The sequence below is a fragment of the Paenibacillus sp. J22R3 genome, from assembly GCF_056269305.1.
This window is the reverse complement of the sequence record NZ_JBWDNS010000001.1, coordinates 576,714-634,384: the sequence shown is the minus strand read 5'-3', so window position 1 is coordinate 634,384 and position 57,671 is coordinate 576,714. Positions and strand designations below refer to the sequence as shown.

Here is a 57,671-nt window from a genome sequence, read left to right as displayed (position 1 = left end):
TTGATGACCTCCCTGATAGTAGGTGAAATCATTAGCCACAACAGAACTGCCAGTATAGGGTTGATGTAGTCACATCGATCACCCGCTCTCATAGGAATGATTTTACAATAACACGATTTCCTGATTCTTCCAATAGTTGATGTCAGGTAATAAATGATTGTAGTCATTCTGTACTGACGCTACTCGTCTTGCCTGTTATAGACGCAATCCGCATGCGCCTAGTACGCTTTGATAGCTACGATAATCGAACCGATCATCACGACAATGCCGCCGACCTTGCTCGTGAAATAATAGAAGTCGCTCGGCTCGGGGTTCTCGTACATGAGCCGCTGCGGAGATAGACGGAACATTAAATCCTGGAAGGCTTGGTACCGGAAGCTGCACCAGCCAAAGATCAACAGGCCGAGGGCAAGAAACAGAAACCCTGGCATGCCTCGTTTGACATGGTAATCGGGGTAAGCCGCGCTTACGAGCGCCGACGGCGGAAAATCTTCTTCCCCTTCCTGCTTGATCCGCTCGCCGTTTGCGAACGCCTGTATAACCATGACGATATTGCCTTTGTCATCGTAGCTCAAGAGAAAGCCGTTATTATCCTCGACGCTCACCCGGTAGCTCCGGAGAACTGCTTCAGGCGATCCCGTACCCGGCTTTCCCCCATGACGTGCATCATGTCGTACAGATCCGGCGTCATCGTCCGGCCCGACAGGGCAACACGTACGACCATCGCGACGTCGCCGACATGTCCCGGATATGCCTCCGGATTTTTCTTATATGTCTTGGCATCCTTGGCGAAGCCAAGCTGCTCGCCGATCGCCTTCACTTTGCCGAACCAAGCATCCCGGTCGTCTCCCAGATCAAGCGATTGCTCGTATTCGCGAATGATCTGCTGCGCCAGCTCTAGCGATACATCCGCCGGCAGTGCCTCGAAGCCAGCTTCGACCGAACGGTTGTAGAACTCGTCGTAGAAGTAAGCGTACAGGTCGTTCACTTCGGACCACTTTGAAATGTCCTTGCGCGGCTTCTCCGCCACTCGTCCGATATTGAAGATAGCGAATGCATAGTCGCGATTGGCACTCAGTGTCGCAGCCAGCTCCTCATCGAACGAAGCAGCCCATTCCGATGCTTGCGCATAGACTTCGTCCGCGCTGTACCGTGAAATGACGTCCTTGCTTATATCGTTAAGCTTGTTCATATCGAACAGCGCACCACTGACGTTCATTTTGTTCACGTCGATCGCAAAATCCGTATACGGAGCTTCCGGATGGCTCATCCGCCACTCCTCGTAGTTCGAATTGATAAGCGTCATGAAATACTCGGCGATGGCTTTGCTCGGATACCCTTCCGTCTGGTAAAAGATCGCGGTCGCGTCCCGGTCCTTCCGCTTGCTGAACTTACGCTTCGAGGCGCCGTCCATTTTCATGATCGGAGCCAGATGGCCGTATTCCGGCCTGCGGAAGCCCAAAATCTCGAACAGCTGAATATGCACGGGTACGGAAGCCAGCCAATCGTCGCCACGAATGACGTGAGTCGTGCCCATCAGAGTATCGTCCACCGCATGCGCAAAATGATAAGTTGGTATGCCGTCTGATTTCATGATGACGATGTCCTGATCGTTTTCCGGCATTTCAATTTCACCTTTGATCAAGTCGTCATACTTGATTCTACTCCCCGGCAAACCGGGCGACTTCAACCGAATGACGAACGGCCTGCCCTTCTCGAGCTTCAACAGAGCTTGCTCAGGCGTCCAATTTCGGTGAACAGCCCATTCTCCGTAGTAGCCCGGAGTCAAATGAGCTGCTTGCTGCTTGTCACGAATCGCCTGAACTTCATCCGCATCGCAGAAGCAGGGGTAAGCAAGTCCTCTGCGAATCAAATCCTTGATAAAAACATGATAGAGGCTTACTCGCTCACTTTGCCTGTAAGGTCCGTAGATGCCGACTTCTTCACCGGAAACAGTCGGCCCTTCATCCGTGTAAATGCCGCAGTAGCCGAGAGACCGAATGATGTCTTCCATGCTGCCTTCGACTTCTCGCTTCTTGTCGGTATCTTCGATCCGCAAGTAGAAGACGCCGCCGCTTTGATGCGCCATCCGTTCGGAGATTTGCGTTGCGTAGAGTCCCCCGATCGTCATAAAGCCCGTCGGGCTAGGAGCGAACCGAGTCACTTGAGCGCCCTCCGGCAAATCTCTTTTGGGATAGCTGTCCAGAACTTCTTGGGGGAGCCGCGTCACTCCCGGAAACAAACGATCTGCCAACTCAGCTTGATTCATCGTAGATTCATTCCTTCCCTATGGGCTTGTAAGCAATCAAAAAAGCCTTCCGTCCTCGGTTAAAGGACGAAAGGCTCAGCTTCCGTGGTACCACCTTAATTGGGGCAATCGCCCCTCTCAACGAAACCGCGCTTTAGCGGCTTCTCTTCTGTAACGGGAAGACCCGCCGGACCTACTCCCTCTTTCGGCCCGATGCTCCAAGGCTTCTTTCGCCAAGTTCGAATGCCCGTTTCCACCGCTCCGGGCTCTCTGCGATTCGAGTGCTTGCCTACTCATCCTTTTCATCGCTCGTATGAATATCCAATAATTATCATTAACGGTATCACAAGGGATTATACAGCGTCAAGGGATTCCAGCGGATCGAAAAAGGGCGGATACTAAGCTGAACAGTATTGACAGGAAAAAACCGGAATGATAGTATTTTCTACTAATCATACCTATTTAATATGAATTAATTCACTAGGAGGTCTTTTCTCATGTCCATTCGAACTTCCGTACGCAACAGGGTTCTCCTAACAGCTGCTCTATCAGCCACTTTGCTGGCATACGCCCAGTCTCCCGCCTTCGCATCCCCTGTAGCGACTGTGAATTCCACTACAGCCATCACAATCGATTCGGTCTCGGCGAAAGAGATTTCTTCCGCGGAATACGCTGCATTCCTGAAGGACAAATTCAGTCTAACGCTCTCCGAGAACGTGAGTCGCGGCGAGTTCTTCGCCGATGTGGTCCGTTTGCTGCAGCTATCCCCTGCGGACAAGCCAGTGACCTTTAATGACTTGAACACATCGAGTCCTTACTACAATGCTGCCGCGGCGCTGTATCAGAACGGGCTGCTGTCGTCGGATATTACGAATGCATCTGCGCCACTTAAAGCCGTCAACGCCGTGCAGCTCGCGCTTCGCTTGGCCGGGTTTAAGGAACTAGCATACACGTATTCCGAAGCGAAAGCGGAGAAAGTGATTGCTAAGCTTCCGATCAAGTTGTCCTCACTCAACAAGCAAACGAAGCAGGAACTAGCCGCGGCAATCGATACGGGCCTGTTGCCTGCCTCCTATTTCAACCAGCTCGCTCCTAACGCACCTGTCACTTCGGACTTGGCGAACCTGCTGATTGGCAAGACGCTCGTCTTCAAGGGACAATATAAGCATTACCTTGGCTATGTAGGCGACGCTGACATCTATACCAAGCTTTCGGATGCGTATAATGGATCGGTCATCATTAAAGACGACCAGCTGCAGAAAATCGTCGATGTTGCGCTGGAGCAGGGATTGGTTACGGGCTACAACCTGAAAGACAGCCATTACGAGTCCAATTTCATCGAATCTTTGACGTTGATCTATGGCCACTCTGATCTCCAACACGCTCTCCAGTTGATCGGGTTGCTGCGAAGCGAGGGCATCGAAGCCAAGGTACAATTCGAACCGAAAACCTCAGCCTTCGTCTATCTGAAAGAATGGGGCGAGCCCGGCGTTTCTGACCAATACGAAGTTCGTAAAATTTCGAACGGCAATTACATCGAATACGCAAAGGAATACGATATCGCCTTTGAATTCGAGAATGCCGCCGACAAGAAGCGCTTTAACGCAATCATCAGCGCCTATGCTAAGAAAAACGAAGAAAATCAACTTGGACTTCTTGTAAGCTCATGGTGGCAGCCGCTGTACTACTCGCTGACGCCATTGGCCGACTATAAGGAAATCACGAATAATAAAATTCAGCTTGGCCGGTATTACGCGCAGTCCTTCTCACTGAAGGAGCAGTCCAAGGCCATCGTCGACGGATTCAAGCACGTAGATCCATCTGTCGACGTTCAAAGTTACAATTTCTGGACCGATATTCCGTTCTACAATTATTTGAATGGCGAACCACTCTAATAGTCCAGAATGTCGTCGAAATCGACAGGCCACCGATTAATCATCGGTGGCCTGTTCTTCGTTTATCGTCCAAACGCCCACGCCACCATCAATGGGAACTCTTCTCGCCACATCACATCGTCATGTGACGCGATCCGCTCTCTCATTTCCACGTCTGCACCGGCCACGCGCAGAGCAGCCGCCCACCTTGTCGCATTATTAAGGAAAAACTGCTCTAGCGTGCCGGCGACAAGGTACACACGAGGAATCGAACCCGGCATTACGTCAGGTGGTTGGTAACCCCCGCCCGGCGAGGCGCAGAATATCGCACCGAAAATCTCGGGATGCCGAAGACCGATGGCGAGCGATAGCTCACCGCCTGCAGATACACCGAACACCGCGGTGCTTTCGGTGGTTAGCGTGACTCCGAAACGTGACTTGACCCATCGGTAGACATCCTCGACGAAGAACTTCTCGTGAGCTGAGAATCGTTCCGGGCTAAAGCCCGGAGAATATTCATGGAGCCGCAGCGTCTCATCGGTCAGTCGGTGCACGCCGATAATCATCGTGGACGGAGCGACGGACTCCTCGAGAATTCCGCCCCACTGCGAGATCAACTGACCGTCACCGGCAAAAACGAATGCCTGAGGAGGGTCCGGAGGGACATACACCGTAACTTGCCGACCACCGTCGTACTCGAACGTCTCGGTGACGAATTTTCCTGCGATGAGTGACATTGCCGCTAGCCTCCTCTCATTGATATCTCTAACTATCAATTCGCGAAGTACTTGAACTATCCTGTCTGTTCAGCTTCCCATCTTGCGATTTCTTCACGGACTCGCGGCGCTACTTCAGTTCCAAGCAGTTCAATTGCCCGCATCACTTCATCGTGCGGCATCGTGCCTACAGGCATGTGCAGCATAAAACGCGAGAAGCCTAATTTCTTATGCATGTAGATGATTTTGTTGGCTACGGTTTCGGGATCGCCTACGTAGAGACCGCCTTCCAACGTTCGTTCAGCGTCGAATTGCGAGCGGGTGTAATCGCCCCAACGGCGCTCTTTGCCAAATAGATTGAACGATGCTTGAGTCGGCGGGAAATATCGGTCTACCGCGAGCTGTGTGTTCTCAGCTACGAAGCCGAGGGAATGTACCGCTACGGGAAGCTTGGATGCGTCATGTCCGGCTTGAGCTGCTGCCTTCTTATAGAGCTGCACAATCGGTGCGAATCGCAGTGGACTGCCGCCAATAATCGCAAGCACGAGCGGCAATCCTAGCGTACCCGCGCGTATGGCCGATTCCGGATTGCCCCCGCTGCCGATCCAGATGGGCAGTTGATCCTGTACAGGTCGTGGATAAATACCGAGATCTTTGAACGCTGGCCGATGCCCTCCTCTCCAAGTCACCTTCTCCGATTCTCTAATTTTCAATAAGAGCTCGAGCTTCTCTTCGAATAGGGTCTCATAATCGTTCAAATCAAAGCCGAATAAAGGAAAAGCATCGACCATGGACCCTCTTCCTACGATAATTTCCGCACGACCATTGGATATGCCGTCTATCGTAGCAAACTCCTGAAATACACGCACGGGATCAGCGGCGGAGAGCACCGTAACCGAACTGGTCAGGCGGATGTTCTCCGTCTTGGAAGCGCCTGCCGCCAGTATGATGGCGGAAGCCGAATCTCCGAATTCCTTTCGATGATGTTCGCCAACTCCGAATATGTCCAGCCCGACCTTATCGGCCAAGACGATTTCTTCCACGACCTCACGCAACCGTTCCGCGTGCGTTATAGTCTTCCCTGTACGAACATCCGGTGTTGTTTCTACAAACGTATCCATGCCGATTTCAATTTTCATTTATATTGCCTCCTATTACATCTATAGTACTCTAATTTTATTTATCCTATAAATAGATAATATAATTATATGATATAAACTGTCAACGATCATATCTTCCTTCGCATCCACATCGTTCCAGACGATCTGTTCAAAATTCCACACAATAAATGAGCTAACAAAAAAAGCCCACGTTTAACGTGGACTTCATTCGGACAATGTTCTTGTCTTCCGACAACTGCTCCAATAAAGTGATTACATCGGTTGAATGGGATTGCCCTTCAAGATGTCTTCCACTTCTTGGTAGCCATCAAGGTAGGCAAAGTTATATCGCGCTGGGAGTGCGAACACGTATTTGTCATTGCGAGTTAGTTCGCTTGGTCCCATAGGCGCTGCGCCGATGAACAATTTCTCCTGCTGAAGCTCGTTCCATTGATCGATCGTAAAGACATAAATAGGGATGTCCTGTCTAGGCTTGTCAGCTGTCCATTCAGGATGGCGGATGGCTATGGATGCGCCGCTTGCTACGACCTTACCGTCTGATGCATCATGACCTTTCCAATTGTCCGTTACGATCGTGTATCCTTTCCAACTGTCCGGCAGCGTGAAACGGAATCCGTATTGGGTATTCTCATAGACGGTTTGTTCAACTTGATTCGTTTGTGCAACGACAGGTTTTACCTGTGATACGACCGGTGCTGCCTGCTCTGCATGATTCGCTCTGTTTGCGGACACTATAGCCGGTACGGATACTGCGACAACAGCCACCAGCAGTGCTGCGGCTACCTTGTTTTTCTTTTTCATGTTCATTTCCTCCTCAAAATCTTTCGTTTATTGTGAACTAAATTCACTACCGTGAGCAGTATGTAAGACGAAAACGCTCACGACTTTGTAAATCTTATAAGGTCTCGGTGTCGTCATAGGTTTAAACATGGGTACGTAATAATATATTTTTTGGATACTTGTACTCAAAGTGTCATCGCCTACATCCGGTTTGCCCCATTTGTAACGAATCGCGGAGGTCGGCGTTTTGCCTGCGAAGAGCTTTGCGGCTAATTTATACGAGTGTTTCGATTTGATCAAGACATAGATTTTCACCTCTTATTTTATTGGAGATAAGCGACGGTTGGCTTACAACCTCATATTACCCAGATCAGCCTCGAAAGGAATGACAGAACGGTAACGAAACAGTTACAAGTAGGTAAAGAACGATTTTACCTGTAGGAATGACAAAAGATGATGGTTTGGAAGGTTTGTCCGTATGCGATAGACTGGTCGCGCACCACACACTAACTAAATACTAAGCAAGTGTTGTGCTATCCAACTTATTGTCCTTGCTCTTGCCAGCTGCACGCCCAAATTGCACATAATAAAGTGCAGCCATCACAACGATCAGAACTGCCAGTACCAAGAAAATATTGCTGTATACGAATGTTGCGCTATTTTGAGGTATCGGATTAAAGCGAACGGCTGATGTGCCGAAATCCAGCACCTTGGCGATTGTAGCCGTCGATGCAGCCAATGAAATAAAAGTGACCATATTGTACAATCCCAGTCCTATTCCCATATGCTCATTTGGTAATGTTCGTGAAATGGTGTTCGACATCGCAATTTGCATAAACGATTGACCCAGAACACTGAATACAAGAAAAATCGCAATAAAGACTGGGGACATGCCAACTATGGATGACAAACAGATAAAACCGATTGTAAGAAGTGACGCTGCTGTATACACAAGAAACGGATTTCCCTTCTCATCCGCTAATTTACCTCCTCCTCGACCCAAAATCGCGGCAACTAAAGCTGACGGTAACATAACCATTCCGATGAATAGCGGTGACAAGTGGTTTACGGAAGAAAGCAACTGAGGTGTAATGAATTGAATGGCAAAGTTAATCCCGAGCATGACGAACGTAATAATTAGACCGAAAGTAAACGGTTTGTTTCGGAATAAAGCCGGGTTTATAAATGGCGCAGAAGCATAGCGAATACGCATTATGAATAAAACGAGAAAAACAGTACCCGCCAAAGCAAACCATATATTTCCGCCGGTTAAAGCAAGTAACAAAAGAGCTACTGTGCCTGCTAAAAGTGATCCGCCAATAAAGTCCATTTTGCCGGCGACTCCCTTTTCATCATCTAAATACTTCCGATACAGCGGCAACGTAAAGAGAGATAAAAGTGAAATAATAAATAAAATTCGCCAGTTCCACGCACTGCTCACTACCCCCGCAATGATCGGACCGAGCGCCGAACCGAGTGCGAACCCGATTGCAACGGTACCCAGCGCACGCCCTCGCCTTTCCGGTGAAAAGTAACGAACCGGAATGATCATGGCAATCGCGGGAATGACCGATGCACCAGCTGCCTGTACAATGCGTCCCACAATGACCATCCAATATTCAATAGCCACTAAGCCTACAACAGATCCAATTGCAAATAAAAATAAGCCAAATGTTAATAAACTCTTCAAGCTGTAGCTTTGTGACAATTTCCCGTAAGTTACCGAGCCGATTGCATATACAATCATATAGCCTGTAATAACCCAGCTCACTTGGGATGGAGTAAGATGAAACTCATTGCCAATAGTTGGAAGCGCAACGTTAAACATGTTTGCACTCATTACTGAAATAATAAGCGTAAAGACCATAACACGAAGTAAGAATTCTCCGACATTCTTTTTCATTATCATTTCTGAACCGGCACTTTGGATAAATACGTCGCGGCTCCCTCAGCCTCTTTATAGGCTTTCTCCAATATTTCATCCCGATTTAAAACAGCTGTCCCTTGAGCCCTGATGATCTGATAATCTTCAACCCCGAGAAATTGGAACATGGATTTGAGATATTTATGAGAAAATTCAACTTCCGTATACCAGTCATTATTTGTATACACGGCCCCGCTTCCTTGGATTACCAGAAGGCTTCGACCGTCTTTCAGCAGCCCTACCGAACCATTCTCCGTATATTTGAACGTTTCGCGAGGAATCAGGATGTTATCCATATAATCTTTGAGTTTGGATGGAATATTGAAGTTATGCAGCGGCAATGCAATGACATACTTATTGGCGCTTTTAAATTGTTGCAGTACCTCAGACATGCGCGAAGTCGCTTTCTGTTCTTCGGCGGTGATCGGCTCACCTTTCGCCAACTTGTCCCATGCGCTCAGTACCGTTTGATCGACTGCGGGTACTTCTTCGCTATATAGATTAATTTGTTCAATGCTCTCAGTTGGATTCAATTCCTTATAAGTTTTCATAAAATGATGAAGAACATTTGAACTGAAAGAAGATGTGGATTCTACTTTCGGGTGGGCATTAATGATAAGCATTTTGTTCATGACGTATCTCCCCCTTATGTCGGTTTCTTTATTGGCGACAAATTTAATCGTCGATTTGTTTTGTCCATAATATATGCTTTTGATGCGGATCTGTCAATTCCAATATCATTGGTAATTGCGGTGGAGTAAGGCTATGCCGTAAATAGAAATCCGCTTGGTAGAGCGGATTTCTTGCGTTTGATTTATTTCGGAGGGTTATTTGTCTTGCTTAAATTCTTGTTTAGCAACTTCGAAAATTCACGTCCTTCAAACAAAGAAAGCTCATTCAATTTATGAATGAGCTTTTACGATTACTATAAGTTGTCAGGCGTTGCTTTCTTCCAAGGACTTCTCAAAACATGAAATCGATGGCTATTCCGATCACTTTGTTCAGATCAAGAGGTCGATGCAAAACCAAGCTCCCCCACAAGATGCAACCGATTGTCGTAATCGTGACGAATACTATCTTTTCTTTGCGGCCAATATTCTGAGCTTTCATTATGATAAAACCGGAGACTAGAAACGCAATGTACAATAGAATCAGCCAGGTCATATCGCCGCCTCCTTACTCGTACTTCTGTCGCGTTTGCGCACCCAACTGGCCACTAGGAACAATAAGGGAAAACCGAATCCGAACGGAACGTAGTAGATGAACAAATAATCCTGGACCCATTCCGCATTCTCCACGATATTAGAGAAAAACAAAGCATAGGCTGAGATAACCCATACGAGCGGGTAAGCGACGACAGCCCTGCTCTCGATTGCGAACAGCTGGCAAATCGCTGAAACGGCGAAATAGAAGAGAATGCTTAACTTCAGGAACACGAGCAGAAGAGCGTTTACGGATATGATCGCTTCGAGATGCTCGATGAAATTAGAAAATTGCATTTCGCGGAAGATGATATAAATGGGGTACGTCAAATGTGACCCCCGGTAAACGCCGAGTAAACCGATGGTAAAGAAAATCCCCAGTGCAAGCTGGAAGCCCATGAATGCGATACCTCCCAAAAAGGCGGTATTGAGCCTCCTGCGTACCAACGGGAATGCCATCATGAATACGACGGTCTCCATGAACGGAAAGCCGAGCGCGTACTTCGTCTCCGCAAGGGTTGGCAACCATTCAAAAGTACCCGGATAGTTGAAATTTCTCCAGTCCCACTCTCTCAGCATGACGGTAAATGGCGTCCAGTACGCGATCATCAGTATGGGGAGAATGACTACGCTCACCATAGAGATCGTGTCGATTCCTTTGATCACCGCGTAGGCACATACAAGCAGCGCCAAGATGTTGAACACGCTAATCGGGGTTCTTGGCATCAAGTTAATCTGCATGTAGTCGCTCATGTTTCGAGTCACCCAAGCCGCCATTTGAACGAAGAACACGACATAACAGAGGGACACGAAGCCTCCGACGTACTTACCCAGCGCCTGTTGGGCGATTTGGACAAGAGACAGACCGGGAAATCGGCTTGCTACGTACAGCCAGAACGCTCCGGCGACAACGCCAAACAGCGTGCTCCACAGTTGGACGAGCCACCCGAACTGCCGAGCTGCGGAGATAATGCCGACTGGCAGCAAGATGAACGACGTCCCTGCGACGAACGCAGCAGTCATTGCGAATAGTTGCCACCCACCTAGTTGTAGTGGTTTTTCCAATGCCATCTCTCTCCTTATTGATACGGCGTTCTCGTGTTTCCGAACAAAGCTGCTTTGGAGCTCACCTCGAACGATACGTCGAAATCTCTCCACTTTCCGCGCCCTTGTTTCGTATCTCCGATTCCAAGCAGATCCCAGTTGTTGTCTTTCGCAAACCGGACAAATTGGTCCGACTGCTCCTCTAGGGTCTTATTAAAAGCCTGTTCGATTTCGTGAGTATTCTGAAGCGTAAGGGGTCTCATTTGTTGATTGTACAGCACCCGAAGGTTGACGTGGATTGTGATATGGAGTCGTTTCGGACCCCATTTTCGTTTAACTTGGATATTTCTCGTCTCTAAATCGACTTTGGCGCCGTTTACTCTGATGTTCTCCAAGCACCTGCGGGCATCACCGTTCAACACGTAATACATCTTTTTGGTGTGTTGATCGATCTTTCCCACCATTTTCGCTCGAATGAATACTGCGCCTTCGGAGATTTCAAACCCCGGCTCTGTCGCGTTTATGTGCTCCATTCGATCCGTTCGGGAGGCTGCACTACTGCTATTGTAATGAAGGAGCGGAATGATCGTCGGCCGGCTCAAAGGAATCCCCTTCACGATATCTTCCAATTGAGTCAGTTTTCTGGTCATTCCGAATGTCTTTGCTTGCCAGTCCATCAACAACCGAAGATTACGCCCAGGTACCCGGTCCAGAGGCGTGAAGCTTTCCATGACGTTCTGAATTGGCGCATCCGTTACGACGGCATATACATTGGTTCGTCTTTCTGTATTAAGTTCCAAATAATTTACTAATTCAAGCAGCCCATCTCTCGCGAACCTTTCGGTGAACACATAACATTGTAAGTGGGCGGTGAACAGCATCCGAGACATAGTCGTGCCTGATTTTTCGGTTAACAGGCCGAGGTTTTGTTCCGAGACTACATAAGTATATACGGACGCTTTCGCAGGCCCGGATTGCCGGGATGAGGTGCCGGTCGGGTTGAGGACTTGATAGTAAGCAGTTATACGCTTGGTTTTAGGATCCATATCCGCTGCGGTCATTTCCACCAAAGCCAGATGATTGATCTCTCGCATATCCCAGCAACCCGTGCACAATAACAGCAGAGCGACAATCTGTAACCATTTCATGAGATCACCTTCTGGACTTTCCCTGTTGAAACATTTTCGGTCGGTTCTTCAGAAACGGCCTTGGAACCCGTATGAACGTATCCTTCCAATCGGGCAGGTACATGGGAGCGAATGGCGCGAAATACCGGACTCCGAACGAACGGAGTGAAGCAAGATGAATCAGCAGGAAGAATACGCCGCACATGAGCCCGAACAATCCCATCACACCGGCAAGAGCCATGAAAAAAAACTGAATGATCCGCTGGGTAATACCAAAGCTGTACATGGGGGATACGAAATTGGATATCGCGGTGATCGAGACGACGATGACCATGGCTGCGGAGACGATCCCTGCTTCTACTGCTGCCTGCCCAAGCACAAGCGCTCCGACGATGGAGATTGCCTGCCCGGCGATCCGTGGCATCCGAAGCCCCGCCTCCCGTAATACTTCGAACGTAACCATCATCATGATCGCTTCAATGAAAGCCGGAAAAGGCACCCCTTCCCGCTGAGCGGCCAAGTTGACCAAGAGCGGGTCCGGAAGCAATTCCTGATGATAGCTGACGACCGAAATATAAAGCGCGGGTACGAAGATGGCGAGAAAAAAGGCAGCCATCCGAAGCCAGCGCAGCAGCGTGGCAATATCGGCACGTTGATAATAGTCTTCCGGTGCGGAAAACAGCTGAAAGAACGTCAAGGGTCCTGCTAGGACGATCGGCGTACCGTCGGTCAAGACGGCAACTTGTCCCTCCAGCAATTTCGCGGAGATAGCGTCCGGCCTTTCCGTTGCAATTAATTGCGGGAAAGGTGTTAGTGCCTTGTCTTGAATCCATTCCTCGATATAGGCGCTCTCCAAAATACTATCGGTATGAATGGCTTGCAGCCGCTTGCGGAACTCATCCACTAATTTATCCGAGGCTATCCCTCGCATATAGGCTAGGCACACCATCGTCCTCGTTTCCGAGCCAATAACCATGGATTCGAATACGAGCTTATCGCTCTTCAATCTCTTGCGGATAAGGGACAGGTTTCGGATTAGATCCTCCACGAACCCTTCTCGCGGCCCACGGATCGTGGATTCCGTGCTCGGTTCCTCTACGCTGCGTTGTTCCCGCTTGCAAACATCCATTGCAAGCGCTTGATCCTTCCCTGGGAGAAGAATGAGGCAATGGCCGCCAAGAAGCGCTTCAATAGAATCTTCCAGTCCGTCCGTTTCCTTCATTTGACCATGGGAAATCCTCATCTTTAACCAGGACAAAGGTTCAATCTCATCGGCATGTTCGCTTTCCGGCTCTTGAATTGCATGAAGAATCGGACGGATAATCGCTTCGTCCACCTGATCTTGATCAGCTAGAGATGTGAGAAAAAGGCAGGATACCTCGAACCCTGCCTTTGTCTGAAGATGGCGGCGCACAACATCCGGGGAAGCTCCCAGCCGTTCTGTTATCCGATCCGCGAGATCCTGATTGTGCTCCGTCATGGAAACGTTCCCCTCCTGCAATTACTCCAGTCAGGTTGTCCAGAATGCTGGACATTCATTCCTTTTCCTTACCATTTCTTGAGAAGTGCCTTTGCTTGATCCATGGTTTGTTCAACAATTGCTGCCGCGGAGTGATTGTTGGCTAATCGAAGTCCTTGACCCGCCCAGAGTGACATATACTCGGGGTTATTTGCTCTAGCCGCTGCCTGCCGAATGTCTCGAGTCAATACGTTTTGGATGGGGAAGGCGGGGATTGTTCCCGGATACTGATGCATATCGTTCATTAATTTTGTCCGAATGCCTCTTGCCGGTTTGCCCGAGTAGGCACGAGTAATGGCAGTGGAATCCTCATTGGCTGTTAGAATTTTTTGTTTATATACCTCGTGGGCACCACTCTCGGGGCATGCCAGAAATGCGGTTCCCATCTGTACAGCAGCTGCCCCTAATACGAGGCTTGCTACGAGTCCCCGTCCATCCATAATGCCACCTGATGCGATGACCGGTATCGACACGTGATCTACTATCTGCGGAATAAGCGCCATCGTACCGACCAAAGCATCCGAATCGCTCTTCAAGAATGTGCCCCGATGTCCTCCTGCTTCGCTTCCCTGGGCCGCAATGGCGTCTACGCCAGCCGCTTCCAAACGTATCGCTTCTTCAACAGTCGTTGCCGTACCGATAATCGCAATTCCACGCTGTTTCATAGCTTGGAGCATATCATGAGGTGGTATGCCAAATGTAAAGCTGAATATGGATACCTGCTCTTCCAGCAAGACTTGAACTTGCTCCTGAAAGGACTCTGAAGACTTCGGAATGAATGGATTCTGTTCAATGCCAAGCATGACGCGATATTTATTGAGATGGGTTGTCATTTCACCGACTTCGCCTTCCCGTTCTTCTGGTTGCTCTGGTACGAACAAGTTGACCCCGAAAGGCTTATCTGTTAATTCTCTGGTCCTTCGGATCGTACTTCGAAGCTGTTCAGGTGTTAAGTATGCGCCTCCCAGATTTCCCAGGCCTCCGGCATTTGAAACTGCCGCAACTAACTCAGGTGTCGCAGGGCCGCCTGCCATCGGCGCTAGGAATAGTGGATATTGAATATTGAGCATACGTGTTAATTCCGTTTCTAACATGATGGAACACCTCCTGTATTTGGACGCTACGCTAAGCGTTTCTTATGGATCTTTTATTATTGGTGAGGACTGCGCCAACCATCAATATGGTAACAGCAAGAACTAGCACCAAAGTGGCAAGAATGAGGGATAAGCTGTAACTGTGCGTCACTTCCAAAACAATACCGGCCCCAATCGGACCAAGGATTTGCCCGATACCAAAAAAGCCAGTCATTAGAGCGATAGCTTTATTGCCGCTGGAAGGTCTAGCTATTCGAGCAGCAGAAATTGCGAGCATGGCAATCCCCATAAACGTTCCGCCAAAAAGGATCGACCCTAATGTTACACCTATTATATTAGGCAGCCATACCGGCAGAATGACTCCGGCAGCTTGCAGGATCAGTGCGGTTATCAGAGGTTTGATATAACCGGCTTTACTCGTCCACCAAGACCAGAGAACGGTCGATGGTACAGCGGCAATCCCAACGATAATCCAACTATAGTCAGCGAAACTTGATATCTGTGGCATGTGTTTGACCATGGCTACCAGAAAAGTCGCACTAACAATATAACCAAGTCCCTCAAGGCCATACATAAATAGAAGCCAGCCAAAGATAGATGCGTTCTCGCCCGGTGAAGCCGAGGAACCAGCATGTTGATTTGTTGATACCGTCTTATCCTCTCGCACATAAGGCCAAACCAGAACTAACAGCACGAAGCCGATGATCGGAAGCCCAATCCATGTTCCCCTCCAAGTGAAATGGCTGAGGATGGGCGTCAATAATCCGGTTAAAGCAATACCCGTACCAACCCCGCCGTAGAACACGCCTACCCATTTCTCACGCTTCGCTGAAAGCAGCGCATTCAGTACTAAACTCGATGATAAAACGAAAATAAGTCCGCTGCTCATTCCACTTAAGAAGCGCAAAATCATCCATACATAAAATGAAGATGCTATTCCCATAAGTCCCGTTGTAAGGAGGCATAGGATCAATTGAATCCGAAGATGGTAAGCCTTCCTATTCCCCCACGTTATGAATCCTGCACCAAAGGCAGCGACAAGGTAACCCAAATTGTTGCTTCCCGCCAGGTACCCGGATTCCGAACCGGAAAGATGAGCTTGAGCTTGCATTAGTGGGAGTATGGAAGTGTAAGAGAATCGTCCAATGCCCATTGCTATGATGAGCATAACAAATCCACCAATAATGGTCTTGGTAGAATCAGATAAGTTCGTTCGATTATTTTCAACAAGCCTCATAAGACCTGCCTCCTTTCTGAGTGCATTGTAACCCATCACTTATATCGAGTAAAATGAACTTTAACGATGGTTAACATTAAAATAATCAATATCTCATATGGAGGTATGGTGATGGAAATCCGAGACCTGCAGATTTTTCTGGCCGTTGCGGACGAAGGAAGCATTACCAAGGCAGCTGAGAAATTAGAATACGTGCAGTCGAGTATCAGCATTCGTATCCAACAGCTCGAGAAGGAATTGAATACGACGCTATTCCGTCGTGGGCGGCAAGGCGTGAAACTCACAACATCCGGAGAGGCACTCAGGTCCTATGCGGAGAAAATTATATTTCTTACTCATGAGGCTGTACGCGTCGTAGCAGATAACACGATTCCACGAGGGCCGCTTCGCATCGGCTCGCTTGAAACCACTGCAGCGGTTCGGTTGCCATATATTCTCACCGATTACCTGAAAGCTTATCCTGAAGTCGATCTGACCTTGAAAACGGGAACAACGGAAGAACTTATCCATTTCGTATTGAAATATGAATTGGATGGAGCTTTTGTAGCTGCGCCTGTTGAGCATGCAGAGCTCGATATTATTGAGGTTGGAGTTGAGGAGCTTGTACTTGTCTCATCGGGACAATTCGCATCATTTGATCATCCTGAACAATTACGCAATCTGACTTTACTGGTGTTTCGTGCGGGTTGTTCTTACCGGCGAAAGCTCGAGGATGGGTTACATGCGAAAGGGATTATTCCTGCAAAAATCATGGAATTCGGTACATTGGAGGGAATACTGGGATGTATTCACGCCGGTCTCGGAGTCTCTGTTTTGCCTCGTTCAGTGGTTGAGCGAGCCAAGGTTCAATATCAATTGCGCTCCCAAAACATCGAGGATAAGTTCTACCTAACCCCGACCCTGTTCATACGCAGGAAAGATACCTATAGAACGGCAGCTGTGTCTGAATTTATCCGAGTTTCAAGAGAGCGATTCAACTAATTTTCCGTGAACCAGCCATTCGCGCTCTCATTCGTTCAGAAATGGATGGTTACTTGCAGAATAATTCTTACTACAATCAGAAATGAGTGAACTCTATCCGAGAGAGGTGTTACGATGAATAACTTGAATAAACCACTGGCCAGGCAGGCTCTGAGCAACATCAGTCCTTATTCGCCGGGTCAACCGATCTGGGAAGTCCAAGAGAAATTCGGGCTTTCCCGCGTAATCAAACTGGCATCTAATGAAAATCCATTAGGTCCTTCTCCAAAGGCAGTTGAAGCCATGCAAAGAATGCTCCCGGAGCTGCACCGATACCCGGATGCTAATACGTCACTACTGAGAACGGAGATCGCCGAGCAGAATCAGCTTCAGCCCGATCAAATTATCGTCACCAACGGCGGGGATGAATTAATCAAACTCGTGTCAGAAGCGTATCTTGAACCGGGGGATGAGGTCATTATCCCATCGCCCTCTTTCAGTGAATATGAATTCGGTGCCCATCTAATGGCTGCAGCCGTTGTTTCCGTCCCGCTCAATGCTGATTATGGCTATGATCGTAATGCCATTCTTGGTGCCGTGACGAATCGAACGAAGCTTGTCTACCTATGTTCGCCGAATAACCCGACCGGAACTTATCTGGCCAAACCGGATTTACGCGCACTGCTCGACTCGCTCCCGAAACATGTTTTGATCGTGTTGGATGCGGCGTATAGCGAATATGCTTCTGCATCGGATTACACGGACGGGCTTGAGTTTGTGCGTGAGGGTTACCCTATTCTCATTTTGCATACCTTCTCCAAGATTTACGGGCTTGCTGGAATCCGGATCGGCTACGGACTAGCCCCCGAGTACGTGATCTCTACTCTCATGAAGGTACGAGAACCATTTAACGTTAACGCATTGGCACAAGCAGGAGCGCGTGCAGCATTGTCCGATACCGAACATCTAATAGCCTCCAAGGCAGTAAATGTTCAGGGCTTAATGCAAATGTATAGCCTGCTCAAGGACTTAGGGATCACCTATGTGGAATCCATGAGTAACTTTCTGTTGATTGAAATCGGCATTGATGCAAAGACGGTAGCCAACGAGTTGCTTGCCAGAGGGATCATTGTTCGTTATGGAGGAATATGGGGCCTGCCCGGACATATCCGAGTTTCTATCGGCACCTTTGTTGAAAATGAAGCCTTTATCGAAGCCCTTCGCGAAATGAACCATCCGTTTTCTCCATGTTGAAAGGCTGTGTTACTATTAGGTCATAGAAGTTACTGATCAGAATTGACCTAAGTAGTAAGGGGAATCGTAAGATGTGGAAACCAGATCGCGGCAGTAAGAAAGCTCTATATCAACAAATTGCCGATCATCTCGAACAACGAATTTCATATGGGGAATTTCCTCCCGGCAGTCTGCTCCCTTCGGAGAGGAAGCTCGCAGATCAGCTTGGCGTCAATCGCAGCACCGTTATCATGGCCTTTGCTGAGCTTCGATCCATGGGTATTATCGACAGCCGTACCGGCAGCGGAACATCAGTGAGTACCACCAAATGGGAGGCGACACCGAAACACACCCCCAATTGGAGCCGCTATGCGGAAGGCGGAAACTTCCTGCCCAACTTGCCTTTTATGAGAAGGATTCGGGAAGCACTCATACAGCAGCCTTCCTTGATCGATTTTGCAAGCGGTGAGCTGGCAGCCGATTTGGCCCCGACGGAAGAAATAGCCAAGATCATGAGTGAATTCCAATATCCCTCTTACTTGGGCTATGACAATCCGCAAGGTTCGATTCCGCTTAGACAAGCTCTGGTTGATTATCTGGAGAAATACCGGGAAATTCGGACGACCGAATCATCTATTCTGATTACATCCGGCTCTCAGCAATCGTTATATCTAATTACGCAATGTCTTCTGTCCCCTGGGGATGCAGTGGCTATCGAAGATCCATCCTATTGTTACTCCCTTCCCATGTTCCAGTCTGCAGGGATTCGATTATTCCGGCTTCCGGTCGATTCGCAAGGGGCTCAGCCGGAGGAGATTCGTTCGTTGTTCAAAAAACATCGAATTAAGATGGTGTTTCTCAACCCTAATTTTCAGAACCCTACCGGTACGGTGCTCAGTGATGAACGTCGTCGGCAGCTGCTTGATATCGCAAGCGAGCTTGGGCTTCCGATTGTAGAGGATGATCCTTTCAGTCTGACCGCTTATGATGGCAAGCCGCCTTCTCCTTTGAAAGCATCGGATACTGTCGGGTCCATCATTTATATCGGCTCTTTCTCCAAAATAGCAGCGTCAGGCCTGCGAATCGGCTGGATGGTAGCTCCCCATTCCATTGTGAAACGTCTCGCCGATGCCAGGCAGCAGATGGACTTCGGTTTAAGCGTAATCCCACAGCAGGTAGCTGCACAGTTTCTACAATCTTCACTGTTCGTACCGCATTTGGATCGATTACGGATGGAATTGAGATTTAGGCGGGATTTGACAATCGAAGCGCTCAACAAGGAGCTTCCGGATGCACTTCTGCACTCGATTCCGGATGGAGGACTGCATTTATGGTGTAAGTTGAACAATACGATTCAAGACGGCAGGCTCTTGGAGGAAACCATTAGAAGGGGAGCTGTTTTTGTTCCGGGCAGCGTGTACGGATCGGACGCCGGATTTGTCAGGTTTACATTTGCGAGACCGAGATCGGAAGATATCGAACGGGGAATATCTCTATTTTGCGAGGCGTATCGGCAATTACAGGACTAGTTTCCTTATCAAAATTACCCACAGGGCCTCCTGTGGGTAATCTCATCTTTTACTTTATATCATGCTTAATCAGGTATACGGCTCCACCACCAAGTAAAATCGATCCCGCAACAAAAGCGAAAGACAATATCGTCATTGAAATAATATCATACATGTCTATGAGCCCTCCTTTTATATCCGTCCGTCATTCTCGTTGCTGCTGTCTTCCCATCTTCTCGAGTAGGCTTTATTCGTAACCCATATCGTAATCCAAGTCACAACGATTGCAATTGCTGCGGCAGCAATCCATACACCAACTGGTACCTGCATAATTAGATCCCCTCCACGTGGAAACTTGATATGAAGGTATCTTAAACCTGTTCATCGCGTTTGTAACCGTCCAATTAGAAGCCGCTCTGACCATCCAGTTGGATTAAAGGTCCAAATCCCCTCAAAAAAAAGCCGCACACCGGCGGCTTTTCGAAACACTTATGAAATTAAAGCTACGCTATGACTCATTCCACCCAAATAACGCCTTCTCAAACTTCTTCCTATTCAGTAAATAGACAATGGCAAAGAAGAACGGTACTGCGGCTACCGAAGGGCGAATAGTACCATCCGCCATCCATAAAAGGTCACACAGCATAAATATCAACAGATTCGCGATTATATACTTTCGAAGTAGTTCCATTATATCCCTCATACAATGTGATTTTTCACTATTGTATTCGGCATTAAAATTAATGGTGAACCTAACCTTATTTGGGGGCAACACGCTGGAGAATGCTCTCTTATCTTACTTTCAGGATTATGTCTTTTAGCTCAAACAGAGTCTTGATTCGATAGCTGGCCTGTGAGAAATCATGTGTTTTTGTGAAGTCGTTATGGACAATAGCACAGTCGATACCAGCCGCTACGGCTGAGTTTAACCCTCTGTTTGAATCCTCTACAACCAGGGTCTCTTCTTTGGTAGCTCCGAAACGCTTTAGTCCGGTCAAGTATGGCTCCGGGTGCGGCTTGGTGCGATCGTAGTCTTCGCGAACAAGGACAAATTCCATGAATTGTTTAATCCGGCGATTTTCATGAATAAGTTGAAAATCCGCACGTTTTGCAGTCGTCACGATGGCCATGCGGACGTACTTGGACAGTTCGGCTAGCGTTTCAACTACGCCTTCGATCTCTATGTCTTCTGTTCTTAGATAGTTCTGGTAATAGACGTTTCGGACCTCACGCTGCTTGCTGAGGGTCTGTTCATCAATACCTGCCTTCCTAGCTTGGGACCATGTGCCCAATGACTGGGTCATGTCGCGGAGGTATTGGTCTTTATCCAAGGTAAATCCAATGTCGGCCAGAGCGCGTTCTCCCGCTTTGTAATACCAGAATTCAGTATCCACCAGAACGCCATCATGATCGAAAAGTATGTACTTCTTCATCGTTTCGTGCTCCTTTGTCAGCTGAGACGGATTATTATCTATTCTACTTCAAAAATGGCAGCTGATCATCTGATCAGCTGCCATTATGTTGTTCTACCGTTATCTTATGATGCGTCCGATACGATTTCGGTTATACAGAATCGGAGCATTGCTTCTGCCTTTCGCTTGCTTGTGGACCTCTTGCATCCGCCCCATCAGCTCCGCGTACCATTCTTCGTCACGCGTGGCCAGCGCCAGCTCGATAAAGTCTAGGATCGGCTCCTCGTACTCCAGCACATCCACCGTAGGCTGCTCTTTGAGCCAGCTTCTGAGCACGGAGATCGTAGTGCCGACAGCAGCATCATGATCGGATTGAACAACATAAACGTTTGCAATGTTGTGTATTTCGTTCATCGCCGTAATAAATCCTTGAATAAGTTCCCCGTCCTTCGTTCTGCCTTGTACCCAATCACTGATCGCAAAGCTCATCGTCAGCACCACCTGTCATTAGAATGGATAACCAAACTGTATCTTAATTGATTACAGTTAGGTTGTGAAAAAAGGACGGTGCATAAGCAGTTTGCTCGGCTAGCCGCCCTCTTCTTACTTGTTACTGTAATTATATTTGTTACAGTTACGGATGTCAAGAAGTCATCCTGTTGACCATGAAGCTTCAATCTGCTCCAACCATGATTTGGCACTAGCTTTATACCCTTGGTAGGATTCTTCTCCCCAATGCAGATAGGACACCGAAATGAGCTCGACTGTTTCAAAGAGCTGATAATAGAGCAGCTTGATATCAAATAAAGGTGACAGCTTGCGCAGGGTTGAATAACCTGCCATGAATGCCTGCTGCATCTCCTTTGCATCCGTGAATACATCCTTGGCATGCAGCGCTTTGAAGTCGAACTCCGGATCTCCGGCAATCGACCACTCCATATCTAGAATAGCTGTGATCTCTCCATCAGCACACAGCAAGTTAGCAAAGTGATAATCGTTGTGAATCAACGATGCTTTTGCAATTCCACTGAACAAATGCTCCGCTCTCTTATATACGAAGACATAACGCTCGGCTTCCTCAGGATTGATAATTCCAAGCTTCAGGCAACGATTGGTTCTCTGCTTCATGCCCTCAACAAGATACTGTTGCCAGCTGTTATATTGATTATTCGACGAGAGAGCAAGCTCTCCAAACTTATCCCGCCCAATACCATGTATTTTCGCAAGTAACATGCCTGAGTTGTATGCCATCTTGATTTTTGATTCATCGGTAGCCGTCTCCAATGCTTGCCATACATCAATGCCCGGCATCTTGCTTGTAATCAATATTTCATAGGGCAAATGTTCATGGCTGTTATCAAATACATAGACATCCGGAACAGGTATGCCCTCTGATTTCATCATTCGAAGCGCTTGCTGCTCATTGTCAAATTTCGGCAGCTCCACGTCTCGGGCATTTACCCTAACTACATAATGATCGTTAATAAAAATACAAGGATTCACAATTCCACGATCCGAATATTCTATGCGATCAATGCGTCCGAGGCTATGCTTCTCGAAGATCGCTTGGATCGTTAAGATATCAAATCTCATAGATTTCATGGCATGTCCCCTCGCTATTTTCAGAGTAGATTATGTATGAATGCACTTTCAATAAACACATCATAACATTCGTCAGTAAGATAAGGAACGAACAACATTATTGTGGCCGATTCCGCCGCGAACCAGCTGCGGACAAACGTGCTTCCAGTCTGCATATTCCTTTATTGTTGTACTAAACTGATCATCTAATTCAATAATTTGAGCATAAAGTATGCACAATTGTCGAAAGCTTTAATGAATTTACTTTTCGACAGGAGGCTTGCTTATGTCAAAGATTCGCGAGGACTTAACTCTTGCAACGTCGAGCTTTAGTCACATCATCGACGTTCCTATAGAACAAGTTGACATTGGCCATTGGTTATTCTCTCTCTCAGAAGCCGAGTATCAACGTTGTTGTCCCCCGGATCATATTGCGATGGGCACAACCAAGACGGAAGACGGACGTCCAATGTCGATTAACGTGGAGAAAATCGGCAGCAGTCTCTCGATCCAGCATTATATCGGAGAGATTGTTGAGAAGCACAAATGCCGGATGGTCTCCACGACCGATATTTTTATTACAACCGAACAACGGACTCAGATGCAAGTTATTTGGGAGCTTAGCGTAAAGAGCGTCAACGCTGATCAAACCGAATTTACGAACGCCGTAGTAACCCACCCGTCAGAACATTTATTGAAAATCTTCGAAGATCAAGGACTCACGTTTGAACAAGCATCCGCGACCCGTCAACAAATATCTGAAGATCATAATAGACGGGAAGCACCTCTCTTTGCGGAAAGCATAGCGCGCGTCGCACGAGGAGAGCTACATTAATTAGTAGTTGAACATTCGAAAAGAGACAAGGGGATCCAACTCCTAAGTCTCTTTTCGAATGTTCTATTAACCTTATGATTAAGCTGCTTGTGGTTCCTTATTGCGCTTCGTAATACGTATAGCCATCAAGGCAGCGAACAAACAAATAAGACCTGCACTGAAAAACGTCGGTGAGTAGGTTCCTGTCCAATCTCTTATTGCTCCAGCCAGGAAAGCTGCGGCAGATGCACCGACTTGGTGAGCAACGACCACCCAGCCGAATACCATACCTATCTTCTCTTTACCGAACTCTTGCGCCGCTAGTTTAACCGTTGGCGGTACAGTCGCGATCCAATCAAGTCCGTAAAACACTGAGAATATGAACAACGTGGATTGTCCCCCATCTAGGGCATAAGGCAAGAACATTAAGGAGAGTCCGCGAAGGCCGTAATACCAGAAAAGCAGCTTGCGAGCGTCAAAACGATCCGTTAACCAACCTGATAATGTCGTACCGATCAAATCGAACATTCCCATCAAGGCTAGCAATCCGGCAGCCATCACTTCAGGAATACCATGATCGCCGCAAGCCGGGATCAGATGCGTGCCGATCAAACCGTTGGTCGAAAATCCACAAAAGAAGAACGTGCCTGCGAGCAACCAAAACGTTTTGTTCTTTATCGCCTGACGTAATGTCGACAGCGGTGTAAGAAATATATTGCCTTGAAACGGTTCTGGCTTCACAAGTTCATCAGAGCCATATGCGGCGAGCCCCTTCTCAAATGGATGATTTCTCATCCAGATCGCCACAATCACCAATACCAGGACAATAAACCCGACTGCGGTAAAGACAGCATAGCGCCAGCCATTCTCAACAGTGATATGTGCTAACAAAGGCAGGAATAGCAGTTGTCCTGTCGCTGCGCTGGCGGTTAGAATGCCAACAATGAGGCCTTTGCGTTTAACGAACCAACGATTAGCTACAGTCACTCCGAGGACGTTAGCCATCATCCCAGTTGCTAGCCCAGACACAATACCCCAGAGCAATTCATATTGCCATAGCTGCTTCATAAAAGGAGTCAGTGCCATGCTCGTGGCCAAGACAGCAAGTGAAATCACCATCGTACGACGAATACCGAACTTAGACAGGATAGCAGCAGAGAATGGCCCTACAAGGCCATAAAGGAAGATACCGACAGAGATAACACCCGATATGGAACTGCGGTCCCACCCGTACTCTTGTTCAAACGGGACCATCAATATGCTCGGCATCGAACGAATACCAGCAGAGACGAGAAGCGTAATAAACGCTATTAGGACAACTATCCAGCTGTAATGCCAGGAAGTTGATTTCACTTTGGCTTCCATTTCCTCACTCCAATTTCATTATTTATTGAGCTCAGAAGTAAAAATATCATTTCTGGAACGATCGGTCAATAATTATTTTGAACGATCGTTCTAGAATCAACTTTTCTGTTTAAGATAAAAAAAAGCCGTCGGCATTCCATTCCAACAGCTTCTACTCCGTTATTTCAACAATGACATATTCACTTTTATGATATTTCTGAGTTTTTCCCTGTCCGGATTGGTTTTCACCATTACGCGAAGTCCAATTAAGGCATTATTCAAACAAGATGCCAGTTGATCCGAGTCAAGCGTTTCAGGGAACTCTCCGGATTGCTGACCCTGCAAGATCAAATTACGAATGATCCCTTCTACATGCTCCCAATTCACACGTACACAATCCCTTGCCTCGGCATCATGACTGGATAGCTCTACCGCTGTATTTACAATGAAACAGCCTTGAGGTATATCTTCTCGTTCGCGGATAGCCATATCAAAAAATTGTTGTATGGTCTCTTTGGACGAAGGGGAAGCTTCTACTCGTTGTTTTAGAGAAGTTTCAAATTTTTCGATATAACGCTTTAATGCCTGATTATATAGCTGCTTCTTTTCCCCGAAAGTATCATATAAGCTTCCCTTGTGAATTCCCATATGTGTAACCAGCTGGTGCATAGATGTTTTCTCGTAGCCTTGCTCCCAAAACAGGTTCATTGCTTTATGCAAAACAATATCTTGATCAAATTCTTTAGGTCTAGCCATTGCGTGTCTCCCTCCTTCAAAAGTAAAGTAACATTTCTGGACTAATCGGTCAAATAATTATAAACCGATCGTTGTCAAGGCATACAACCAGGCAAAACTATTAAGCTAATAATAGATGAGAGTAAAAGTGAACACACAAAAAAGGATGAAGCGCATGAATTGCACGCCATCCGTTCTCACAGCTAGAATCCATAAACTCGGCAACTGCCAAACCGGATATTGTTCCACATTATGCCGATAATCGTAGCCAAGTGCCAACTGAATGGCGGCATTACCCGGCCGATCGAGGAAGAACTGATCCATTGTATACCCATCAGGACTGATCAAAAAAGGATGACAAGCTCCTGAAGTATATTGTTTCTTAGTGAATTCAAATTCGACAAGCTTGGAGAACGCTGCTTTGTTCTCGGGGCTCGGATCCGCCCAAAGAGCCTTGAATATATCAAAAGGTTGACCGAGTCCTACCTCATGAGCTACAGCATTCTGGATGACGAAACCCAGAACTCGCTCAGGATGCCGCATTGCAATTCGGAATCCGATTGGGCCCCCATAGTCCTGACAATACAAAATATATCGTGGGATGTTGAGCCGTTCAAGCAATTGTTCAATAACCAAGGATAGATGTTCGAAGGTATAAGAGAACTCATTCATTGGAGGCATACTGCTGTTCCCGAATCCAGGATAATCCGGAGCAATGACATAATAGCAATCAGCCAATAGCGGTATCAAATCCCGAAACATGTGGGAAGAACTAGGGAATCCATGAAGAAGAATAATTGCTGGATTTCTAGGATTCCCTGCTTGACGAAAGAAGACTTCAATCCCTTCTATGTTCATTTTTTTGTAAAGCACCGCCATCGATATCAGCTCTCCTCCAAGCAAGATTCATCCGTATTGCTCCGCATTCTTAGGGGCTAAAAATGTATTGAAATCTATTGTTTATGTTCTTTCATCTCCATTTTTCCTGCATTTGTCGCCTCAATTCGGCGTTCTCCAACCGAAGTTTCTCGAGCTCGTATCTTACCGCGCGCATCAAAGAATTCAGCCCGAATCCGATCATGAACAAAACTAGACCCAATATAGATATGCTTCCAGCAGCCGCAAATTCTAACAGAAAAAAGACGATACCAAGAGCGATAAGAATGATCGAAATGATTTTGACGCTTCTTAACGAGTCGTACATGATGATGCCACTCCATTTCAAATGACGCCATTTCTTTAAGCGAATTCGCTTATTAGATTATCAATATTCTATGTGCATAAATGCAATGTGTGTCCGCCTACCATTGGCAACATTTCCTATAACTCGTAACATAAGAAAATAGGCAGCCCCCGCGTACATCCTTGTAGGGTCTGCCTATTTGTGTTAGTATCGTGCACACTCGTGGAACACCTTGTACGGCAAGCCTATTTCTCTACCTCATAGCGGGTTGCGATAATGCCCGAATTGAACGTTCGGCTGGACAGCAGCCTGAGCTTGATTTTCTCGCCTTCGCCGTGGAATACCGATTTTCCGCCACCCAAGATGACCGGACAAATTGTCAACAGGAATTCGTCGATCAGGCCGAGCTCAAGCAATGTCTTCGCCGCCCCCGGACTACCGAAGATAACGAGATCTTTGCCGGATTGCTCCTTGAGCGCCTTGATTTCCTCCGCGATATTGTCCTTGATCAGCATCGTATTGTTCCATTCGACATGGTCCATCGAACCGGAAATGACGATTTTCTTAACATCCTGCAGCCATTTGGCATGCTCCAAATCGTGCTTCGACGCATCCGGATCATCCAGCAAAGAAGGCCAGTAGCTCTCCATCAGCCGATACGTCGTGCTTCCGTATACGGGAGAGCCGACTTCGGCTACGACTTCCTCAGCGTATTTCTCTAATTCCTCATTGTAAGGAATCCAACCTAATCCTCCCTTTGAATCCGTCGCATACCCATCCAGCGACACGTGCATGAACAATACGAGTTTTCTCATGTTTGCTTCTCCTCCAATTTCCTTCGCTCTCATATTCACTATAAATCATTCCGTTACGTAAGGGTCAACACTTTGGACAAACTTCATGTCAATCGACACTACCTCGGAAACTTGCAATTACGAATTCGTAGAACGCTAATGCTTCGTTCAGCGTCCCGAAAGCTGCCTGAGCCATGGTGCTGCTGCCTCCGCCTTTGCCGCCGTACGCCCCTAGATGTTGCTTGAATAACGCTCCGCAAGAATGTTCGATTCCCCCGCTATGCGCCAGTACCACTTTGAAATCCGCAAGATCGGCAAGCAGCACGGGATCGTTGGTCAATGACGTGAGCTTTAATGCCAGGCTTTGCAAATCTTTCAACGGCTTATTCTCAAACTGATGCGCGATCAAGCCGTATTCCGCCCGATCCAAGAGATCGCGAGCGATAAAAGAATCGTTCTGCTCCTTAAGAGCAGCTAAATCGGTTTGAAGCTGTTTTTGCTCCTGTTCCCACTTCTCAACGCGAGCGACAATATCCTCTTTTCCGGTATTGAATTTGGATGATAGCGTCCCTAATATCCCCATGCAGTCGTTAAACTCCGTTAAGGCGCGGCTCCCGCATTTGAATGAAATTCGGGTATTTCCTTTCATCTTCTCCGTTCTTAGCAGCTTGATCATCCCGATTCCACCCGTAGACGATACATGTGTCCCACCGCACGCATTGTATTCCACGCTCTCAATCTCCACGATCCGCACGTTCCCCGATACTTTCGGCGGCTTTGCCAGCGGCAATCGGCTTGCTTCCTCCCCGGAAACCAAATAACTAATAATTCGGCGATTATCGTAGATGGTCTTGTTCACTTCCCGCTCCAGATGGGATAGCTGCTCTAAAGTTAGCTCGGGTTTATCCACGTCAATCGTCGCGGATTCGATGCCCAGGTGAAAGCTTAACGTCATTGCACCAAATAACTGAAGACAAACCGCCGACAGTAGATGCTGACCGCTATGCTGCTGCATATGATCGAATCTTCGCTGCCAATCGATCTTGCAAGACGCCGCCATTCCCTCCGGCAATTGCTCTACTTTATGAAGCACTTCATCTTCCTCACTGATAACATCCAATACAGGGATGCCGTTAATCGTTCCCGTATCGCAAGGCTGTCCCCCTCCATGAGGATAAAAGGCGCTTTCCTCCAACTGAACGTACCATCCGTCATCTCTCTTGAGCGAATTCGTAATCTTTGTCTCCCATTCGGTTAAATAGGAAGAATGATAATACAATCTAATTGTCATCTTTCAATCCCTTTCTTTATGTTCATGCAACAACGCATACAAAATCTTGATCGTCTCATTCACTCAGCGGTAGATAATAAACATATTTTCGGAGCTGTTGTTCAAGTGGAATCAGGAGACAGGCGACTGACTTGGGGCGGAGCGGCTATCCCTCTTTACTATAAGGACTCTCCCCTTCATATTCCGCTTGCTATGGCTTCCTTCGGGCCTGATGGGACATTCCGGATTATCCGGAGCCTTTGCCTATTATTCGCCTAAGCATGATCTATACCTGTGCGGTACAGGCAACCAAATATCCCCGCCGAGCTTGTCCTACAAGCTGATGCTTCGGATATTAAATACACTGTAAGCAACAGTTACATAGGGGTTGCTCCAACTATTGGGACAGGGAAGCGCTCGATTGAAGTTGCTCCAGAAGCTTTTGTGTCTCGATGTCCGGTTCCGGATAAGAGAGGTCCAGCTTCTCCAAGGAACTTATAATCGTCCGGAGCACTAAGTAGTCGCGGAACCATCGTTCATTGGCTGGGACGATATGCCACGGAGCGTGATTGGTTGCCGTGTATCGGAAAGCATCTTCGTATGCGTCAATGTATTTATCCCAGTAATGCCGCTCTTTGAGATCGCTTGGATCGAATTTCCATAGCTTCTCCGGGTTGCTGAGCCGTTCGCGGATTTTCTCAAGCTGAAATTCAGGTGAAATATGTAGGAAAATTTTGATCAGCAACACGCCATTGTTCGTTAGAAGCTTCTCAAAATGCCGAATATGCTTCATCCGAGTTGCTGCTTCCTTGTCCTCTATCAAGCCATGCACCCGGGTAATGAGCACATCCTCGTAATAAGAACGATTAAATGAGGTAATATAACCCTTGGCAGGGACGACCTTATGCGTTCTCCATAAGAAGTCATGTGCAGACTCTTCAATAGTCGGTTTCTTAAAACTCTCCGCTCGAAAGCCCTGCGGATTCAAGTTGGACAGTACCTTCTTGATGACGCCGTCCTTCCCGCTGCAATCCATCCCCTGGAACAAGACGAGCACACCATTCGTCTTCGAAGCAAACAACTTGTCCTGCAGATTGCGGAGCTTCCGTTCCATCTGTTGGAACTCATCTTGTATCTCTTCTTTGCTTCCGAAGCCGCCTGTATCATTCGGATCGAAGTGGCCCAGACCGTGCTTGACTGCTTTGGTCAGCCGATAGTTCTTCAACATAAGACCCCTCCTCAGACACTTATCAATTCTCAACGAATTCGATCGTAATGAACAAAATTTAACCATACCTACTAAAATTGAATCGAGAGGAGCATTTTTAGATAATTATCCCACATTTTGTACATAGGTATTCAGTATTTTGTTGCGATACGTTAATGAAAAAAGCAGCTGCCAATGGCAAACTGCTTAAGATGAGAGTAGCAAAGTTGTTCATAGAAAGTGAAAGTGCTTGGACTAATAGAATAATAGTTTAGCCGGTTATGAACACAGTTCTTGGTTTGACATTCAATTTAGCATAGTGCTACTGTATATTTGAGGTGATCGGGATGGCAGAAACAGCCAAAAGTATGTTTGTTAATCTTCCAGTAAAAGACCTGAAGAAAGCAATGGCATTTTTCTCCGAAGTAGGTTTTGAGTTCAACCCAAACTTCACTGACGACAATGCAACTTGCATGGTCATCGGAGAAAACATTTACGCCATGTTGTTGGTGGAATCGTATTTCAAGACCTTCACCAAGAAAGAGATTTCGGACTCATCCAAAACAACCGAAGTCTTGATTGCATTAATGGTCGAGAGCCGCGACAAAGTGGACAAGTTAGTTAACAGAGCGATTGCAGCAGGTGGCCATATTGCAAATGACACACAAGATCTCGGCTTCATGTATCAGAGAAGTTTCCTAGACCTAGACGGTCATCAATGGGAAATCGGCTTTTTGGATGAAAGTGCGATCCCGCAGGGGTAAACAATTCTGGAGATACCTTGATTGATCTCATAAAAAAGTAAGCACCAGAACGCCAAATGCCGAAACCCTTATGTTTCATAGGGTTCCGGCATTTATGGCATGAACGGCATTTTATTCAATTTCGCCTTGTCGTGTTGATCAAGATTGTTCAGCAGTTCTATTAAACATGCCTATGTACCTTGACTTCACATTCTGACGTTGTCGGAGTAGTGTACTCCAAATAATTCACCGAGCCGTTAAAATTCAAATAGCTTTCGTAGCGAATACGAATGAATGGCAGAGTCAGAAACGCCAAGACATGATCCTTTGGAACCCAACGAGAGTCGCTTGTTTCATCCGAGGTAGTTAACACGCCTCCCTCCGCTTTACACGCAAAATCAAACATGACCTTCGTAGGGACATCCGTCACGCCGTCATACCACTTATGTAAACCTGTATTAGAAACAATGTTAATCAAATGGCTTACGGTCGCATCGATTCCACTTTCCTCTTTGATTTCACGAATCACACCGTTAATCAGATTTTCACCGACTTCAATAATGCCACCTGGGAAAACCCAGCCATCATCATGAGCTTTGACCAATAGTATATTTCCGTTGCCATCCTCTACAATTCCGCCGGCAGATACGATATGTGTCGGGAATCCCATTTCAAACCTCCTCCATTTCAACATCAAAACTCTATAATTTTCGCGCCTTGATTACAAAGGTTACGGGAAGCATCTTTGCTTTATTTGCAAAATCGCGGTCACTCGACTGCATCATTAATTCTTCATCCGATTCTTCAATCATTTGCTCAATTACAAATCCCTCTCTTGCCAACGCATTCACAAAAGTCGATAGTTTACGGTCCGATAAGGTTAGCGTACTTTCACCAAGAGTTACCGAGTACCAAGATTCATCGAAATAACATTTCTTAAATACAAGACTATCGTTTTCTGTGGTAACACATTTATGTATCGGGTGAGACCAGCTGAAAATAAATACCCCGCCTTTTACCAAGTAAGACGCTATGCGGCGAAAAGTTCCCTCAAGGTCGGTTGTCCAGCCGATCGCATAAACCGAATAAACAAAATCAAAATAATTGTTAGGCAGACCGCATTCTTCTTCCATGGGCGAACAGATTAATGTGGCCGAAAGACCGCATGCCGTCAAATGCTGCTTTGTCTTCTCCAGTTGGTTTGCAGACAGATCCATCCCCCATAGCTCAGATGCTTGGCGTTCCCCTAGGTATTGCAAGGATTGCCCGCTTCCACAACCTATTTCCAGCATCTTCTTCCCCGAGACATCGCCAAACAGCCGGCAACTATCTTCCGAGACATATGCTCCATAGAACGGAAGTGCGGTTCCTCCTAACACGTCATTACCTTTGGTATTCCAAAATAAGCTATTCGTTTCATGAATGCTGCGTTTATCCATGTCAACCGAGATGGCACCAACTTCACTACCACCTATTATGTTTGTTCGAATTGCAGAATTATTGACCATGTCGTCCTCCCCAATCCATGTTAAATAAATTGCAGAACGCCTCTACATCGCCCAGTAGGAATTCCATTATTTGGTGCCATTCAAGCATAGCGCACGTACGTTCCCCTGTAAATCATTTATTATCAAAAAGAAGAGGACCACGAGGGTCCTCCTTTAAACGTCATTCGATAGGGATTACTTACTGTACGCCGAACGTAAATATCGCATCCGGGTCCGGAGATAAACGGTTGTAATCCCGGATCGAGTCGACCCCTTTGCTGGTACTCGAGATCGTTCCGATCTTGCCCGAAGCTAGCGACGGCACTTTCAATACGATTGTTTGCCCGTCCAGACGACCTTCCGTGGGCGTGATTTGTTTGCCATCTACTGCGATGTTGAAGAAATTAGTTTCATCCGAGTAGCCTTTGATAGGTTCGCTGAACGTAATCTTGATTTCCGTTCCTTGCGCGTTTACTTTCGCAATATAAGGAATGGCATTATTCGCACTTGATGCGGTAAAGACATAGACGCTGCTGTTGTCAGAGTCCTCCAGCTTATCCCTTTGATCGTCCACGATCAGTCCGTGATTCGAATCGTATTCCAAACGATAGCGCTGATTCGATTTCAGCGGATCCAGCTGGTCGGCGTTCAGGTAAACCGTGATGGACTTGAGGTCCGGGGACAGGACGTAGCTCGCGTTTCCGCTTGATTGAATGTCGATGTCGTTTCCTCCGGATACGGCGTACAGCGAGAAGCCCCCATCGTCATCAAGCCATATAGGCTCGCTGAATTGAAGCTCGAATGTGTAGCGGTCCGTCGAAACGATCTTCGTGACCGTAGGTGCCTGATTGGTAGTCGACGTTCCCGCGAACACAACTTGATAAGGCTTCGTGCCGTCCTGCGTGCGGATGGCGTTCCATCCCGCCGCGTCCTTGATACTGTCCTTGAAACGCAGGAAGTAAGTCTTGCCGGACCGCACATCTTCGTCTAGATATAGAGTCACTTCGGTCACGATTCTGTTCGTTTCGTTCAGGCTATCTCGGGCAATGTCGATCGCCGAATCGTCATCGCGCAGAAGATTGAATCCAGACGCGCTAACGTTACGAACGGGCTCACTGAAGGTGACCTTGATCGCCCTGTTGTTCAGCGCCGACACTTGGGTAACGTAAGGTTCGTCGTTCTTCTTCTCCGTGCCTGGGAATACCTTCTGATTCGCCCCGTCCGTGTTGACCAAACCAGGCAAATCAGAGATGCGGCCGGTGTAGACATGCCCCGCGACGAACAGGGAAGGATTGCCCGTTTGCTTCGTCTTTAGCTGGATGACAACCACGTTATTCGTGCCGGACTTGCGGACAACGTATTCGCTCCACCCGCTCACGTCGACATTACGGTTGTTATCCTTCAGAATCGTCAAGTCGAGAGAGCCGACTTCGGAGTCGGACAACGCACGGCTGAACGTTGCTTGAACCGTATTTTGATTGACAATTTCGAGCTTTTGAAACTCGATCGATCCGGACGTTTCGCGATCGCTGCCGACGAATTGGATGCGTGTATCCGCCGCGATTTCGTTGCCGCTTAGGTCATTCACATGATTGATGGTGACGGAATAAACGTCGCCCGGCGTCTGCGTATTGGTCGTGAGAGTGACAGACTTCTTCGCATCGTCGTACACCGCACTCTTGACTGCTCCTAGATCGCTGCCCAGCTTATAGTTGCTCACGCGGTTCGCCGTACTCGCTTCCAAACGCTCACTAAACGTTAAGACCACTTGGCGTGCTGCCGCTTGAATGCCGACAATGGTCGGAGAGCTGTAATCGACAAGGCCTCCGAAATACAGGTTCGTCGCTTTATCCATCGCGTTTCCTGCCAGATCGGAGATCCCTTGAATCGTCATCGTATACAGCACGGCATCCGTCTGTTTCGTCGTCGTAAGAATAACTGTGTCTCCGCCACTACCCAGAATGACATTCGTTACTCTGAGATTATTGTTAATCGTGTAATTCGAAACGTTCTTCGCCTGACCCTCGTTAACCTTCTCGCTGAATTGCACTTCGACGGTCGAATTGCTAAGTACTGACACCGATTGGACTTCAGGCTTATCGTGATCGTTCGTGCCTTTGAGAACAATATCGCGCCGCGCGTCCATGACGTTACCGGCTAGATCGGCAATATTGCGAATCGTCAGCTTGTATTCCCTGCCGTTCACTTGTTCGTTGGTGTACAGCGTTACCGTTTTGCCATCGCTCGCGATGGTCACGCGGGTGACGTACAAATCGTTATTGATGCTGTAGTTGTTCACATTGCGAGCGTCGCTTGCGTCGACCTTCTCGCTGAAGACAACCTGGATTGTCGAATTGTTCTGACCGGCGACACTAACGACAGTCGGCTTCGATCCATCGAGGTCGTAAATGCCGTAGAAGAACAAGTCGCTCCGGGAAGTCATCGTGTTGCCTGTTAGATCCTTCACGCCGGATACGGACAGCCGATACAGATAACCGTCTTCTTGCGTGCTCGTCGTGATCGTGACCATGCGTCGATCGTCGGATAACGCAAAACTATAGAGACTAAGGTTACCTGAAACGATGTCGTAATGGTCCGGATCCTCTGCCGTGGAGCGGCTTAGCTGCTCAGAGAACGTCAGCCGAATCGTCCGATCTCCCAGGTTCTCGACCTTGGTTACGGTAGGACGAGTGTCAGTCGTGCCGTCGTTGTTATCCCTAACGGCGGAATAACGCCAGCCCGTTCCGTCCACCGTGAGTGTGTAGATGACATTCCATTGTTGAGGCCCCGTCAAGATCGTAACGGTCATGCCATCCGATGACAGAGTCGCTGTTCTGATCGCGATAACCGTACCTTGATCGTCCTTTAACGAGAAGTCAGACAGATCAATCGAGGCGACTTTTTGCTTCAGGGTCACTAGAATGATACTGTTCGCGAGCGGTTGAATGCTGCTCACCTGAATCTTATGTTGGTTCTGCTGTTGATAAACGGCATAAGCGGCGTCGACGAGCTGCCCGCGGGTAGCGGCTGCTTTGTAATTGCTCTGGTAAGAGATAAAGCCGTGATCGAGCGCGGCACTGACCGAACTCCTTGCCCATGCAGATACGAGGCCTGCAACCGTAGAACTGCCATTTCCATAGCCATATGCTCGAACCAGTACAGCAGCCAGTTGCTCCACCGTTACATTAGCGGCGGGAGAGAACTTGCGCACGCCTGTTCCCGTCATGAGCCCAGCCTGATTCACAGCCTCCACTTCGTGATAAGACCATCTCGACTTCAACACGTCGTTAAAGCTCGACTTTACCGTGTTGATGTTGTCTGATAACCCCCAGAGTCGGAACAGCACGGCGGCGAATTGTTCGCGCGTCATCGATTGGTTAAGTCCTGCGCTTCCGTCCCCCATTCCGGTGAAGATTCCTTCTCCCTTTAGTACCTCGAACTTCGCTTGCGTGGAAAGCGAATCCGCATCTGCAATAAAAGCCGGAATCGCAAGAGCCAACAGCAGCCATGCGATCAGCACTTTACGTACTACATTCATACCCTAACCTCCTTTTCCGCGAGTCATGAAGACCCGCTGCGTCGAAAAGCTGTTTATTATAACGCATGGAGGTTACGAAATGTTGCGCTGACAAATTCAATTTGAAATCTGTCAAAACTCGCATTTATACGCATAAATACTAGGAAAACCAACATCAACCCCTTTTATACAAGGGCTTTAAATCTATGACCTCAATCATTGCGAGAGACATTTTGTATCATTTTGTTGAGAGTAAGAGATGATGAGAATTCTTTAATTTTATTTCAATATGGCATAAGTCCGGTTATACCAAGAGGTCAATGGTGATTCCTACAGACAGCAAGCATAACACGATCGACGGAATTGCTTTCGCAATTGGATCTTTGGCAACGACAAGAAGAACGAAGGCCGCTACAAGCATCGTTACGGCTAATAGAAGTCCGGCTATCACGGCTGTAACAGAGTACCAAATACCAACAATCATCCCAATCGAGCTAACGATCTCAATAAACCCCGTCATGAGATTGAACATCGGCGGCAGTCCGAAGCGTTTGAATTCATGCGCCATTTTGCCGCTTATAATTCTAATCCCCGTGAACATGAAAAACACACCGACAATTACTTGCAAAATCATCGTTATCATTTGAAGTAGCTCCTTTAACTCATGATTTATTTTTTAATATTACATGCTATAGCATGCATAAGGCGTTAATGATTATGCTGCTCATCTCCCCTTTACTCATCATTAACGGCTGCATACAGCTTCTCGAGGATTGCTTTCAATTCCTTGATTTCCACCTTACTCAAATATCTTGTCGCATAATGATGCGCTGCGATGACAACGGGAAGCACTTTCGATTTAAGCTCCATTCCTTTGTCGGTGAGGTATAGATTGTGGGAACGTTTATCCGTATCATGAACGAAGCGTTGAACAAACTCTTTCTTCTCCAAAGAATGAATCATTCGAACAACCGTGGTTTGATCCCGGTCAATGGCTTCCGCAAGCTCTTTCTGAGTCGTTGCCTTATCGCCGTCCAGTACACCAAGAATGCCCCATTGATCCGGCGTAATTGCGAATGGCTTTAATTGCTTCGTGAAATAATTGTTCATCTTCACATCTGTGCGATGAATCTGAAATCCCGTGAAATCATACAGTTCCATAATCGTCTCCTTTGACATCAAGCGCCTTATCGCCTATTTTATATGCTATAGCATTTAAAATCAAGCCTAGAAAAAGCCGCCTAAGCGGCAGCTTCACTTCGTGATTCCGGTCTCTTCAATATCCATCTTTACATTCACCAGTACGTTTAACGAGCCATATTCTCTATTCCACTTCTCTTCGTTCCAATTTCTCGTTTTGCTCCTAACGAAATCCCCCAAACCGAGCGGGTCGATTCCATCTTTCTGAAACCTTTTAATAAGTTCCGTTCCGGAATCGGTTAGATCTTTTTCGAAACTGGCTTCGATTTGCTCAATCATGGGTCGATTCAAGGTCACTGCCCTTGAATCGACGATTCGGGCAGGTAAATGAAGGTTTAACGACAAGTTCGAACGTTCTTTATCTTTGTCGATCCGATAACGCACCTTTGTTCCGATAACTTCGGCCGCAACGTGAGATCCGTTGTTCAGCTTCGTTTCAATTGCACCGCGCTTCACATTTTCTTTAAGCAGCTTCATGACCCTCATCTGCTTATCATTCAGCTTCATTACATATTTGTCATCCTTGAACAAAGCCAGGCCCGCAATGTAAATTTGATCTTCCTGTGCTTTAAGTATAGGTAATAGAGGATCCATTCCTTTACCCAGAAAGGCATAGCCGAACTCATGCAGATTTTGTTTGGGCACAAGATTCGCACGTTCGTTCATATCGAGCAAGTTAAACAAGTACAACCCTTTTTCCTGATCCGAGCTGAAATTCTTCCGCAGTACTTCTTTTGCACTTCCGTCAACAACAGCCAAATACATCCTTCGAGAAGCTTGCGCGTCACGTAAAACCATATCCAATTCGTTCCTAAGTCCCTTTGCTGCCAGCTCTGCTCCGATTAAAACCACGGAAAGCTTACCCGAATTGAGAGGTCTGTCCAATCGCGTGTCCAATAATTCCCTAATCCCTACGCTCGTATAGCCGACCTTCGAGAGTAATTGATTGGAGATCGAGCCGGGCTTCCCGCTCTGAAACCTGGTCGTCGCTATCGTAATTTCGATTTGATCGTTCTGAGCTTCATCGAAGGCGCAGACGATAAATAGGGTAACTCTGTCCAGAATTTGTTGTGTAGCGCACCCCGTTAACAGGAAGCAGATGGCCGCTAGCGACAGGAATAAACGGCTCATACCGTGCTCTTCACTTTCACTCTGACCCTATCGACCAGATACATAAACGGGATGTACGCAAATATCATATAGAAGCCGATTTGGGCTAACAGGGCTTGAAGTGCTTCGACTTGATTGCGGCCTGCAATCATACTTACGGCGGCAAACACAACAACCAGAAAAATCGGCAAGACCGTCCTTTGTTTAACGGAAAACATGACTTTAACCGCCCGGCTGGAAGCCCATATACAAAGGCAAATGATCGGAATAATCCAAAATATCTGCGCAGAAGCGCCAACGAATTCGAATCGCTCGATAAACGGGAACTTTACGAATTTATATTTGGTCAATTGCGGCCATAATTGATTGGATAATTGTTCGATCTTGAACAACAACAATGAAAACAGAACAACGACAAGATAGGATAATGTCGTAATAAAATTCGCTAATTGTGCCCATTTGTGCGACTTTTCAGGCGTCTTGATGAACGTATATACAAAGAATATCATCTCTACGCCTACGTAGGGGAATGTCAGCTCCTTAGTCGCCATGAGCAGCTCGCTCAACGAATGATCCATGATAGGCGACAAATTATTGAAATGAAAATACCCGGCCGAGAATAGCATGGACATGATTAATAGATGCCTAAATAAGCTGAAAAAGCAGATGCCTACGATCACCCGAAAACCGCCCGTAACGATATAATAAACAAGAAGAAGCAGCACCAACGCGAGCAGCCATGTCGCGAGTTCAGGAAACAGCCACACTTGTACGATTTCGATAAACAGTCTCATTAACAAACTTGCATGGAGCAAGAAGTAAACGATGAATATCATGTTTAGCCCGCTGCCCGCCCATTTGCCGAAGAATCGTTGGTGAATTTGGAGCAGATCCGTCTTGTTGCTGTTAAGTATGCCATAAATCATCCAGATGATGACGTGAAAACACAGCCCGCAAATAAGAACTGAAATCCATGTGTCATTGCCGGCGAACTGGATCGGTTTAATGGACATGTCGAGATATTCGGAGCCGAATTGCATGGCATGCACCAACGGAAATACCAGATAAGGCGATACTGTCAAGCGCGCAGGTTCCACTGCCTTCATCTTCGCATTCCTCCAGCCGCTCATTCGTCGATGTCTTTTTTCCTCTTTGGTTGTTCTTTATTGAATCTTACCGGTCTTTGCGATCTAAAGTAGCTGAAGCGATGATTAAACTTAGAATAGGAAGGACGTATCACGGTGTCATATGCATCCGTAGCGCGGAAGGGATAAAACGGAACGAGATAAGGCATTCCAAGTGACGTTAATCGAAGCAAATGCGCAAAAATAGCAATGGTGCAAATGAAAATGCCAAGCAGCCCTCCTAATTGAGCGGATATGATAAATGGAAACCGTAGAAGTCGTATGGTGGCGCTCATTCGAAAGATTGGGGTAGTAAAGGAGGCCAATGCTGATAACGCTACAATAATCAATAAAAAGTTACTTGTCAGCGCAGCCTCGACAGCCGCTGTGCCGAGCACGATACCTCCGACAATGCCGATGGTTTGACCGATTTTGGTAGGCAATCTGGCGCCTGCCTCCCGAAGCAGTTCAATGACAAGCTCCAGAATGAGCACTTCCACGAAAGGCGGAAAAGGTACATTCATCCTAGAAGAAACGATCGTGGGTAAAAAAACGTTCGAAATGCCCTGACCGTGATAAGTCATCACGGCAATATACAAGGAGGAGGAAAACACGGAAAACAGCACGGAAGACATGCGAATGACACGTAAAATCGAGCCAACGATCCATGGCAAATAATAGTCTTCGAAGGTGATAAAAAAATACCCCAGATTGACCGGTGCAAAAACCGCAATCGGGGAACCGTCCATCAACACGCAAATTTGCCCCGATGAAAGTGCCCAAGCCGCATAATCCGGCCTTTCGGTTCCGATCGTCAGCGGGAAGATGGAGTTGGAATTATCTTCAATCATTTGTTGAAGGACTGTGATATTCGTTATTTGATCGAATTGAACATCCGTAATGCGCTGGATACACGTATTCAAATATTGTTCGTTCGTTAATCCCTTTATGTAACATACCGCTACTCTGGCCTTTGATATTTCCCCTACTTCAAACTCCTTAACGCGCAGCTCGGGATAGGGCACTCGCTTACGAATCAAATTGAGATTCATGTTCAATGCTTCTACAAAAGCCTCTTTGGGCCCTTCCACCGTAAATTCGATCTCAGGCGCTGAAATGCTTCGTCCTTTGGCTGTCGCGGCATTGACCACCATGCATTGATCCGATTGCAGACCATATTGAATGACGACATATCCCCGCAGAAGCTTGCCTTGAATCGTATCCCAATCGTTACTTATTTCTTTCTCCCCAACCGGAATCGAACGGTACAATTCATTGAAAGTCTGATTCGATTCGTTGCTCAGTGGACCGAGGATATGATCGTGCAAAACGTTCGGTTCCAAGAGGGAATGAAAATAGCCGATGAAAAAAGACTCATCGTTCGTTGGATGTTCATAGCATACGAAATCCGATGACTCACGAAGCTCCTTCCATTGTCGAGGGACCGCAGTCATTTCTAATCACTCTTTTCCTACATTTCAATATCTCAAAGTTACACTATTGTCTCTCCGCAATACCTAAATTATGCAATAATCCCTGATTATTGCGATTGCGCAAACGTATTCAAAGCCAATGATATAGAAGAAACGGCAGCCTGTATGGCTGCCGTTAAGAACCGTCAAACGCAAGAGTCGCTCATTGTTGCATAGCTGATGATGTACTTCTGCAATGCCTCTTTACTGTGTTGTCCGACTAAAGTCTCCACTTTATAACCATCTTTGAACAACAATAAGGTTGGCACACTCGACACATCGTATTCTGCTGCAAGTTCTTGCTCCTGATCTATATTAACTTTGACTACGGCAGCTTGATATCTAACTTCCTGAGCCAGGCTATGATCAATGTTAAGCTGCTCTAGACAAGCGTTGTTTCCTGGCTTATAGAAGTCTACAAGTGTGATTCCATGACTTATTTGTCCCTGAAACGTTTCTTTGAATAATGCATGGACCTCCATCTTATAACCTCCTTATTTACATTGAAGTGCGTTCATAAGTCTTAACCGATTACGTTCGAGATGACTTCAATATTTCCTTTAGTCGCTTTGGCGTAAGGACAAACTTTATGTGCCTCATCTACGACTTCTTGCGCAATGCTGCGCTCTACGCCTTTAAGCGTAATGTCCAGCGTTACAGCAAGCGCATAGCCGTCATTCGCATCCTTGCCGAGCGTGACGCTAGAAGCAATGGAAATGCCATCCGATTTGATTTTTTTCAAACGAAGGACAGTGCCCATCGCGCCTTCAAAGCAAGCCGCGAATCCTGCAGCGAACAATTGCTCCGGATTCGTTCCCTCTCCGTTACCGCCTAACTCTTTCGGATATCGCAAATCTACATTTAGATTCTCATCGCTGGAAACTGCTTTCCCATCTCTTCCACCTTGTACGTTAACAGTAGCTGTATATAGTTTCTTTTCGATAATGTTCATGATTGTATTCGCTCCTATTCATGATCTAATTGTGTATTTGTGTATTTGTGTATTTGTGTTTATAAACGATAATAATATCCTTGTGTTCATTAGTATTCATCGCGTTTGAACTCGTTATCCGTGCTATCATTCGATCCATTTTCTGTCGTCTACGTTCTCATCCATCCTCCTTTGACGACTTAATAAGTAACCATCTATATTTATATTTGCTGGTTACATGAGTTATATTATCATGCCCTTTATTTGTAGTCAAGCGAATTAAATAATAAGTGCTCAAGTTTGGAGCACAACAAAAAAAGCCGCTATCATTAGCGGCTTCAAAGTAACAATATCAACTACAGAAGAAACATGATTTAATCGGACGGCAAATCAGACGACGAACGTGCGGATATGCGCAAGCATGGCGTCCAATACAGCTTCGAGCGGGCTCGTCTCCTTCCGAACCTGAGTAAGAAGAAGGCCTCCCTGAAGCGCAGTTAGCAGCGACAGCGCGAGATGGTTCGGGTCCGCGTCGGCTCTCAGCTCCCCACGGTCATACATAGCGCGTAGTCCTTTGCGAATAGCCAGTTCCCACTGCATAAAGCCGGCAACGAGTTCGCTGCGCGCTGCCGGATCTGTATCCGCAAGCGCACTGGCAAGCGAGCCAATTGAACAGCCGCCTTGGAATTGCCGTTCAATCTGAAGCTTCACGATGGCATCGCGCCACATGCGAAGCGACTCCATGCTATCCAAATGACTTAGCAGAGGCTCCTGGGCATCAAGCACTTGTTCGGTTTGATACACAATGACAGCTAATACGAGATCGCGTTTCTCCTTGAAATAGTGGTACAACTGGGAGGAGCTGACCTTGGCCTCCCGCTGCACATCTTCCACGCTTGTGCCGGCAACGCCGCGATCAAACATTAATTTGGCTGCGGCGGCGACGATACGCGCGCGTGTCTCTTTTCCCTTTTTTGTCAGCCGCTGCTTTGGCGTTTGGACATCCATTATATTTTCCATGCATGTAGTATACCAAAATTGGATGATGCAATCCATTAATAAACGTTAGGATGTGATGAGTTTCGAATCTTGCCTGGATCGGTTTTACTCTAATAAAAACGGTGAGATTGTTAATAATTAAACTGCAGTTTGTCCACCATCGACGGCTAGGTTTGCGCCATGAATGAAGCTGGCACGATCCGTCGCGAGGAAGACGACGGCCTCAGCGATTTCATCGGCTGATGCAGGACGCCCTGCCGGTGCTTGGGCAGCAAGCTGATCAAGTCCTTCACCCATTGCTTCGGTGCCTTCCGTACGCGTAGGACCGGGGCTGACGGTATTGACACGGATACCGCTTGGGCCGTATTCGGCTGCCCATGCTTTGGTAAGCAGGTTGATTGCTGCTTTGCTCGAACCGTAAAGACTCATACCGGACATTCCATAATCGGCGAGCATCGTCGATATGTTGACGATGGCCCCCTTGCCGCTTTCCGCCATCAGCGGCGCCAATTCTGCGACTAGAAAATAAGGTACTTTGACATTCAGTGCGTACACGAGATCAAAATCATCCTCCATTGTTTCATGCGTCGGTCCAAACGGGAAGACGCCTGCATTGTTGACAAGAATATCAACTCGCCCGCTGCCCAGTTCAATTGCGCGCTTCGCCAAGCTTCTTGCGCTTGACGCGTCGCGAAGATCCGTTTGCACGAAATCTGCTTTTCCTCCCGCTGCGCGGATTGCCGCAACGGTCTGTTCGCCACGGTCCACATTGCGCCCCGCAACCACGACGTGGATGCCTTGTGCAGCAAGCTGATTCGCAATTGCTCGCCCGATACCGCTTGTTCCTCCTGTAATAAGTGCTGTAGATTGAGTTGATTTCATATTATCCTATCCCCTTTCGATTTATGGAGTGTTCACTCCAAACTTCTGTGCTCATACTAACAATTTGATTTTGGATTGTCAACTCCAAAAAAAGCCTTCTTGTTAGGCTATGGAAACCAAACAAGCTCGAGACCTATTCGTCTCGAGCTTGTTATTACAGCAAATCCTACCCTCCATTCTCATGAATCGCTTCCAGCTCTGCGTTGACACTCTTCATCATATTGACCATATCCGTATAAGGCTGGTCCTGCTGGTTTACCAAACCGGTATTGAAATTCTCGCCGTCTTTGCGTCCGGTGACTGCCTGATCGAAATACCCAAACCACCCCGAGCCGACAAACAGCGGATGCGCTGCTTGCTTCTCGATGAAAGCTTTGAAAGCCGCACCTCTGTCCGCTATACCGGCCGTTGCTGTAGCCGCATTGACGGGCGTTAACCCGCGCTCACTCGTACTGAATGTAAACTCCAGATTCAACAGAGGTTTACCGAATGCCTCGTATCTGGCAAGCCAACTTGTATCCTTCGAATACATATCAACAGAGAAAGCATCTACGAATTCCATGGCTGCCGAATCCCAATCCAGACTGGTTCGCCAGGTAGAAACGATTGATGAGCCTAGGAACAAATGGTTCGTATCATATTTCTCGATTATCGAACGGATTGTCGAGAAATACGTTTTGGATGCCAGCTTGATATAGTCCGATACATCGACAGCCGGAACTTTCGCGATTGCGATCGATGTATTCATCAAGGTGTCCAATGATTCAGCGTCCGTACCCAGAAGCTGATTAAGGACAGCAATATCATTGTTGTATCGAGGTGCAAGAAAATCCACAAAAGCTCTCTTAGCCGCAGAAGTCGAGTCATAATTCAAAATCTCTCTGACGATATCGGTCGACCATCCCGCCTCATTATCGTAAGTGTAGCCAATCAACCACCGGTCGTTCTTCGCCTCTCTAAGCTGCGGTCTCAGAGCGTTGTCGATCATGGACTTCGCTTGCGGATCGAACACATCGTAGGTCCATTGAATTCTTTCTAAATTCATAGGATCTTGCAACACCTGTATATAAGGGAATGTAACATGGTTAGGTCGGGTCCACTTGCTAAAAGCATTAAAGCCCCAATCGATCATTCGCTTCTTAGTGATTTCTTCCCACTTCGACTCATAGTCGCTGCCGTATTTTCTCATGATGTTGGCGATGACAAAGCTGACTCTTTCTCCGTTTAAGTCACTTGCGTAAGCTGGCGCGTAAATGTTCGGATCCGGAAGCTCCTCGAAGACTTGGCGAGGCGTGCCGTCGATATGCTGATACGGTGTTCCGTAACCCCATTCCCATATGCTTGTCGCATCCACGCCTTTTAGAATGAACTTGTAGCCGGCAGGCGTAATAAACCACCATTTATGATCTAGTTGTTCAAGTCGGAAAAATCCGGTGGCTGCTTGCTGCCCTCCGCTTTTGATCCCGCCGAACGGATCATATTGTCGGCGGTCAAGCGACACCTTCGCCAGCGCTTTCGCCTCATTCGCATAATCCGCCTGTAATTGAGCGTCCGTTTCAACCTTTCCGGCCCATGTATCATAGATCCATTGTCCGTATTTATCTACCATCAAAGCGTCTTTCTTCAGTTCAGCCTGCATCTGCTCTACGGTAAAAGCAGGTGCAGCAATCTGTCCTTCATCGCCTGTACCTCTGACGATTTGCACTTCCGTAAGCGGGATATGCTGATAAGCGTTAGAGCGCTTAATATCGATGACTATAAATCTGGCCGTCTTGTTGTTCATCGGGATGCTAACCGAATCGTTCAAGGCGGTTCCTGATCTGACATGCTTGCCTGCAATATAATAATAGTCCGTCGTAGCCTCGGGTCGGTATTTCACCGTAAATTGTTTATAGCCCCAATAGCCATTTGGCGAATTCAATACAATATTAATGCTGTCCAGCGGGTAGTCCTTCAGCAGGTCAAACACCACTTGTACCGTTCCTTTGGCTGTGGCGCTTCCCATCCAACCGGCATAGGTCGTCATCAGGTCGTCAAGAAGTTTGCCCCCCTCTGAGGATACCAAGCCGGCTGCCCCGTAGTCGGGAGAATTGCCTGCATCCGGAGCAGGGCTGTAATAATAGTTTCCGGTTGTAAGCTTCAACCCTTCCGCGAGCGTACTTCTTCCGGCAGGGATGTACGGCACTAGTAGCAGGAATAAGAGAAATAGTTTATAAGCATCACCAAGATACCCTCTATACCATTTGCTCATAATTTACCTCCGACTTCGTAGTCATTGCCAGGGTTGAGTTGGTAAATTAATCCTGTAAAGCGTTTACACACAATGGATGCGCTCTAGCCTCTTACCTTATTTGCCGTAACCGAGCTCCTCCAGCTGTTTGGTCGATGCATCCAAGTACGTTTTGAAGTTCATGCTTGATTCAAGCGTTTGAAGAAAGCTGTCGTATTTCGTAAACGGATTGTTGCCATAGATGAATTTAACGAATTCTTCATCTATGAAACGACTGGTATCCGCCGGATTGTACCCTTCCGGATTCGTCAGGAACCCGTTCAGAATTTGTAATCTGGGCTGGCTGTTGGCGAATTGGATATAGGTGGACTGCGGCGCAAATTTCGTCTCTAAGTAGGTTAATTCGGGACGTCCGGTAAACTGATATAGCCAAGTAAATCCGGCTTCCTTGCCCATCAGCGCAGTCGGCGTGACCTTATCGCCTTCCAAATTGTAGTGCGTTCCGTTTATGCCGAACTGTACCAGCATTGAACCTTCCTTACCGGAAACGAAGTTCAACAGATCGAATACTTTCTGCAGTTTTTCCTTGTCGTTTTCCAGCGCTTTGGGGATCGCATAGATGCCGGTGGTGCCGCCTAGATCGTACGGTCCGTCGAACTGTCCGCCCGGCCCTTTAGGAGGTGCGAGCTGTATCCAATTCGCGTTTGGATTTACTTTCTTGATTTGCTCGGTGAACTGATCCTTGCTCAGGTTCGGCCAATCGATCCAGATGATGCCTGCTTGCCCTTTAATCGCCTTCTCCTGATGCTGAAGACCGGTATTGGCCATAATCTCCGGGTCTACAGCGCCGGTGTCAATCAGCTTCTTAATAAAACCGAGTGCCTCTATCATTGCCGGATCATACATCGAATTGTTCAGTTTCCCATCCTTGACGTAGAACGTGTTCGGGTCCCCTACGCCGAATGCGCCGAAGATCGGGGAGAACGTGGAAAGCTTGCTGCCGGTAAGTCCGAGCGTATCGTTCTTGCCGTTTCCATCCGGATCCTGCTCTGCGAACGACTTCACTACATTCAGAAACTCGTCAATTGTAGAAGGCGGCTGAAGGCCGAGCTTGTCGAGCCAATCTTTGCGTATCCAATAGGTGTTATACGGTATACTTGGCGCTTTCGGAACGGCGTACACCTTGCCGTTAATCGTTGTCTTCTTCAAGCTCTCACCGCCGATGAAATCCTTCACCGGCTGCAGTTTATCCGTGTAAGGGGTTAAATCGAGCACAAGCCCTTGATCCACGAATTGCTTCAGTGCGGCACGATCCGATACTTGGAATAAATCGGGGAAATTACCGGATGCCAACCGTACGTTCAGCTGGTTTTGATAATCATCGCCCGACGCATATACGGTTAAATTCACATCTGCTTGAATCGCTTTATCAATAGCGTGTTTAATGAAATCCTTGTCCGGAGTCGGTAAATTGTTTCCGGTCTCCATGATATCGAGCTTGATCTCGCCTTTCGTTTCACCGGAATTCGCGGTGCTTGCGCCAGATGCTTCGGAATTGTTCTTGTTCGAAGCATTCGAGGAATTGCCCGATGAACAGCCTGCAAGTAAGCTGCATACAAGCACAAGGCTGCTTAGCGTGACGGCAACAGCTTTCATTCGATTCATTGGTTAGATCCCCTTTCGTTTATACGCTTATATTGTTAAACCGGTCATTCCCGTTCCTGCAGTAACGGGTCGCCGAGCTTCAACCTTTGACAGAGCCTAGCAGCATGCCTTTAGTGAAATGCTTCTGCATAAACGGATATACCAGAATAATGGGCAAACTGGCCAGAATAACGGCAGCCATTTGCAGCGTCTCGCTCGGTGTCATGTTATCGGCATTTTCCAGCGGCTGCTGGGTTTGGATCAATATCTCGCGCACAACCACCTGAAGGGGGAACAGCGTCCGATCGGTTACGTACATAATCGCTTGAAAAAATTCGTTCCAGTGACCCACCATATAGAACAATCCGATAGTCAGCGTTACCGGTACGGATAGCGGGATGACGATCTGCAGTAAGATACGGAATTCCTTGGCCCCGTCGATTCTTGCGGATTCGAACAGCTCCTCAGGAAGCGACTCGTAGAAGCTTTTCATAATGAGCACGTTAAAGCTCCATACCAGGTTTGGCAAAATCATGGCCCAAATGGAATCCAAAAGCCCGATCGACTTGACGACCAGATAAGTCGGTATGATCCCGCCGCTGAACAGCAGAGTAAAGACTACCATCATCAGAAAGAAGTTGCGTCCCGGAAGCTGTTTGCGGCTTAGAGGAAACGCCATTAAAGCCGTAATCACCATATTGAGTATCGTACCGATGACGGTAATCAGTACTGTAACCCCGAAGGCGCGAGGAATATTCGATTCCGTGAGCAGCTTGTGGTAGGCGCCAAATGTGATTGATCTCGGCACAAGAATGAAGCCTCCATTCTTAAGTACTTCACTGAACGGTGTGAGCGAAACGGATAGAACGTACAGAAGAGGGAATACCGCGACAAGCCCGCACACGAGCAGAATGGCGAAAACTACGGTATCGGCGATGCGGTCATTCGTGCTTTTTACCATATGCCCTCTCCCCACCGCTTCGCGAGTTTGTTCGACCCCAGCACAAGAACCAATCCAATCGCAGCCTTGAATAATCCAACCGCCGAGGCCAAGCTGAAGTTAAGCTGCTGCAGGCCGGTACGGAACACCCAAGTATCGAGAATGTCAGCGACGGCATAGACTTGGATGTTGTACATGATATAAATTTGTTCGAAGCCCGCATCAAGGATATGGCCCAGCTTCAATATCAACAGCATGATGATAACGGTCCGAATACCGGGAAGCGTAATGTGCCAGATCATTCTCAATCTTCCCGCGCCGTCCACCCGAGCCGCCTCGTATAGCGTTGGATCGATGCCGGCAATTGCCGCCAAATAGATGATGGCTCCCCAGCCGAGATTTTGCCAAATCTCCGATCCGACCAGGATGGTACGGAAGGAAGACGTTGAGGTTAGGAAGGGAATTGCCGTTCCTCCCGCATCTTTCAACCATTGATTCAGCAAACCGGAGCTTTGGGACAGAAGCGCAAGCAGAATGCCATATATGATCACCCAAGACAGAAAATGAGGCATATACGTTAAGGTTTGGATGAGCGATCGAAACCAGCGTATCCGACATTCGTTAAGCAGCAGCGCCATGACTATGGGAGGTATCATCCCGAAGAGTAATTTATAGAAGCTGATCAGAAAGGTATTCGTTAGCAGCTGCGAGAAATACGGTGAATGAAAAAAGGTAATGAAATGCTTGTTCCATGGGCTAGCCCACGAGCTGGACCAGATCCCGTCCATGATGTTGAAGTCTTTGAAAGCGATAATGATGCCATACATCGGGATGTATTTGAAGACGATATAATAAATAAGTCCGGGTGAGAGCATCAAGTAATAAGCTCTGAAACGCCAAATGTTACTTCCAAAGGCGGCAACTCGCTGGTTCATAAGGTTCACCTCGCTTCTATGTGTAAGCGCATTCAATTACGCAAACCAAGTATAACAAGGCTTCGAAGCTTTCAACTATACAGTGATCTTGCGAAATGAAGTACAAAACCGACAATTTCGGTTCAAGCCGTTCCTAATTAATCATTGTTGCAGTGCGGGGAGCGTAATGCAGACGACCGTCCCCGCATTCGGCACGCTGCCGATCCTTAGCCCGTATGCAGCACCATAGTGAAGCCTCAGACGATGGTGGACATTCGCCATCCCAATGCCCGAGGAACGCTCTCTTCCATGTTCTTCCACCTGCTCGTCAAGTGCCTTTCGGAGCTTCGACTTCTCCATTCCAGCCCCATTATCGCGGATAAAAAACCGCAGTTTGCCTTTCCGCACGGATCCCCGGACGCTAATGAGACCTTTCCCGAAATGGCTTGGGACGACCCCGTGAAAAACAGCATTCTCCAATATGGGCTGCAGCGTGAGCTTCAGTATGGTGCAGGACAACACTTCCGGATCGATCTCCTGAACAAAGCTGAATTTATCTCCATATCTTATTTTCTGGATCTGCATATACATGTTTAGTCCTTGCAGCTCTTCCTTGACGGTAATAAATTCTGATGTTTTATCGAAGCTGAGCGATAATACGCCGACTAGTGCTCTGATCGTTTCCTTCACCTCTTGCGTCCGGTGCTGCTTGGCCAAACTTCCGATGCATGCCAGCGTGTTGTACAGAAAATGTGGAGCAATCTGACTCTGCAGCACCTTTAGCTCCAGCAATTTCTTCCGCTCTTCCATTTGCTTCGTTTCCTGCAGCAGATTGCGGATCCTCTCCATCATGGCGTTGAAACTTTGGGAAAGCCGTCCGATCTCGTCATCTCTCTTCACGACAAGACTTGGGATGACGCCCATATCATGTACCCGGTCCATCTTGATTGCGAGCATTCGAATCGATTTGGTCATATAGCGAGACATCGCAAACGCCATGAACAGAAGAACCACGAACCATATGCTGGCGGCCGCCTTGTAATTATCGAACAAACGGATTACGTTTTGATAGAAGTATCGGTCCTTGATCAGCACGAGCAGCGTCCAGCCAAGCCGATTCTGTCCGGATTTGACGACAACGAGCTTGCCGGTTGGCCCGCTCATTTCACTTGCCGTTATCGGGAGCTCCGCAAGTTTGCCGACGAAGGCACTGGGGAGGTCCTCGTGATAAGTGCCTGGCTTTTGCGGCAGTATGCCGTTATCGCGATCGAACGTTACAACGCTGTCTGTATCGGACATGATGACGAACGTCTGGTAGGAACCGGAGGTATATTCACTTATTTTCCGATTCAGATTATCCAGATTGAGCTCGATGACTGCGACACCAATACTTTCTCCGTTATCGCCGTTTACCGGCCTGGAGATGGACACCGTCTGACCGGAGAGCGGAGATACATAAGGCTGGCTGACAACCACCGCGCCGTAGCTCTTCAGAGACATGTCATAAATCGAGTCTAGCTGCGGATTGCCGATAATATCGTAATTGAGCTGGGAGCTGGCGAACACATTACCATCCTTGCGAACGAAATACAGCGTTTTCACTAGCGCGCTATTGTTCTCGACAATGAATCGGAGCGATTCGGATATATGGTGGCTGTCTCCTTCCCTCAGCAGTTTGGCATCCGTCGATAACAACAATAGAACATTCCGGCTATTGTCCAGATACGTATCCAGAAACTGGTTCGTGCGTGCAATCAACGTCACGGAATCCGATACCATTTGATTCTTAAACAAATCAGCTGCCTTGTAGTAGTTGTTCCAGGCCAGAAGTATAAAGAAAGCGAACGTTATGATAAATAAAAACAGAAATTGTCTGGTCGCGAGGCTCCAACCCCTATACCAGCGATAGATCCGTTTCATTCCTATCATCCTTTGCCATTATGGTCTGTCATTCTTAACTCGGTTGGAGCCACTCCGGTCCGTTCGCGAAATATAGCGGAGAAATAACGGTAGCTAGGAATGCCAACCTGCTGCGCAATCTCATAGACTCGAAGCGATGTATGCAGCAGTAGATCGGTCGCCTTGTCAATTCTTCTGCCGATTACGAAATCGTTGAACGGAACTCCCGTTTCTTCTCGAAACAGCCGGCTTAAGTAATGCGGGCTCAGACCGACCTCCCGGGATACCGTGTTGAGCGTAATCGGCTTGTCGAGGTTGGCTTCGATAAACGACTTTGCTTCCGTGATTTCTCTGCGACACTTCTTGATTCTGTCGGTCGACTCGATTTCATGGATGAAAGCATCCACCAATTCATCTAGGGTAGCAGCAACAATGATCTCGCCAAGCGCTTTCCTACTGTTGCGGTCTTGCCCCGCTTGTTCCCGATGCCAGCCGCGCAGCCAATCGGCAACGAATGACTTTAGCTCCTCCGGTACGATGGTTGTGTTCATCGCCCAATGATGAAACTCCCCCCGAATGAATGCCGCCAGCTGATCCCGGTCTCTTTGTGCTTTGTATAGCTTGACCGACATTTCTTTCGCCGATTGATCGTCAAGTGAAGCAGTCGTGGTAGATATAGTGGAAAATACCCGACTGGAGTTATCATAGAAAACCGCAACAGGCCTCTCGCAAACGCTGCGGTATATAGCCGCGAAATCCGAGCTTCTCACGATTGGTTCGCTTATGACCCCATACAGTTTGAATGTATCGCTAAGGTAAGGAAGCCTATTCTCGAGAGATTGATACAGCGTCTCCGTTATCTCCTCCAGTTCGCGGTGAATTTCCGGCGGATTGCCCTCCTCCGCTCGGAATACGAGCACATAAATACCGCTGCCACTGTCGGCCGGAACCCAGGTGAACGGCTTCTGGCGCTCTAATGTGGTCAGCGACTCTTCGCATGTTTGATGAACGAATAGACGCCCTGCCTTTCTCGTCTCCACATGAATCGCAGCAAGCTGTATCGGAAGCGCAGCCCGGAATGTAGAATGAAGCCAAGCTGTCAGCATGTCCTCACCGGCAGCCTGCAGGGTCATGTCCATCAGCTGTTCGGACGACTTCCGCCGTTGACGCTCCGCCTCGCTGTGCCGAAGCGACTTCTCACGATAAACGTTCTCCTTCGCCCGGTCAATCGCTAGCGCGAGATCGCAATCATCCATCGTGACTTTCACTAGGTACTCTACCGCACCGAGCTTGACAGCCTCCTGCGCATAGGCGAAATCGGAGTGACAGGTAAGTAAAATCACTTGGATTTCCGGAAACTCCGCCTTGAGGCTTCGAAACAGCTCGATGCCGTTCATGACCGGCATCGTGATGTCCGTTATAACGATATCCGGCGTGAGGCAGCGGCAGAACCGCAGCGCCTCCTCGCCGTTCTCCGCTTCTCCAATCCATTCGGTATGATGCTTCTCCCAGGAAAATAAACGAAGCTCCTGACGAATCGGCAGTTCGTCATCAACAATTAATACCGTTAATAAATCGCCATTCATTCGGCAGCCCTCCCGAAAGATAGATTCGTACAGCCTGACTTCGACAATCTAGCGATCTCATTAAATTTAAAAAAGCCGCAGTAGCGGCTTCTGATCTTACGAACGACCATGCACTTTGTTACAGTCGCGAAACCGGAATACTTGTTTGACGAAGCTTATAAAGTAAACATTCGCATAGGATGCGATGCGCTTATTTAGATCGCGGTACTCCGCCAGTTTGGACGAATGGCACTTATTTCGTTCATCGATCTGTCTATCAAGTCGATGAAGCTCATTCGCTAGCCGAATTCTGGCAGTATCCACTTCTTTCTTTAAGGACTCCCGCTCCGGATGGTATGCCTGTTTAATCGCATCAACCTTGTCCTGTGCTCCGGTTCTAAACGTTTGTTCTGCAACATTCAAGTTGGATTTCGGAACCTTATACCTTAACGCTATGGCAGAGATTTCACTGCGCGGAAGTGCTGCAGGGATTTTCGTTCGATACCTGCGCTCGATTTTTCTTTTCCAATCGATCAGCGCTTTCGCTTGGACTCGGCTCATGCCTACATGAACTGAACCGCCGTTTGCGAGAATCAAATACACCTTGTCGACATGTTTGCGGCCATAGGACTGATTGATCGTTATGTCCTTGAAATCAGCCGGCGTACGAATGTTGTTCGATCTTAAACGGCGTTTCATCTCATCGTCGATATCCGGTATTTTATCCTGGCTGATCTTGTGCTTGCTTAATTGCTCTTCCAGCCATGCTTTTTGGAATGAGGCCAGCGTGCCGGACAACTCCGTTTTCTCCTGCTGGTCGATGATTTGTCTTTCGCCAAACAACCCGCTTAGCTGAATATGAAGTTCCTTTTCCACCGCTTCCGCTTCATGCAACTCCCGATTCGCTGCTTCCTCGAGCCTTTGTACGCAATCCTGAATTAAATCTTCTTCGATCATAATAAAATTGTGCTTGATCTCCATCCATTCGTTCAGTTCGCTTCTCAGCTCGGATAGGTCAAGTTCCAATTTGGTTATTTTATTATTCATAGCTGACTTTTCGCGGACGGCAGGATACTTCCGGAAACGCCAGAACAAATAAGCAGTCTCCGTTCCAAAACCGATTAGCGAACTATAGAACAGCGCTGCGGCAGGCGCTCTACCGTATAGCACAGCGGCTGTTGACGCTGCTGCGAATAGGATCAAGCAGGAGACTAATCTCTCTGGAAAGAAACGATCCCTTGTTGACAGCATCTTACGTGGTTCAATGGTGATATGATCCAAGACCCACGACGCTCCACCGGAATACGAAGGTTCCGGCAGAGACCGGGCCTCTACGGACTTTAATAGGGCTATTCCCTCCCATTCAGGATCAGGGAGTCTTGGCACCAATGCCACTTCCACTTTCGCGAATGCGCGAAGGGAGTTTGCGGACGATCGTACTGCATTGTCTTCTATAAGCGCCAGCAGCTCGAACGCCCGTGATACGTCCGGATTCACAAAGTCATTCCGTCTTAAGAGGAGGCATTCCTCCTCCTCTCCCACTTCAAGCGAATGCCATATTGACGGATCGGCACAAACGGCTGCGATCGATAACCATATCACCCAACCTGAGAAGTGATCGATATAGAGCCCGAAATGTCCTTCATTCCTTCCCGGATGTTGATAGTTGCGATGACCGAGCTCGTTGCTCGGCATGCCGGTTAAAGCGGGGACATACATCCCATCGTAGTCGATCAGAATAATTTCGTCTTGGTTAATCAATATATTTCCATGTTGTAAGTCACCATGCCCAATATTGGCGGAGCGCAGCTCGCGGGTCATTACGATCCATTTATAGGAGAGTTCTTGCAGCACGTCGGCACGATGCAAATTGCGCTCTATGTAATCGTGCAGAGACTCTCCTTCCACCCACTGCATTTTCACGACCGGGAACCACTGGCCATTAATGTTGATGCCTTCGGAAAGATATTCGAAAGGAACGAGATAAGGAAGAGGATTGGAGCGTAAATGCAAGCTGATGGCATCGTAACGAATCTTCTGATCCTTTACATTGTTGGTAAAGCACCTGATCGCCCACTCTCGCTCACCGCACTTCAATTTGTATACGCTGGCGAAGCTCCCCGAAATCGGACGGGGCAGACCGAACTTATCCATTTCAGGGAGTCCCGACTGCAGCTCCGAATCCTTGAAGCAGACACGCGGATTCTGGATCGCTTCCCTATAATCTTGCGGAGTGGGCCAGAACATCGCCTCACTTCCCTTTAACCAGATTTAGTCGAATGAACGTAACGTCATCGTTCCTTAGATAGAATTGGCCTTCACGATGAAGCCGCCGTCGCTCTTCATGCACGAGGCGGTTGAAATCACGTTCTCCTTCCAGCTCAAGTAATCGCCTGATTACGTTGCGATCTTCCCTGTAATTGGTTAACAGCCAGCAGGCTAGGGCATCGGTCATCAGCCAGAACGCGTCTCCCACTTCGGCGGTACCGCTCCATTCGTGAACGGACGATTTAAGCTGGACGTTATTGGCTGCGTTACTGGAAATGAGTACAGGTCGACGCTCAAAATCATCGACGTTGCTCAGAGGAAATGACGCGATCAACGCATCCCCGCGAATATGAAAAATACAGCTGTCGCCGACCGCGAACGCATCAAATGCCGCGGACTCGGCATCCTTCGCAAACCGGAGCGTGATCCCAGCTAAAGCAGCAAACGCCCCGCTGCCGAGCTTCTCGTGCGCGTACCAGGGGAGGTTTTTGCCTTTGGTTTTTTTCAGCCAGGCTTTCGATAATGGCGATACCGATTTATGGATGTGCAACCCATCGATCCTGCCATAGCAATAACCGCTTGTGAGCAAATTCGCCCATAGGTCGGCAAATGAGGACTCGCTGGCTCCATCTGCTATAGCGAATCTGCTGATAGTCGTCTCCTTCTGAACATGTGTACTGATATGGGAGGCATCCTCATATTCATGGCTGTGATTTCCCGCCTTCGGCAATGAATAACAGTCGCTATCAATTCGCATATTTAGCAGCCCTTATCGCAAATTGGCCGGGCGAGTTCCGATATCAAGCGCCTGAATCACGAGCGTTAAATCCGCATTGAGCACGAAACCTCTCGCGCCATCCGAAAGATGCAAATCGTACTCCTGATCAGCGACTCGGATCATAAAAGGCGTCAGCGGACTTGAACCTTCGTAGAGCACCCTTGAATAAGCGTCAGGCAGCTCATCCGCGGTTTCCGGAAAGCGAAGCTCCACTGCGCTCGGATTATCGGAAATATGCAGATTGAATAGCAGTACATGGCCATCGTCCGTCGATAACGCTCTTAATTGTTCCATTTCAAGCGTCGGATCGCCGTCCGTCGATTCCCCGTCCGTGATATGAATGACAACCGGCGGAAAACAATGCGTGTACTCGCTGATCCATTGACTAAGAACGGTATGAGCCGTTCTCATCGCTTCGCACATCGGCGTGCCGCCGTTTGCTACAGGCTCGAACCAGACCGGAAATTTGACGAGTTGATCCACCAATCCGCCTGCCCCATCCGGTACTTTTTTGAGACGCTTATCCAGCTTGGACGGGTTATCGGCAATTTCGCTAATCGGCACCACTTCTTTTCCCGCCAACACGCCGCCAAACGCCGGACCGACACCGGCACCATAGCCAATGACGCCAACGTGATAGTAATCGCGTATTCCTTCCGACTTTGCGCACTTGATAACAAGATTCTGCAATAACCGGTTGATGGCGTCCGAGACGCTCTCGGCCTTGGTGCTTGCCCCGAACGGATCGGACATCGATCCGGATTGGTCGATAATAAACAAGAAACACGACGGATTCGTACGGCTGATTTCTGCTGAATACATGATTTTCACCCCTCAGAATAGGTACATGTTTAATCCTATTCGGGAGAGGACAAAGTATTGACAATAATACGCAGCACGCAAAAAAGATCGGTAGAATTAACCTACCGATCTTACATAAGGCGATCCATATATTCAGAATTTCATTTTGATCATGAATAATAAATAATAGATAACCGGTATTCCGACGATAGCAGGTAGCACCGTGATTACAGAAATCGCTTTCTTCTCGTCTCGCAGTAGGAATAGACAAGACTTATACGCTAAAATACCCATCCATCCACCTAAACCATTGAGAAAGATATCATCGATATCTGCTGATCCAATCCCCAGAAGTCCTTGAATGATTTCAACCATTACACTCACAATCAATATAAACATTAGATTGTTTATTATTCTTTTGTTGGTCTTAAATAATGCCAAGTAGACACCAAGGGGAATAAAAATAAGGATATTGCCAACCACATTGCCCAAAGCGAATTGTTGTATATTAGCCGTCCTGCCGGAAATGAACTCACCTATACTATGAAATGGAATGAGATTGATGGACCTAACTACACTTCTTTGGCCACTAAACAGCTCTGAGATCGAAACTCTCGATAAGAACAATATTTGAATTAACAAAACTATGTAACCGATGAAAACTCCATATAATAAGACTTTTTTAAATCCTTCTCGTATGCTCATGCTATCTCCTCTTGTGATATTATCGTCCCCAACTATTATAACTAGTTAGAGGGAATAAAGGATAGACATAATTCGCTTCTGCTGCGGGAAGTAGCGTATAGTAGGAGTAGTTGGAACTATATTCTAGGAGGCCACAGCCATGTCACAGGAGATTTGGATTAACCTGCCGGTCAAAGATGTCGAGAAGTCAACTGCCTTTTACAATGAGATTGGATATCAGGCGACGAATTATGGTAATGAGAGAGCCAAGCTTGCCATTGGACAAACAACGATACTGCTGTTCCCCGATGCGACGTTTGAGAAATTTACCGGTTCCACAATCGCGGATACATCCCATAGCGCAGAAGTCATATTCTCTCTCGGCGCTGCCAGCAGGGAAGAAGTCGATGCCCGTATTCAAAAAGTAGAGTTTGCCGGAGGCAGCATCTTTGGCAAGCCGAGTGAAACTGACGGCTGGATGTACGGCGCAGGATTCGCAGACCTGGACGGTCATCGCTGGAACCTGCTCTACATGGACGAAAGCAAAATGCCGAAA

The 57,671-nt window shown here is 47.6% G+C and carries 53 protein-coding genes and 1 other annotated feature (1 of these 54 only partly in view); of the genes, 7 read left to right on the top strand and 46 right to left on the bottom strand.

What is annotated here, in order from left to right; translation table 11 throughout:
* Window positions 1-218: 218 nt before the first annotated feature.
* Together AC0YN4_RS02865 and gltX are read right to left on the bottom strand one after the other, a co-directional pair.
* Window positions 219-605: a DUF6199 family natural product biosynthesis protein gene (locus AC0YN4_RS02865; RefSeq protein WP_475835076.1), complete on the bottom strand. Its 387-nt coding sequence runs from the start codon at window positions 603-605 to the stop codon at window positions 219-221.
* Window positions 602-2,269 carry a glutamate--tRNA ligase gene (gltX, locus tag AC0YN4_RS02860; protein ID WP_475835075.1) on the bottom strand — a complete coding sequence of 556 codons (1,668 nt, stop codon included), beginning with the start codon at window positions 2,267-2,269 and terminating at the stop codon, window positions 602-604. Before gltX ends, AC0YN4_RS02865 begins: the two co-directional genes overlap by 4 nt.
* 59 nt (window positions 2,270-2,328) lie before the next feature.
* Window positions 2,329-2,563: a binding site (T-box leader), on the bottom strand.
* Window positions 2,564-2,745: 182 nt separating this feature from the next.
* Here gltX and AC0YN4_RS02855 point away from each other — a divergent pair.
* Window positions 2,746-4,143: a hypothetical protein gene (locus AC0YN4_RS02855; protein WP_475835074.1), complete on the top strand. Its 1,398-nt coding sequence runs from the start codon at window positions 2,746-2,748 to the stop codon at window positions 4,141-4,143.
* Window positions 4,144-4,205: 62 nt separating this feature from the next.
* Here the strand turns inward: AC0YN4_RS02855 and AC0YN4_RS02850 are convergent, their stop codons facing one another.
* The 11 genes from AC0YN4_RS02850 to AC0YN4_RS02800 all read right to left on the bottom strand — a co-directional run bounded on the left by AC0YN4_RS02850 (window position 4,206) and on the right by AC0YN4_RS02800 (window position 15,886).
* On the bottom strand, window positions 4,206-4,859 hold the full coding sequence (locus tag AC0YN4_RS02850; RefSeq protein ID WP_475835073.1) for an alpha/beta hydrolase: 654 nt from the start codon (window positions 4,857-4,859) through the stop codon (window positions 4,206-4,208).
* 56 nt (window positions 4,860-4,915) lie between these two features.
* Window positions 4,916-5,971, bottom strand: a complete 1,056-nt coding sequence (locus AC0YN4_RS02845) for an LLM class flavin-dependent oxidoreductase (RefSeq protein ID WP_475781019.1) — start codon at window positions 5,969-5,971, stop codon at window positions 4,916-4,918.
* A gap of 240 nt (window positions 5,972-6,211) precedes the next feature.
* Window positions 6,212-6,760, bottom strand: coding sequence for a hypothetical protein (locus AC0YN4_RS02840; protein ID WP_475835072.1), 549 nt, complete (start codon window positions 6,758-6,760; stop codon window positions 6,212-6,214).
* Between the two features lie 496 nt (window positions 6,761-7,256).
* Window positions 7,257-8,642: an MFS transporter gene (locus AC0YN4_RS02835; protein WP_475835071.1), complete on the bottom strand. Its 1,386-nt coding sequence runs from the start codon at window positions 8,640-8,642 to the stop codon at window positions 7,257-7,259.
* A 2-nt stretch (window positions 8,643-8,644) separates the two neighbouring features.
* Entirely contained in the window at window positions 8,645-9,295 is a 651-nt protein-coding gene (locus AC0YN4_RS02830; RefSeq protein WP_475835070.1) for an FMN-dependent NADH-azoreductase, read from the bottom strand.
* Between the two features lie 331 nt (window positions 9,296-9,626).
* Window positions 9,627-9,827: a hypothetical protein gene (locus AC0YN4_RS02825; protein ID WP_475835069.1), complete on the bottom strand. Its 201-nt coding sequence runs from the start codon at window positions 9,825-9,827 to the stop codon at window positions 9,627-9,629.
* Window positions 9,824-10,930 carry a GerAB/ArcD/ProY family transporter gene (locus AC0YN4_RS02820; RefSeq protein ID WP_475780945.1) on the bottom strand — a complete coding sequence of 369 codons (1,107 nt, stop codon included), beginning with the start codon at window positions 10,928-10,930 and terminating at the stop codon, window positions 9,824-9,826. Before AC0YN4_RS02820 ends, AC0YN4_RS02825 begins: the two co-directional genes overlap by 4 nt.
* A gap of 14 nt (window positions 10,931-10,944) precedes the next feature.
* A complete protein-coding gene (locus AC0YN4_RS02815; RefSeq protein ID WP_475780944.1) occupies window positions 10,945-12,057 on the bottom strand; it encodes a Ger(x)C family spore germination protein in 1,113 nt (370 codons plus the stop codon).
* Between the two features lie 4 nt (window positions 12,058-12,061).
* Window positions 12,062-13,516: a spore germination protein gene (locus tag AC0YN4_RS02810; RefSeq protein ID WP_475780943.1), complete on the bottom strand. Its 1,455-nt coding sequence runs from the start codon at window positions 13,514-13,516 to the stop codon at window positions 12,062-12,064.
* Window positions 13,517-13,584: 68 nt separating this feature from the next.
* A complete protein-coding gene (locus tag AC0YN4_RS02805; RefSeq protein ID WP_475835564.1) occupies window positions 13,585-14,652 on the bottom strand; it encodes an NAD(P)H-dependent flavin oxidoreductase in 1,068 nt (355 codons plus the stop codon).
* A 28-nt stretch (window positions 14,653-14,680) separates the two neighbouring features.
* Window positions 14,681-15,886, bottom strand: coding sequence for a YbfB/YjiJ family MFS transporter (locus AC0YN4_RS02800; RefSeq protein WP_475835068.1), 1,206 nt, complete (start codon window positions 15,884-15,886; stop codon window positions 14,681-14,683).
* A 111-nt stretch (window positions 15,887-15,997) separates the two neighbouring features.
* Here AC0YN4_RS02800 and AC0YN4_RS02795 point away from each other — a divergent pair, with 111 nt between their 5' ends.
* From AC0YN4_RS02795 to pdxR, 3 genes are all read left to right on the top strand, one after another.
* Entirely contained in the window at window positions 15,998-16,867 is an 870-nt protein-coding gene (locus AC0YN4_RS02795; RefSeq protein WP_475835067.1) for a LysR family transcriptional regulator, read from the top strand.
* 114 nt (window positions 16,868-16,981) lie between these two features.
* On the top strand, window positions 16,982-18,100 hold the full coding sequence (gene hisC, locus AC0YN4_RS02790) for a histidinol-phosphate transaminase (protein ID WP_475780940.1): 1,119 nt from the start codon (window positions 16,982-16,984) through the stop codon (window positions 18,098-18,100).
* 71 nt (window positions 18,101-18,171) lie between these two features.
* A complete protein-coding gene (gene pdxR / locus AC0YN4_RS02785) occupies window positions 18,172-19,608 on the top strand; it encodes a MocR-like pyridoxine biosynthesis transcription factor PdxR (RefSeq protein WP_475780939.1) in 1,437 nt (478 codons plus the stop codon).
* Between the two features lie 171 nt (window positions 19,609-19,779).
* Here the strand turns inward: pdxR and AC0YN4_RS02780 are convergent, their stop codons facing one another.
* The 4 genes from AC0YN4_RS02780 to AC0YN4_RS02765 all read right to left on the bottom strand — a co-directional run bounded on the left by AC0YN4_RS02780 (window position 19,780) and on the right by AC0YN4_RS02765 (window position 22,601).
* The gene (locus AC0YN4_RS02780; protein ID WP_475780938.1) at window positions 19,780-19,917 is read right to left on the bottom strand and encodes a hypothetical protein; all 138 of its coding nucleotides are present in this window, start codon (window positions 19,915-19,917) and stop codon (window positions 19,780-19,782) included.
* 461 nt (window positions 19,918-20,378) lie between these two features.
* Window positions 20,379-21,020, bottom strand: coding sequence for an HAD family hydrolase (locus AC0YN4_RS02775; protein ID WP_475780937.1), 642 nt, complete (start codon window positions 21,018-21,020; stop codon window positions 20,379-20,381).
* Window positions 21,021-21,119: 99 nt separating this feature from the next.
* Window positions 21,120-21,488 carry a hypothetical protein gene (locus AC0YN4_RS02770; RefSeq protein ID WP_475835066.1) on the bottom strand — a complete coding sequence of 123 codons (369 nt, stop codon included), beginning with the start codon at window positions 21,486-21,488 and terminating at the stop codon, window positions 21,120-21,122.
* Between the two features lie 162 nt (window positions 21,489-21,650).
* The gene (locus AC0YN4_RS02765; protein WP_475780935.1) at window positions 21,651-22,601 is read right to left on the bottom strand and encodes a phosphotransferase family protein; all 951 of its coding nucleotides are present in this window, start codon (window positions 22,599-22,601) and stop codon (window positions 21,651-21,653) included.
* Window positions 22,602-22,866: 265 nt separating this feature from the next.
* Between AC0YN4_RS02765 and AC0YN4_RS02760 the strand changes: the two genes are divergently transcribed.
* Window positions 22,867-23,415 carry a hypothetical protein gene (locus AC0YN4_RS02760; RefSeq protein ID WP_475835065.1) on the top strand — a complete coding sequence of 183 codons (549 nt, stop codon included), beginning with the start codon at window positions 22,867-22,869 and terminating at the stop codon, window positions 23,413-23,415.
* 78 nt (window positions 23,416-23,493) lie between these two features.
* Here the strand turns inward: AC0YN4_RS02760 and AC0YN4_RS02755 are convergent, their stop codons facing one another.
* From AC0YN4_RS02755 to AC0YN4_RS02725, 7 genes are all read right to left on the bottom strand, one after another.
* The gene (locus AC0YN4_RS02755) at window positions 23,494-24,759 is read right to left on the bottom strand and encodes an MFS transporter (RefSeq protein ID WP_475835064.1); all 1,266 of its coding nucleotides are present in this window, start codon (window positions 24,757-24,759) and stop codon (window positions 23,494-23,496) included.
* Between the two features lie 159 nt (window positions 24,760-24,918).
* Entirely contained in the window at window positions 24,919-25,494 is a 576-nt protein-coding gene (locus tag AC0YN4_RS02750) for a TetR/AcrR family transcriptional regulator (protein ID WP_475780932.1), read from the bottom strand.
* A 105-nt stretch (window positions 25,495-25,599) separates the two neighbouring features.
* Window positions 25,600-26,352: an alpha/beta fold hydrolase gene (locus AC0YN4_RS02745; RefSeq protein ID WP_475835063.1), complete on the bottom strand. Its 753-nt coding sequence runs from the start codon at window positions 26,350-26,352 to the stop codon at window positions 25,600-25,602.
* Between the two features lie 74 nt (window positions 26,353-26,426).
* Entirely contained in the window at window positions 26,427-26,708 is a 282-nt protein-coding gene (locus AC0YN4_RS02740; protein ID WP_475835062.1) for a hypothetical protein, read from the bottom strand.
* A gap of 193 nt (window positions 26,709-26,901) precedes the next feature.
* Window positions 26,902-27,471: a dihydrofolate reductase family protein gene (locus AC0YN4_RS02735; protein ID WP_475835061.1), complete on the bottom strand. Its 570-nt coding sequence runs from the start codon at window positions 27,469-27,471 to the stop codon at window positions 26,902-26,904.
* An 88-nt stretch (window positions 27,472-27,559) separates the two neighbouring features.
* Entirely contained in the window at window positions 27,560-28,741 is a 1,182-nt protein-coding gene (locus AC0YN4_RS02730; RefSeq protein ID WP_475835060.1) for an alanyl-tRNA editing protein, read from the bottom strand.
* 376 nt (window positions 28,742-29,117) lie between these two features.
* Entirely contained in the window at window positions 29,118-29,948 is an 831-nt protein-coding gene (locus AC0YN4_RS02725; protein ID WP_475780927.1) for a PPK2 family polyphosphate kinase, read from the bottom strand.
* Between the two features lie 326 nt (window positions 29,949-30,274).
* On the opposite strand from AC0YN4_RS02725, the gene AC0YN4_RS02720 reads away from it, so the two are divergent.
* Window positions 30,275-30,691, top strand: coding sequence for a VOC family protein (locus AC0YN4_RS02720; protein ID WP_475780926.1), 417 nt, complete (start codon window positions 30,275-30,277; stop codon window positions 30,689-30,691).
* A 160-nt stretch (window positions 30,692-30,851) separates the two neighbouring features.
* On the opposite strand, the gene AC0YN4_RS02715 is transcribed toward AC0YN4_RS02720, so the two are convergent.
* The 22 genes from AC0YN4_RS02715 to AC0YN4_RS02610 form a co-directional block, all read right to left on the bottom strand.
* Window positions 30,852-31,340 (bottom strand): NUDIX hydrolase, encoded by a 489-nt coding sequence (locus AC0YN4_RS02715; protein WP_475780925.1) that lies wholly within the window; start codon window positions 31,338-31,340, stop codon window positions 30,852-30,854.
* Window positions 31,341-31,371: 31 nt separating this feature from the next.
* On the bottom strand, window positions 31,372-32,178 hold the full coding sequence (locus AC0YN4_RS02710) for a class I SAM-dependent methyltransferase (RefSeq protein WP_475835059.1): 807 nt from the start codon (window positions 32,176-32,178) through the stop codon (window positions 31,372-31,374).
* Window positions 32,179-32,356: 178 nt separating this feature from the next.
* Entirely contained in the window at window positions 32,357-35,695 is a 3,339-nt protein-coding gene (locus AC0YN4_RS02705) for an Ig-like domain-containing protein (RefSeq protein WP_475835058.1), read from the bottom strand.
* 283 nt (window positions 35,696-35,978) lie between these two features.
* The gene (locus tag AC0YN4_RS02700; protein ID WP_475835057.1) at window positions 35,979-36,317 is read right to left on the bottom strand and encodes a DoxX family protein; all 339 of its coding nucleotides are present in this window, start codon (window positions 36,315-36,317) and stop codon (window positions 35,979-35,981) included.
* 92 nt (window positions 36,318-36,409) lie between these two features.
* Entirely contained in the window at window positions 36,410-36,835 is a 426-nt protein-coding gene (locus tag AC0YN4_RS02695; RefSeq protein WP_475835563.1) for a MarR family winged helix-turn-helix transcriptional regulator, read from the bottom strand.
* Window positions 36,836-36,928: 93 nt separating this feature from the next.
* Window positions 36,929-38,005 carry a Ger(x)C family spore germination protein gene (locus AC0YN4_RS02690; protein ID WP_475835056.1) on the bottom strand — a complete coding sequence of 359 codons (1,077 nt, stop codon included), beginning with the start codon at window positions 38,003-38,005 and terminating at the stop codon, window positions 36,929-36,931.
* Complete coding sequence (locus tag AC0YN4_RS02685; protein ID WP_475835055.1) at window positions 38,002-39,090, bottom strand: GerAB/ArcD/ProY family transporter; 1,089 nt, start codon at window positions 39,088-39,090, stop codon at window positions 38,002-38,004. Before AC0YN4_RS02685 ends, AC0YN4_RS02690 begins: the two co-directional genes overlap by 4 nt.
* A 20-nt stretch (window positions 39,091-39,110) precedes the next feature.
* Window positions 39,111-40,562: a spore germination protein gene (locus AC0YN4_RS02680; protein WP_475835054.1), complete on the bottom strand. Its 1,452-nt coding sequence runs from the start codon at window positions 40,560-40,562 to the stop codon at window positions 39,111-39,113.
* A 164-nt stretch (window positions 40,563-40,726) separates the two neighbouring features.
* Window positions 40,727-41,062, bottom strand: a complete 336-nt coding sequence (locus tag AC0YN4_RS02675) for a thioredoxin family protein (protein ID WP_475835053.1) — start codon at window positions 41,060-41,062, stop codon at window positions 40,727-40,729.
* A gap of 41 nt (window positions 41,063-41,103) precedes the next feature.
* Window positions 41,104-41,532, bottom strand: a complete 429-nt coding sequence (locus tag AC0YN4_RS02670; protein ID WP_475780916.1) for an organic hydroperoxide resistance protein — start codon at window positions 41,530-41,532, stop codon at window positions 41,104-41,106.
* 369 nt (window positions 41,533-41,901) lie between these two features.
* On the bottom strand, window positions 41,902-42,531 hold the full coding sequence (locus AC0YN4_RS02665) for a TetR/AcrR family transcriptional regulator (protein WP_475780915.1): 630 nt from the start codon (window positions 42,529-42,531) through the stop codon (window positions 41,902-41,904).
* A gap of 117 nt (window positions 42,532-42,648) precedes the next feature.
* Complete coding sequence (locus tag AC0YN4_RS02660) at window positions 42,649-43,392, bottom strand: SDR family NAD(P)-dependent oxidoreductase (RefSeq protein WP_475835052.1); 744 nt, start codon at window positions 43,390-43,392, stop codon at window positions 42,649-42,651.
* A 166-nt stretch (window positions 43,393-43,558) separates the two neighbouring features.
* Complete coding sequence (locus AC0YN4_RS02655) at window positions 43,559-45,643, bottom strand: hypothetical protein (RefSeq protein WP_475835051.1); 2,085 nt, start codon at window positions 45,641-45,643, stop codon at window positions 43,559-43,561.
* A gap of 96 nt (window positions 45,644-45,739) precedes the next feature.
* A complete protein-coding gene (locus AC0YN4_RS02650; protein ID WP_475780912.1) occupies window positions 45,740-47,287 on the bottom strand; it encodes an extracellular solute-binding protein in 1,548 nt (515 codons plus the stop codon).
* A 79-nt stretch (window positions 47,288-47,366) separates the two neighbouring features.
* The gene (locus AC0YN4_RS02645) at window positions 47,367-48,227 is read right to left on the bottom strand and encodes a carbohydrate ABC transporter permease (RefSeq protein ID WP_475780911.1); all 861 of its coding nucleotides are present in this window, start codon (window positions 48,225-48,227) and stop codon (window positions 47,367-47,369) included.
* The gene (locus AC0YN4_RS02640) at window positions 48,221-49,141 is read right to left on the bottom strand and encodes an ABC transporter permease (RefSeq protein WP_475780910.1); all 921 of its coding nucleotides are present in this window, start codon (window positions 49,139-49,141) and stop codon (window positions 48,221-48,223) included. Before AC0YN4_RS02640 ends, AC0YN4_RS02645 begins: the two co-directional genes overlap by 7 nt.
* Window positions 49,142-49,282: 141 nt before the next feature.
* A complete protein-coding gene (locus AC0YN4_RS02635; protein WP_475835050.1) occupies window positions 49,283-51,040 on the bottom strand; it encodes a cache domain-containing sensor histidine kinase in 1,758 nt (585 codons plus the stop codon).
* A 5-nt stretch (window positions 51,041-51,045) separates the two neighbouring features.
* A complete protein-coding gene (locus tag AC0YN4_RS02630; protein ID WP_475835049.1) occupies window positions 51,046-52,605 on the bottom strand; it encodes a response regulator in 1,560 nt (519 codons plus the stop codon).
* 96 nt (window positions 52,606-52,701) lie between these two features.
* Entirely contained in the window at window positions 52,702-54,831 is a 2,130-nt protein-coding gene (locus AC0YN4_RS02625) for a hypothetical protein (RefSeq protein ID WP_475835048.1), read from the bottom strand.
* A gap of 4 nt (window positions 54,832-54,835) precedes the next feature.
* Window positions 54,836-55,582, bottom strand: coding sequence for a hypothetical protein (locus AC0YN4_RS02620; protein WP_475835047.1), 747 nt, complete (start codon window positions 55,580-55,582; stop codon window positions 54,836-54,838).
* Between the two features lie 39 nt (window positions 55,583-55,621).
* On the bottom strand, window positions 55,622-56,452 hold the full coding sequence (locus AC0YN4_RS02615) for a vWA domain-containing protein (RefSeq protein ID WP_475780905.1): 831 nt from the start codon (window positions 56,450-56,452) through the stop codon (window positions 55,622-55,624).
* A 132-nt stretch (window positions 56,453-56,584) separates the two neighbouring features.
* Window positions 56,585-57,136, bottom strand: a complete 552-nt coding sequence (locus AC0YN4_RS02610; RefSeq protein WP_475835046.1) for a VanZ family protein — start codon at window positions 57,134-57,136, stop codon at window positions 56,585-56,587.
* A 139-nt stretch (window positions 57,137-57,275) separates the two neighbouring features.
* Between AC0YN4_RS02610 and AC0YN4_RS02605 the strand changes: the two genes are divergently transcribed.
* A protein-coding gene (locus AC0YN4_RS02605) for a VOC family protein (protein ID WP_475835045.1) crosses the window boundary here: on the top strand, window positions 57,276-57,671 show its 5' portion. 6 nt of this gene lie beyond the right edge of the window; only the first 396 of its 402 coding nucleotides appear in the window; the start codon lies at window positions 57,276-57,278; the stop codon falls past the right edge of the window.

What these genes read in the sequence shown, in the direction of transcription:
- AC0YN4_RS02815 (WP_475780944.1), bottom strand. Translation starts at nt 12,057, where the DNA reads ATGAAATGGTTACAGATTGTCGCTCTGCTGTTATTGTGCACGGGTTGC.
- AC0YN4_RS02725 (WP_475780927.1), bottom strand. Translation starts at nt 29,948, where the DNA reads ATGTTGAAGAACTATCGGCTGACCAAAGCAGTCAAGCACGGTCTGGGC.
- hisC (WP_475780940.1), top strand. Translation starts at nt 16,982, where the DNA reads ATGAATAACTTGAATAAACCACTGGCCAGGCAGGCTCTGAGCAACATC.
- AC0YN4_RS02700 (WP_475835057.1), bottom strand. Translation starts at nt 36,317, where the DNA reads ATGATAACGATGATTTTGCAAGTAATTGTCGGTGTGTTTTTCATGTTC.
- AC0YN4_RS02780 (WP_475780938.1), bottom strand. Translation starts at nt 19,917, where the DNA reads ATGCAGGTACCAGTTGGTGTATGGATTGCTGCCGCAGCAATTGCAATC.
- AC0YN4_RS02735 (WP_475835061.1), bottom strand. Translation starts at nt 27,471, where the DNA reads ATGAGAAAACTCGTATTGTTCATGCACGTGTCGCTGGATGGGTATGCG.
- AC0YN4_RS02660 (WP_475835052.1), bottom strand. Translation starts at nt 43,392, where the DNA reads ATGAAATCAACTCAATCTACAGCACTTATTACAGGAGGAACAAGCGGT.
- AC0YN4_RS02665 (WP_475780915.1), bottom strand. Translation starts at nt 42,531, where the DNA reads ATGGAAAATATAATGGATGTCCAAACGCCAAAGCAGCGGCTGACAAAA.
- AC0YN4_RS02695 (WP_475835563.1), bottom strand. Translation starts at nt 36,835, where the DNA reads ATGGAACTGTATGATTTCACGGGATTTCAGATTCATCGCACAGATGTG.
- AC0YN4_RS02840 (WP_475835072.1), bottom strand. Translation starts at nt 6,760, where the DNA reads ATGAAAAAGAAAAACAAGGTAGCCGCAGCACTGCTGGTGGCTGTTGTC.
- AC0YN4_RS02800 (WP_475835068.1), bottom strand. Translation starts at nt 15,886, where the DNA reads ATGAGGCTTGTTGAAAATAATCGAACGAACTTATCTGATTCTACCAAG.
- AC0YN4_RS02645 (WP_475780911.1), bottom strand. Translation starts at nt 48,227, where the DNA reads ATGGTAAAAAGCACGAATGACCGCATCGCCGATACCGTAGTTTTCGCC.
- AC0YN4_RS02720 (WP_475780926.1), top strand. Translation starts at nt 30,275, where the DNA reads ATGGCAGAAACAGCCAAAAGTATGTTTGTTAATCTTCCAGTAAAAGAC.
- AC0YN4_RS02760 (WP_475835065.1), top strand. Translation starts at nt 22,867, where the DNA reads ATGTCAAAGATTCGCGAGGACTTAACTCTTGCAACGTCGAGCTTTAGT.
- AC0YN4_RS02625 (WP_475835048.1), bottom strand. Translation starts at nt 54,831, where the DNA reads ATGTTCTGGCCCACTCCGCAAGATTATAGGGAAGCGATCCAGAATCCG.
- AC0YN4_RS02715 (WP_475780925.1), bottom strand. Translation starts at nt 31,340, where the DNA reads ATGGGATTCCCGACACATATCGTATCTGCCGGCGGAATTGTAGAGGAT.
- AC0YN4_RS02675 (WP_475835053.1), bottom strand. Translation starts at nt 41,062, where the DNA reads ATGGAGGTCCATGCATTATTCAAAGAAACGTTTCAGGGACAAATAAGT.
- AC0YN4_RS02835 (WP_475835071.1), bottom strand. Translation starts at nt 8,642, where the DNA reads ATGAAAAAGAATGTCGGAGAATTCTTACTTCGTGTTATGGTCTTTACG.
- AC0YN4_RS02705 (WP_475835058.1), bottom strand. Translation starts at nt 35,695, where the DNA reads ATGAATGTAGTACGTAAAGTGCTGATCGCATGGCTGCTGTTGGCTCTT.
- AC0YN4_RS02690 (WP_475835056.1), bottom strand. Translation starts at nt 38,005, where the DNA reads ATGAGCCGTTTATTCCTGTCGCTAGCGGCCATCTGCTTCCTGTTAACG.
- AC0YN4_RS02770 (WP_475835066.1), bottom strand. Translation starts at nt 21,488, where the DNA reads ATGAGCTTTGCGATCAGTGATTGGGTACAAGGCAGAACGAAGGACGGG.
- AC0YN4_RS02730 (WP_475835060.1), bottom strand. Translation starts at nt 28,741, where the DNA reads ATGACAATTAGATTGTATTATCATTCTTCCTATTTAACCGAATGGGAG.
- AC0YN4_RS02855 (WP_475835074.1), top strand. Translation starts at nt 2,746, where the DNA reads ATGTCCATTCGAACTTCCGTACGCAACAGGGTTCTCCTAACAGCTGCT.
- gltX (WP_475835075.1), bottom strand. Translation starts at nt 2,269, where the DNA reads ATGAATCAAGCTGAGTTGGCAGATCGTTTGTTTCCGGGAGTGACGCGG.
- AC0YN4_RS02670 (WP_475780916.1), bottom strand. Translation starts at nt 41,532, where the DNA reads ATGAACATTATCGAAAAGAAACTATATACAGCTACTGTTAACGTACAA.
- AC0YN4_RS02750 (WP_475780932.1), bottom strand. Translation starts at nt 25,494, where the DNA reads ATGGCTAGACCTAAAGAATTTGATCAAGATATTGTTTTGCATAAAGCA.
- AC0YN4_RS02610 (WP_475835046.1), bottom strand. Translation starts at nt 57,136, where the DNA reads ATGAGCATACGAGAAGGATTTAAAAAAGTCTTATTATATGGAGTTTTC.
- AC0YN4_RS02755 (WP_475835064.1), bottom strand. Translation starts at nt 24,759, where the DNA reads ATGGAAGCCAAAGTGAAATCAACTTCCTGGCATTACAGCTGGATAGTT.
- AC0YN4_RS02830 (WP_475835070.1), bottom strand. Translation starts at nt 9,295, where the DNA reads ATGAACAAAATGCTTATCATTAATGCCCACCCGAAAGTAGAATCCACA.
- AC0YN4_RS02810 (WP_475780943.1), bottom strand. Translation starts at nt 13,516, where the DNA reads ATGACGGAGCACAATCAGGATCTCGCGGATCGGATAACAGAACGGCTG.
- AC0YN4_RS02710 (WP_475835059.1), bottom strand. Translation starts at nt 32,178, where the DNA reads ATGGTCAATAATTCTGCAATTCGAACAAACATAATAGGTGGTAGTGAA.
- AC0YN4_RS02650 (WP_475780912.1), bottom strand. Translation starts at nt 47,287, where the DNA reads ATGAATCGAATGAAAGCTGTTGCCGTCACGCTAAGCAGCCTTGTGCTT.
- AC0YN4_RS02745 (WP_475835063.1), bottom strand. Translation starts at nt 26,352, where the DNA reads ATGGCGGTGCTTTACAAAAAAATGAACATAGAAGGGATTGAAGTCTTC.
- AC0YN4_RS02685 (WP_475835055.1), bottom strand. Translation starts at nt 39,090, where the DNA reads ATGAAGGCAGTGGAACCTGCGCGCTTGACAGTATCGCCTTATCTGGTA.
- AC0YN4_RS02795 (WP_475835067.1), top strand. Translation starts at nt 15,998, where the DNA reads ATGGAAATCCGAGACCTGCAGATTTTTCTGGCCGTTGCGGACGAAGGA.
- pdxR (WP_475780939.1), top strand. Translation starts at nt 18,172, where the DNA reads ATGTGGAAACCAGATCGCGGCAGTAAGAAAGCTCTATATCAACAAATT.
- AC0YN4_RS02825 (WP_475835069.1), bottom strand. Translation starts at nt 9,827, where the DNA reads ATGACCTGGCTGATTCTATTGTACATTGCGTTTCTAGTCTCCGGTTTT.
- AC0YN4_RS02635 (WP_475835050.1), bottom strand. Translation starts at nt 51,040, where the DNA reads ATGAAACGGATCTATCGCTGGTATAGGGGTTGGAGCCTCGCGACCAGA.
- AC0YN4_RS02740 (WP_475835062.1), bottom strand. Translation starts at nt 26,708, where the DNA reads ATGGCGTCATTTGAAATGGAGTGGCATCATCATGTACGACTCGTTAAG.
- AC0YN4_RS02640 (WP_475780910.1), bottom strand. Translation starts at nt 49,141, where the DNA reads ATGAACCAGCGAGTTGCCGCCTTTGGAAGTAACATTTGGCGTTTCAGA.
- AC0YN4_RS02615 (WP_475780905.1), bottom strand. Translation starts at nt 56,452, where the DNA reads ATGTATTCAGCAGAAATCAGCCGTACGAATCCGTCGTGTTTCTTGTTT.
- AC0YN4_RS02630 (WP_475835049.1), bottom strand. Translation starts at nt 52,605, where the DNA reads ATGAATGGCGATTTATTAACGGTATTAATTGTTGATGACGAACTGCCG.
- AC0YN4_RS02775 (WP_475780937.1), bottom strand. Translation starts at nt 21,020, where the DNA reads ATGAAGAAGTACATACTTTTCGATCATGATGGCGTTCTGGTGGATACT.
- AC0YN4_RS02680 (WP_475835054.1), bottom strand. Translation starts at nt 40,562, where the DNA reads ATGACTGCGGTCCCTCGACAATGGAAGGAGCTTCGTGAGTCATCGGAT.
- AC0YN4_RS02850 (WP_475835073.1), bottom strand. Translation starts at nt 4,859, where the DNA reads ATGTCACTCATCGCAGGAAAATTCGTCACCGAGACGTTCGAGTACGAC.
- AC0YN4_RS02765 (WP_475780935.1), bottom strand. Translation starts at nt 22,601, where the DNA reads ATGAAATCTATGAGATTTGATATCTTAACGATCCAAGCGATCTTCGAG.
- AC0YN4_RS02655 (WP_475835051.1), bottom strand. Translation starts at nt 45,643, where the DNA reads ATGAGCAAATGGTATAGAGGGTATCTTGGTGATGCTTATAAACTATTT.